Origin of the sequence: Pseudomonas sp. GL-RE-29, assembly GCF_019947275.1 — a bacterium.
GTDB lineage: Bacteria > Pseudomonadota > Gammaproteobacteria > Pseudomonadales > Pseudomonadaceae > Aquipseudomonas > Aquipseudomonas fluorescens_A.
Window position 1 is genome coordinate 115,344 of sequence record NZ_JAGYGD010000009.1, and the last position, 56,691, is coordinate 172,034.

At 58.8% G+C, this 56,691-nt stretch carries 56 protein-coding genes (2 of these 56 running past the window's edge); 33 read left to right on the forward strand and 23 right to left on the reverse strand.

Annotated elements, in window-relative coordinates; translation table 11 throughout:
- Both KGB21_RS10235 and KGB21_RS10240 read right to left on the reverse strand, forming a co-directional pair.
- Positions 1-501: the beginning of an ATP-dependent DNA helicase gene (locus KGB21_RS10235; RefSeq protein WP_223505037.1), read on the reverse strand. The gene continues 1,776 nt to the left of window position 1, outside the view; the window shows 501 of its 2,277 coding nt (coding positions 1-501); it begins with the start codon at positions 499-501; its stop codon lies beyond the left edge, outside the window.
- Positions 498-2,165 carry a VRR-NUC domain-containing protein gene (locus KGB21_RS10240; protein WP_223505038.1) on the reverse strand — a complete coding sequence of 556 codons (1,668 nt, stop codon included), beginning with the start codon at positions 2,163-2,165 and terminating at the stop codon, positions 498-500. The genes KGB21_RS10235 and KGB21_RS10240 overlap by 4 nt, the downstream gene beginning before the upstream one ends.
- 195 nt (positions 2,166-2,360) lie before the next feature.
- On the opposite strand from KGB21_RS10240, the gene KGB21_RS10245 reads away from it, so the two are divergent.
- Both KGB21_RS10245 and KGB21_RS10250 read left to right on the forward strand, forming a co-directional pair.
- Positions 2,361-2,585 (forward strand): YgdI/YgdR family lipoprotein, encoded by a 225-nt coding sequence (locus KGB21_RS10245; RefSeq protein WP_034148814.1) that lies wholly within the window; start codon positions 2,361-2,363, stop codon positions 2,583-2,585.
- Between the two features lie 12 nt (positions 2,586-2,597).
- Positions 2,598-3,257, forward strand: a complete 660-nt coding sequence (locus tag KGB21_RS10250) for a hypothetical protein (protein WP_223505039.1) — start codon at positions 2,598-2,600, stop codon at positions 3,255-3,257.
- A gap of 31 nt (positions 3,258-3,288) precedes the next feature.
- On the opposite strand, the gene KGB21_RS10255 is transcribed toward KGB21_RS10250, so the two are convergent.
- From KGB21_RS10255 to KGB21_RS10270, 4 genes are all read right to left on the reverse strand, one after another.
- A complete protein-coding gene (locus tag KGB21_RS10255) occupies positions 3,289-4,374 on the reverse strand; it encodes a polyamine ABC transporter substrate-binding protein (RefSeq protein WP_223505040.1) in 1,086 nt (361 codons plus the stop codon).
- A gap of 68 nt (positions 4,375-4,442) precedes the next feature.
- On the reverse strand, positions 4,443-4,787 hold the full coding sequence (locus KGB21_RS10260; RefSeq protein ID WP_034148817.1) for a cupin domain-containing protein: 345 nt from the start codon (positions 4,785-4,787) through the stop codon (positions 4,443-4,445).
- Between the two features lie 43 nt (positions 4,788-4,830).
- On the reverse strand, positions 4,831-6,237 hold the full coding sequence (locus KGB21_RS10265; protein WP_223505041.1) for an NAD(P)/FAD-dependent oxidoreductase: 1,407 nt from the start codon (positions 6,235-6,237) through the stop codon (positions 4,831-4,833).
- Positions 6,238-6,287: 50 nt separating this feature from the next.
- The gene (locus KGB21_RS10270; RefSeq protein ID WP_223505042.1) at positions 6,288-7,103 is read right to left on the reverse strand and encodes a helix-turn-helix domain-containing protein; all 816 of its coding nucleotides are present in this window, start codon (positions 7,101-7,103) and stop codon (positions 6,288-6,290) included.
- A gap of 264 nt (positions 7,104-7,367) precedes the next feature.
- Here KGB21_RS10270 and KGB21_RS10275 point away from each other — a divergent pair, with 264 nt between their 5' ends.
- The gene (locus tag KGB21_RS10275) at positions 7,368-7,640 is read left to right on the forward strand and encodes a DUF1652 domain-containing protein (RefSeq protein ID WP_034148820.1); all 273 of its coding nucleotides are present in this window, start codon (positions 7,368-7,370) and stop codon (positions 7,638-7,640) included.
- A gap of 68 nt (positions 7,641-7,708) precedes the next feature.
- Here KGB21_RS10275 and KGB21_RS10280 read toward each other — a convergent pair whose 3' ends face one another.
- A complete protein-coding gene (locus tag KGB21_RS10280; RefSeq protein WP_223505043.1) occupies positions 7,709-8,575 on the reverse strand; it encodes a LysR family transcriptional regulator in 867 nt (288 codons plus the stop codon).
- Positions 8,576-8,688: 113 nt separating this feature from the next.
- On the opposite strand from KGB21_RS10280, the gene KGB21_RS10285 reads away from it, so the two are divergent.
- Positions 8,689-9,114: a VOC family protein gene (locus tag KGB21_RS10285; RefSeq protein ID WP_034148822.1), complete on the forward strand. Its 426-nt coding sequence runs from the start codon at positions 8,689-8,691 to the stop codon at positions 9,112-9,114.
- A gap of 130 nt (positions 9,115-9,244) precedes the next feature.
- On the opposite strand, the gene KGB21_RS10290 is transcribed toward KGB21_RS10285, so the two are convergent.
- The 6 genes from KGB21_RS10290 to KGB21_RS10315 form a co-directional block, all read right to left on the reverse strand.
- On the reverse strand, positions 9,245-9,826 hold the full coding sequence (locus tag KGB21_RS10290) for a GGDEF domain-containing protein (protein ID WP_223505044.1): 582 nt from the start codon (positions 9,824-9,826) through the stop codon (positions 9,245-9,247).
- A 78-nt stretch (positions 9,827-9,904) separates the two neighbouring features.
- Positions 9,905-10,483 carry a hypothetical protein gene (locus KGB21_RS10295; protein WP_223505045.1) on the reverse strand — a complete coding sequence of 193 codons (579 nt, stop codon included), beginning with the start codon at positions 10,481-10,483 and terminating at the stop codon, positions 9,905-9,907.
- A 1-nt stretch (position 10,484) separates the two neighbouring features.
- A complete protein-coding gene (locus KGB21_RS10300) occupies positions 10,485-12,653 on the reverse strand; it encodes a xanthine dehydrogenase family protein molybdopterin-binding subunit (RefSeq protein WP_223505046.1) in 2,169 nt (722 codons plus the stop codon).
- A gap of 5 nt (positions 12,654-12,658) precedes the next feature.
- Entirely contained in the window at positions 12,659-13,114 is a 456-nt protein-coding gene (locus KGB21_RS10305; RefSeq protein WP_034148825.1) for a (2Fe-2S)-binding protein, read from the reverse strand.
- A 242-nt stretch (positions 13,115-13,356) separates the two neighbouring features.
- A complete protein-coding gene (locus tag KGB21_RS10310; protein ID WP_223505047.1) occupies positions 13,357-14,511 on the reverse strand; it encodes an NnrS family protein in 1,155 nt (384 codons plus the stop codon).
- Complete coding sequence (locus tag KGB21_RS10315; RefSeq protein WP_223505048.1) at positions 14,511-14,759, reverse strand: transmembrane sensor/regulator PpyR; 249 nt, start codon at positions 14,757-14,759, stop codon at positions 14,511-14,513. Before KGB21_RS10315 ends, KGB21_RS10310 begins: the two co-directional genes overlap by 1 nt.
- A gap of 265 nt (positions 14,760-15,024) precedes the next feature.
- Between KGB21_RS10315 and KGB21_RS10320 the strand changes: the two genes are divergently transcribed.
- Positions 15,025-15,528: a VOC family protein gene (locus tag KGB21_RS10320; protein WP_223505049.1), complete on the forward strand. Its 504-nt coding sequence runs from the start codon at positions 15,025-15,027 to the stop codon at positions 15,526-15,528.
- 32 nt (positions 15,529-15,560) lie between these two features.
- Positions 15,561-16,394 carry an AraC family transcriptional regulator gene (locus KGB21_RS10325; RefSeq protein ID WP_223505050.1) on the forward strand — a complete coding sequence of 278 codons (834 nt, stop codon included), beginning with the start codon at positions 15,561-15,563 and terminating at the stop codon, positions 16,392-16,394.
- A gap of 793 nt (positions 16,395-17,187) precedes the next feature.
- Here the strand turns inward: KGB21_RS10325 and KGB21_RS10330 are convergent.
- A complete protein-coding gene (locus KGB21_RS10330; protein ID WP_223505051.1) occupies positions 17,188-17,781 on the reverse strand; it encodes a LysE family translocator in 594 nt (197 codons plus the stop codon).
- Between the two features lie 98 nt (positions 17,782-17,879).
- Positions 17,880-19,211 carry a PLP-dependent aminotransferase family protein gene (locus tag KGB21_RS10335; RefSeq protein ID WP_223505052.1) on the reverse strand — a complete coding sequence of 444 codons (1,332 nt, stop codon included), beginning with the start codon at positions 19,209-19,211 and terminating at the stop codon, positions 17,880-17,882.
- Positions 19,212-19,300: 89 nt separating this feature from the next.
- On the opposite strand from KGB21_RS10335, the gene KGB21_RS10340 reads away from it, so the two are divergent.
- From KGB21_RS10340 to KGB21_RS10370, 7 genes are all read left to right on the forward strand, one after another.
- Positions 19,301-20,197 (forward strand): DMT family transporter, encoded by an 897-nt coding sequence (locus tag KGB21_RS10340; RefSeq protein ID WP_223505053.1) that lies wholly within the window; start codon positions 19,301-19,303, stop codon positions 20,195-20,197.
- A gap of 91 nt (positions 20,198-20,288) precedes the next feature.
- Positions 20,289-20,909 (forward strand): LysE family translocator, encoded by a 621-nt coding sequence (locus KGB21_RS10345; protein WP_223505054.1) that lies wholly within the window; start codon positions 20,289-20,291, stop codon positions 20,907-20,909.
- Positions 20,910-21,079: 170 nt separating this feature from the next.
- A complete protein-coding gene (locus tag KGB21_RS10350) occupies positions 21,080-22,162 on the forward strand; it encodes a bifunctional transcriptional activator/DNA repair enzyme AdaA (RefSeq protein WP_223505055.1) in 1,083 nt (360 codons plus the stop codon).
- A gap of 28 nt (positions 22,163-22,190) precedes the next feature.
- Complete coding sequence (locus KGB21_RS10355; RefSeq protein WP_223505056.1) at positions 22,191-23,003, forward strand: isocitrate lyase/phosphoenolpyruvate mutase family protein; 813 nt, start codon at positions 22,191-22,193, stop codon at positions 23,001-23,003.
- A 4-nt stretch (positions 23,004-23,007) separates the two neighbouring features.
- Positions 23,008-23,625: a DNA-3-methyladenine glycosylase family protein gene (locus tag KGB21_RS10360; RefSeq protein ID WP_223505057.1), complete on the forward strand. Its 618-nt coding sequence runs from the start codon at positions 23,008-23,010 to the stop codon at positions 23,623-23,625.
- Between the two features lie 144 nt (positions 23,626-23,769).
- Positions 23,770-24,228 carry a PaaI family thioesterase gene (locus tag KGB21_RS10365; protein ID WP_223505058.1) on the forward strand — a complete coding sequence of 153 codons (459 nt, stop codon included), beginning with the start codon at positions 23,770-23,772 and terminating at the stop codon, positions 24,226-24,228.
- 45 nt (positions 24,229-24,273) lie between these two features.
- A complete protein-coding gene (locus KGB21_RS10370) occupies positions 24,274-24,762 on the forward strand; it encodes a GFA family protein (protein ID WP_223505059.1) in 489 nt (162 codons plus the stop codon).
- A 54-nt stretch (positions 24,763-24,816) separates the two neighbouring features.
- Here KGB21_RS10370 and KGB21_RS10375 read toward each other — a convergent pair whose 3' ends face one another.
- Entirely contained in the window at positions 24,817-25,425 is a 609-nt protein-coding gene (locus KGB21_RS10375; protein WP_034148839.1) for a tRNA-(ms[2]io[6]A)-hydroxylase, read from the reverse strand.
- Positions 25,426-25,585: 160 nt separating this feature from the next.
- Between KGB21_RS10375 and KGB21_RS10380 the strand changes: the two genes are divergently transcribed.
- Positions 25,586-26,449, forward strand: a complete 864-nt coding sequence (locus tag KGB21_RS10380; RefSeq protein ID WP_223505060.1) for a universal stress protein — start codon at positions 25,586-25,588, stop codon at positions 26,447-26,449.
- Between the two features lie 86 nt (positions 26,450-26,535).
- Here the strand turns inward: KGB21_RS10380 and KGB21_RS10385 are convergent, their stop codons facing one another.
- Complete coding sequence (locus KGB21_RS10385) at positions 26,536-27,006, reverse strand: DUF1289 domain-containing protein (RefSeq protein WP_034148841.1); 471 nt, start codon at positions 27,004-27,006, stop codon at positions 26,536-26,538.
- Positions 27,007-27,465: 459 nt separating this feature from the next.
- Here KGB21_RS10385 and acnB point away from each other — a divergent pair, with 459 nt between their 5' ends.
- Positions 27,466-30,066: a bifunctional aconitate hydratase 2/2-methylisocitrate dehydratase gene (gene acnB, locus KGB21_RS10390; RefSeq protein ID WP_034148842.1), complete on the forward strand. Its 2,601-nt coding sequence runs from the start codon at positions 27,466-27,468 to the stop codon at positions 30,064-30,066.
- A gap of 235 nt (positions 30,067-30,301) precedes the next feature.
- Here acnB and KGB21_RS10395 read toward each other — a convergent pair whose 3' ends face one another.
- The gene (locus KGB21_RS10395) at positions 30,302-31,582 is read right to left on the reverse strand and encodes a serine/threonine transporter (RefSeq protein ID WP_223505061.1); all 1,281 of its coding nucleotides are present in this window, start codon (positions 31,580-31,582) and stop codon (positions 30,302-30,304) included.
- Positions 31,583-31,991: 409 nt separating this feature from the next.
- Between KGB21_RS10395 and KGB21_RS10400 the strand changes: the two genes are divergently transcribed.
- From KGB21_RS10400 to KGB21_RS10430, 7 genes are all read left to right on the forward strand, one after another.
- Positions 31,992-33,308: a type II toxin-antitoxin system HipA family toxin gene (locus KGB21_RS10400; RefSeq protein ID WP_223505062.1), complete on the forward strand. Its 1,317-nt coding sequence runs from the start codon at positions 31,992-31,994 to the stop codon at positions 33,306-33,308.
- Positions 33,305-33,730, forward strand: coding sequence for a helix-turn-helix domain-containing protein (locus KGB21_RS10405; RefSeq protein WP_223505063.1), 426 nt, complete (start codon positions 33,305-33,307; stop codon positions 33,728-33,730). The genes KGB21_RS10400 and KGB21_RS10405 overlap by 4 nt, the downstream gene beginning before the upstream one ends.
- A gap of 94 nt (positions 33,731-33,824) precedes the next feature.
- The gene (locus KGB21_RS10410; RefSeq protein ID WP_034148846.1) at positions 33,825-34,208 is read left to right on the forward strand and encodes a tautomerase family protein; all 384 of its coding nucleotides are present in this window, start codon (positions 33,825-33,827) and stop codon (positions 34,206-34,208) included.
- Between the two features lie 29 nt (positions 34,209-34,237).
- Positions 34,238-34,846 (forward strand): TetR/AcrR family transcriptional regulator, encoded by a 609-nt coding sequence (locus KGB21_RS10415; RefSeq protein ID WP_223505064.1) that lies wholly within the window; start codon positions 34,238-34,240, stop codon positions 34,844-34,846.
- A 148-nt stretch (positions 34,847-34,994) separates the two neighbouring features.
- Positions 34,995-35,960 carry a 2-hydroxyacid dehydrogenase gene (locus KGB21_RS10420; RefSeq protein WP_223505065.1) on the forward strand — a complete coding sequence of 322 codons (966 nt, stop codon included), beginning with the start codon at positions 34,995-34,997 and terminating at the stop codon, positions 35,958-35,960.
- Between the two features lie 143 nt (positions 35,961-36,103).
- A complete protein-coding gene (locus KGB21_RS10425) occupies positions 36,104-37,171 on the forward strand; it encodes a phosphotransferase family protein (protein ID WP_223505066.1) in 1,068 nt (355 codons plus the stop codon).
- Between the two features lie 44 nt (positions 37,172-37,215).
- A complete protein-coding gene (locus KGB21_RS10430; RefSeq protein WP_034148850.1) occupies positions 37,216-37,983 on the forward strand; it encodes an SDR family oxidoreductase in 768 nt (255 codons plus the stop codon).
- 497 nt (positions 37,984-38,480) lie between these two features.
- Here KGB21_RS10430 and KGB21_RS10435 read toward each other — a convergent pair whose 3' ends face one another.
- The 4 genes from KGB21_RS10435 to KGB21_RS10450 all read right to left on the reverse strand — a co-directional run bounded on the left by KGB21_RS10435 (position 38,481) and on the right by KGB21_RS10450 (position 43,529).
- Positions 38,481-38,732: a DUF1652 domain-containing protein gene (locus KGB21_RS10435; RefSeq protein WP_223505067.1), complete on the reverse strand. Its 252-nt coding sequence runs from the start codon at positions 38,730-38,732 to the stop codon at positions 38,481-38,483.
- 183 nt (positions 38,733-38,915) lie between these two features.
- The gene (locus KGB21_RS10440) at positions 38,916-40,412 is read right to left on the reverse strand and encodes a PAS domain S-box protein (protein WP_223505068.1); all 1,497 of its coding nucleotides are present in this window, start codon (positions 40,410-40,412) and stop codon (positions 38,916-38,918) included.
- A 184-nt stretch (positions 40,413-40,596) separates the two neighbouring features.
- Complete coding sequence (locus KGB21_RS10445) at positions 40,597-41,880, reverse strand: Zn-dependent hydrolase (protein WP_034148853.1); 1,284 nt, start codon at positions 41,878-41,880, stop codon at positions 40,597-40,599.
- 164 nt (positions 41,881-42,044) lie between these two features.
- Positions 42,045-43,529: an NCS1 family nucleobase:cation symporter-1 gene (locus KGB21_RS10450; protein ID WP_223505069.1), complete on the reverse strand. Its 1,485-nt coding sequence runs from the start codon at positions 43,527-43,529 to the stop codon at positions 42,045-42,047.
- A 552-nt stretch (positions 43,530-44,081) separates the two neighbouring features.
- Between KGB21_RS10450 and hydA the strand changes: the two genes are divergently transcribed.
- The 3 genes from hydA (at position 44,082) to preA (ending at position 48,316) form a co-directional block, all read left to right on the forward strand.
- Positions 44,082-45,521 (forward strand): dihydropyrimidinase, encoded by a 1,440-nt coding sequence (gene hydA, locus KGB21_RS10455; RefSeq protein WP_223505070.1) that lies wholly within the window; start codon positions 44,082-44,084, stop codon positions 45,519-45,521.
- 152 nt (positions 45,522-45,673) lie between these two features.
- Entirely contained in the window at positions 45,674-47,041 is a 1,368-nt protein-coding gene (locus KGB21_RS10460; RefSeq protein ID WP_223505071.1) for an NAD(P)-dependent oxidoreductase, read from the forward strand.
- Positions 47,042-48,316: an NAD-dependent dihydropyrimidine dehydrogenase subunit PreA gene (gene preA / locus KGB21_RS10465; RefSeq protein ID WP_034148857.1), complete on the forward strand. Its 1,275-nt coding sequence runs from the start codon at positions 47,042-47,044 to the stop codon at positions 48,314-48,316.
- Between the two features lie 141 nt (positions 48,317-48,457).
- On the opposite strand, the gene KGB21_RS10470 is transcribed toward preA, so the two are convergent.
- Positions 48,458-49,078 (reverse strand): TetR/AcrR family transcriptional regulator, encoded by a 621-nt coding sequence (locus KGB21_RS10470; RefSeq protein ID WP_034148858.1) that lies wholly within the window; start codon positions 49,076-49,078, stop codon positions 48,458-48,460.
- 140 nt (positions 49,079-49,218) lie between these two features.
- On the opposite strand from KGB21_RS10470, the gene copC reads away from it, so the two are divergent.
- The 8 genes from copC to KGB21_RS10510 all read left to right on the forward strand — a co-directional run.
- Positions 49,219-49,584, forward strand: a complete 366-nt coding sequence (gene copC, locus KGB21_RS10475; protein WP_223505072.1) for a copper homeostasis periplasmic binding protein CopC — start codon at positions 49,219-49,221, stop codon at positions 49,582-49,584.
- Between the two features lie 3 nt (positions 49,585-49,587).
- Positions 49,588-50,439, forward strand: a complete 852-nt coding sequence (copD, locus tag KGB21_RS10480) for a copper homeostasis membrane protein CopD (RefSeq protein WP_223505073.1) — start codon at positions 49,588-49,590, stop codon at positions 50,437-50,439.
- A 241-nt stretch (positions 50,440-50,680) separates the two neighbouring features.
- Entirely contained in the window at positions 50,681-51,979 is a 1,299-nt protein-coding gene (locus KGB21_RS10485) for an OprD family porin (protein ID WP_034148861.1), read from the forward strand.
- 290 nt (positions 51,980-52,269) lie between these two features.
- Positions 52,270-53,094, forward strand: coding sequence for an NAD-dependent epimerase/dehydratase family protein (locus KGB21_RS10490; protein WP_223505074.1), 825 nt, complete (start codon positions 52,270-52,272; stop codon positions 53,092-53,094).
- Positions 53,095-53,145: 51 nt separating this feature from the next.
- The gene (locus tag KGB21_RS10495) at positions 53,146-54,039 is read left to right on the forward strand and encodes an SMP-30/gluconolactonase/LRE family protein (protein WP_223505075.1); all 894 of its coding nucleotides are present in this window, start codon (positions 53,146-53,148) and stop codon (positions 54,037-54,039) included.
- Positions 54,040-54,115: 76 nt separating this feature from the next.
- On the forward strand, positions 54,116-55,099 hold the full coding sequence (locus KGB21_RS10500; RefSeq protein ID WP_034148864.1) for a TRAP transporter substrate-binding protein: 984 nt from the start codon (positions 54,116-54,118) through the stop codon (positions 55,097-55,099).
- A gap of 78 nt (positions 55,100-55,177) precedes the next feature.
- Complete coding sequence (locus KGB21_RS10505; protein WP_034148865.1) at positions 55,178-55,705, forward strand: TRAP transporter small permease; 528 nt, start codon at positions 55,178-55,180, stop codon at positions 55,703-55,705.
- A protein-coding gene (locus tag KGB21_RS10510; protein ID WP_223505076.1) for a TRAP transporter large permease crosses the window boundary here: on the forward strand, positions 55,706-56,691 show its 5' portion. 295 nt of this gene lie beyond the right edge of the window; 986 of the gene's 1,281 nt are visible here — the first part of the coding sequence; it begins with the start codon at positions 55,706-55,708; the stop codon falls past the right edge of the window.

The window sequence follows — 56,691 nt, forward strand, 5'->3', positions numbered from 1 at the left end:
GTCGCGGTGAACCATTTCCTGCTCGGCCCAGTGCAGGAACCGTGCGCAATGCTCATCGAAAAACAACCGCAGATCCGTGGCCGTGAAACTTTCGACCAGGCAGGTTTCCTTTTCGCTGACGATGTCGAAGTACACCAGCGCCAGATTGATCTGCTCAAGTTCGAGTTTCTGGCACATTAACCAGCCGTAGACCTTCGCTTGAGCCCAGTGCAGTTGACGGTGGTTGGCCGGTTGCTTGTTCAAGTCGCCGCGATAGGTTTTGACTTCTTCCAGGCAGTTTTGCCCGGGGTCATAGCCGTCCGCCCTGCCCTTCACGGTCAGGTTTTGGTGCTGACCTACCAGCGCAACTTCACTTTGATAGCCCTCGCTGCGCCGGGACGCCACTGTGCGATGGCCGACGATGCCCTCCAGTGCGGTTGGCGACGGCGTAAAACGCAGGTCTAGGTCACCGACCTTGGCGGTGAATTCACACAGCGCCCGCACGGCAATGCTGTAGCTCAAGCGCTCTGCTCCGCCCATTGCACGTAACAAACAGCAATCGGCATCCGGTGTTCATGGCAGAACTCCAGCCAGCGCAGTTGGTTGTCCTGCAAGCGATCCCCCGGGCCTTTGACTTCGATCATGCGGTAGGTCTTTTGCTGCGGCCAGAACTGGATCAGGTCCGGCATGCCGGCGCGATTGGCCTTGATGTCCAGCAGCAGGCGGTTAAACCAGTGCTTGAGGTGCGCGGCCGGCAGGCAATCGAGGGCTTGTTCGAGCAGCTCTTCGCTGAGCATGCCCCAGAACACGAATGGCGATTGAATGCCCCACTTTTGCGTGTAGCGTTCGCGGATCGTCTGCTGATAGCGCCCGTCATCGAGTTCCGCGAGGCAAGCCTGGAACAAATCAGCCCTGCGGCTATGGAAATCCTCATTAAGCAGATCCACCGGACCGCGCTGGAACGGGTGAAAAAACGCCCCTGGCAGCGGCGCGAAAATCGCCGGCCAGCACAGCAGACCGAACAGCGAGTTGATCAAGCCGTTTTCGACGTAGTGCACTGGCGCGGATTCTTCCGACAGGTGCGACTGCACGTAATACTCCACCGACATCACCGGGTCGGTCCTGGGCAGTTGCAGGTCCAGACGCAGCATTGCTTGCGGAGAACGACGCTTGATCGGCGGCCCGCCCAGTTTGCGGCGCAGTCTTGGCAACATCCTAAATAACAGCTGTTGTTCGGCGGCGCTTTCAGGAGATTGTTCAGCTCGGGCCGCCAGCTCCAGCGCCAACTCATATTCGCCACACCGCTCCAGCACGCGGATCAGCCGCAGACGTGCGCCGGGATACGCGCACATTCGGTACAGAGCCAATGCAGTAGAGAAATCCGCCATGCGTTCGCAATGCTGGGCCATCTGGAATAGCAGTTTGTCGCGACGCCGTTGTAGCCAGGGATTGCTCAATGTCAGTCCGTTGACCTGCTCAACAATGCCCGCCAGCGCCTCACCGGCTTCGAACAATTGTTGGCACTGGTGCAGAAACAGGCAGGCGTCGACGTCCTCACGGCTGCGCAAGCCTCGGGAGTCGGCACAGAACTCGACTTTTTCGTAGGTAAAAATGCCCAGGTCAGCCAGCACAAACTCGGACCAGTCCTGGTAAAGATTGCCGAAAAACATCAAGCGCAGTCGATCGCACACGCTCATGATGGTCAGGCTGAACAAGCGGTCACCCAGTGTCGGGCACCAGTCCCTGAAGCTCTTTGTTTCAGGGAATTGTTCACTCAGTGCCGGCAGCCAATCGGTTTTTTTTCCCTTGGGATGATCAATGACACTGCCCAGACATTGAAGAATCTCAGCCTTGAGCAACACTTCGAACAGCGCCTTGATCGACAGTGGCAACTGCTCATCGATCCACCCCAGCGCCAGCAACGGCTCGGCAGCACGGGCGATATCACCGATCTCGGCGTAGTGCAATTTGCTGAGTCTGAAGTGAATTCCCTTGCGCATGACTATCCTGACCAGTAGCGCCCTGGATTCACGTGGCAACCGATTGCAGTCAGCAATGAATTGCTGCTCCTCGACGCTTAATACATCGGCATAGCGATGTTCAAGCCAATCAAGCACTTGCATGAAGTTGTTAAGGTAATAGAACGGATCGTCGAGCGGATTTGCAGTCACTGGAAAAAGGGCCATGGCGAGCGAGTACTGGTTATGCGTACAGATACCAGCATCACCCTGCCCGGTGCAAACGGAAAAGGATAAGCGGCGACGCTGTCAGGTAAATTTTCTGGCGCGTCGAACTTTATGCCGATCCGTTGCACCAATCGCGATAGAGATGCGGGAGCTCACAAAATCCGCACAAATCATTTACAGACAAGAGAGGTGATCATGAACATCAAGACTCTGGGTCTACCCTTGGCGGTAGCGGCGTTTCTGGCACTGACCGGTTGCTCGACGCCAACGGTTGTCACCCTGCAGAACGGCACCCAATATCTGACCAAGGACATGCCGAAAACCAAGACCAAGGATGGCTTCTACGAGTTCGAGGATATTTCCGGTGCGACGGTCAAGGTCAGGGCCGACGAAGTGGCCACGATTCGCCAGGAAGACTGAGGACCCGACCAAATGAAAATGGTCGCGCCCCTTTTGGCCTCCCTCCTCGCCGCCAGTGCGTGTGCGATAACGAGTACCTGTGCCAGCGCTGGCACGTTTCCGACCATCCTCAATACCAGCTTCGACTGCGCCCGGGCTTCGGCATCCATCGAAAAACTCATCTGTCGCGATCCGCAGCTGAAGCGAATGGAGATCGAACTGACGCGCCTTTATCGCCTGGTACTCACGGATGATCATTCGGTACCGCGTCCGGACAAAGTCGAGGCGGAACAACGATTCTGGGTCCTTGAACGTAATGCCTGTGCCTCCGAAGCGGAGCCCAAAGCCTGCACAATCCGCAGCTATGCCGAGCGGGCGTTCCAGTTGCGCCAGGGTTCGGCCATTGCGCGGACCAAAGACCCCAGCAGAATGACAGAAGGCCCCGTAGCCTTTCGTTGTGAAAGGCTGAACGCATTAGTGGCTGCCACTTACTTCACGATTGAACCTGGTGTCGTGTATCTGAAATGGGCCAACGCTTCGGTGACCCTCAGCCAAGTGCCGAGCGATTACGCAACGCTCTACACGGGCAAGGACTCCAAGGGCAGCTACAGCTTCTCGCAAAACGGCGCCGATGTGCTTTTGCAGATACCCGGTTCAGGGACGCTGCGATGTATGGCCGAGCCGGTCGGCTGAAATTCTGCAACCGGCCCGGCGCTCATCACCCTCAGCTGCCGGTGCGAATCTTGTTCCACACCCGGGTACGAATCCGGTCGATGTTCAGCGGCATCGCCTCCAGGGCGAACAATTTCCCCATCATTTCCGGGCTCGGGTAGACCTTGGTGTCGTTCTTGATGGCCGGGTCGATCAAGCTGTCAGCCTGCTCGTTGCCATTGGCGTAATGCACGTAGTTCGTGATGCTGGCCATGACCTCCGGGCGCAGCAGGTAGTTCATGAAGGCGTAGCCGGCCTTTTCGTCCGGGGCATCGACCGGCATGGCAACCATGTCGAACCAGATGGCCGCGCCTTCCTTGGGAATCTCATAGCCGATGTCGATGCCGTTCTTGGCTTCCTTGGCGCGGTTTTCCGCTTGCAGGATGTCACCGGAGAAACCGACCGCCACGCAGATATCGCCATTGGCCAGGTCGCTGGTGTACTTGGACGAGTGGAAATAGCTGATGTAAGGCCGCACTTTCATCAGCAACGCTTCGGCCTTCTTGTAGTCTTCCGGGTTTTTACTGTGATGCGGCAAGCCTAGATAGTTCAGGGCGGCTGGCAGCAGTTCCGGGCCATTGTCGAGAATGGCCACGCCGCACTTCTGCAACTTTTCCATGTTCTCGGGCTTGAAGATCAGGTCCCAGGAGTCCACCGGCGCGTTGTCGCCCAACACCGCTTTGACCTTGGCGATGTTGTAGCCGATACCCGTACTGCCCCACAGGTACGGGAAGCCGTGTTCGTTACCCGGATCGTTGGTTTGCAAGGCCTTGAGCAGCACCGGGTTGAGGTTCTTCCAGTTCGGCAATTGGCTCTTGTCGAGTGTCTTCAGCGCCTTGCCTTCGATCTGCCGCGCCATGAAGTGGTTGGACGGGAACACCACGTCGTAACCGGATTTGCCGGTCATCAACTTGCCATCAAGGGTTTCGTTGCTGTCGTATACGTCGTAAGTGAAGGCGATGCCGGTTTCTTTCTGGAAGTTCTTGGTGGTGTCGGGTGCGATGTAATCCGACCAGTTGTAGATCTTGACGTTTTCAGCCGCCTGACTGATTGAAGCGACCAGCATGAGCGGCGCAAGGGCCAGTGTCTTTCGGAGCATGAGTCGATTCCTGTGGTTTTTTATTGGAAAGCTGTTTGGCAGGCAATCAAAGGATCAGATTTCAAGTTTCAAAAAATCAAAACGTAGGTCTTGCGCACGGTTTCCTGGATGTCCCAGATACCGAGGGTGTTCGCGGGCAACATCAGTGCGTCACCGGCTTCTATGTGCAGGGTTTCGCCGCCGCCATCCGGGGTGAACGTGCAGCGCCCCTGTATGAAGTGACAGAATTCCTGAGCAACGATCTGCCGCCGCCAACGACCGGGCGTACATTCCCAGACACCGGTTTCGACGCCGTCATCGCGCTCGACGCTGGTGGTCGAGGCCACAGCGACCGGTGTGCCCAGAGGCACGGCGACCGGGTTGGATTCTTCGAGTTTCAGGGTGGCGGTGTTTTTGAATTGAGTGATGCTCATGGGAGTACCTGTCGATCCAGCCTATAGATGAAGAACGTGTCGTTTACTGCATGAAACCTTCCATGAACCCCGCGACCCCGCTGGCGAGTTTGCGCCGCCAGGGCGCGGTGGCCGGGTTGGCCAGGGTCTGGTCTTCGTGGACGAAGCTGCGGATGATCGCGTTGTAGCCGAGCCAGCGGCACGGCTCGGGCTCCCAGGCCCGGAGTGTGTCGAGCCCGCCCTGCGGGATGACCCAGGGTTGGTGAACCAACTCGGTATCGCGTTCCAGGATCAGGTCGGCGAGGGTTCGCCCGCCGAGGTTGCTGGCGCCGACGCCCTCCCCGCCGTACCCGCCGGACAAGGCAATGCCGCTGACCCGGTCACACAGCATGTGCGGTTTGAATCGCCGCGACATGCCGAGGTTGCCGCCCCAGCCGTGAGTGATCTGTACATTCTTGAGTTGCGGGAAGAGTTCGCCGAACAGATAGCGCCGTAGTTCGACTTCACTGCTGGTCAGGTCGAAGTCATGGCGCAGCTTGCCGGCAAACTGGTAGCCGCCCCGCGCGCCAAAGATCAAGCGGTTGTCCGCCGTGCGTTGGCCGTAAGTGACCTGGCGGCTGCTTTCGCTGAACGCCTGGCCGCGACTCAGGCCGATCTCGTCCCAAGTGGCGGCGGACAGCGGCTCCGTGGCGACAATCAGGCTTTGCACCGGTAGCTGATAACGCCCCAACGGCGGCAACGTGACCGAATAGCCTTCCACCGCGGGCACCACCCAGCGGCTGCGCACCGAGGCTTTTGCCGTGCGCAGGCTGCCCGACTGCCATTGAGTCACCGGGCTGTTTTCGTAGATCTTGACGCCCATGCGTTCGACCGTACGGGCCAGGCTGCGAACCAGTTTGGCCGGGTGCAGGGTCGCGACATGCGGCGCGTAAATGCCGCCATAGGGTTTGGCGATGCGAATTTGTTGCGCCAACTGCTCACGAGTGAGCCAGCGGTAATCGTTTTCGTTGAGGCCCTGGCTGTAGAGCTTATCCAGATACTGTCGCAGGCCGGTTTCCTGCTCGGGATAACGCGCGGCGCAATAAAGCACCCCGCCTTTACGGAAATCGCAGTCGATGCCTTCACGTTCGAGGACGATTTCCACTTCATCGGGAATACTGTGCAACAAATCGTAGGAAGCCCGGCGTTGCTCCGGGGACAGCTGCGCCAGGAGCCGGTCCTCGCCCAGCAAGTTGCCCATCAGCCAGCCGCCATTGCGCCCCGAGGCGCCAAAACCGGCGGTTTGCGCCTCGATGATGGCAATGTTTAGCCCAGGCGCCTGTCGTTTGAGGTAATACGCGGTCCACAGCCCGGTATAACCGGCGCCGATGATCGCCACGTCGACATCCAGATCCTGCTCCAGCGCCGCACGCGCCTGTAGCGGCTCGTCGAGTTGGTCCATCCATAAACTGATAGTGCGCCACGCCGGCATGTCTGACTCCGCCACTCAAACTTCGATGACGGTGATCCTAGTGCGTGGCCTCAGAGGCTGTCTTGCGCGCGTGCACGCAAAGAAATTTGTTTGGCGTAGGCCTTGGGCGACTGGCCGGTGTGCTGACGGAAACAACTGTAGAACGCCGACAGTGAATTGAACCCGGCCGCAAACGCCAACTCGTCAACGCGAACCGGTGGCGTGGCATTGTCCAGTGCGGCGAGCAGGTGTTGCAGGCGTGCCTGGTTGACGTAGCGGTAAAAGCTCTGGCCCAGCACCTGGTTGAGCAGATAGGAAATCTGATTGCGGCTATACCCGCACTCCTTCGCCACCCGTTGCAGGTCGAGCTCAGGATCGAGGTACGGTTGCTGGCGTTGGAAGTATTGCTGGAGGTCTTCGGCCATGAAGCTCAACTGACGAGGCGACAAGCCGAGCCGGCTCTCGGCCGGACGCCGCTTGCTGGCGCTCTGGCTGGCCGGTTGTTCGCGGACCAGCGAGGCATATTCGTTGACGCGCCAGATCAAGCCGTCGCGCACGGTAATCGCTTCACTGGAGCGAAACGACACCAGCTTATCGGTGCCGCGCAAGGTCATCTGGTATTGAATGAACGCCGTGTTGCCATCCAGACGGATGCGGTCCGAGTGCTCCAGCGCCTCATCGGGATTGCGCGGCATGCTGACGCGCACGTACTCACGCAGCTCATCCAGGCCCATCACTCGGTTCTGAAAAAAATCGTTGTACTGGACGTCCGGGTGGTACAGGGCCATGACGCCATCCAGGTCCCGATGCTTCCAGCACAGGTGATAGCGCATCACCGTCTCGCCCGTGGCCTGGGTTTGCAGCGGACCATCATCATCAGCGCGCATAAAGGTCTCGGTGGAAAAACGCCGAGCTTGCCGAATTTCAGCAGCAGCTTCAATGGCTAACCGGCCGCAGGTTGCGGACCGAAAAATCCCGGCTTTCGTGACCTGTATCAAAAAAACACCAGCAATCGCCAAACGGCCTGAAGAATCCACATTATTTTCACATCAGGGTGCTACTTTTAAAGACTGTCACAGGTTGAACCATTGAAGGTTCTTCCCTCCTACCCTGAGCTAACGGAAGCGCTCGATAAAGAAGGCGGGCAACACATGAATAAAGGATTCAGTAAGGTCACCTTTCCAAACGCCTGCCAGCTGATGCGCTGGCATTTTCATCCCATGGGTTTTGAGGCGAGCATGGACGCCCCAGGCAGCATGATTGCCCGTTTGTTTGATCGGGCCACTGGCGAGACCATGATCGCCATTGCCGGTATTCCTTGTGCCACGGTCATGAATGCTGCGGATGTAGAACGAATAATCGAAGCCGTGGAGGATGAGCTTGAAGCCTTCATTCCCCCGGTGGCCCTCAGAAGTTATGCCTGAAGGCCGAAAGTCATAAAGATGTCCGTTTTGCTAATGCCGATCAGTTTTGACTGATCGGCATTTTTCATTCAGCCATCGTTCGGTGTCAGGCAACTTGCAAACAACTGCTGAATCGGTTGCGTCCGCTGGCTATAGCGCTGCAGCAACACAATCTCCCGATAAAACGTCAAGTCGCCCAAGCGAATTACCCTGACCTTCGCCCCATGTTCAAGCCATAGCCCCGCTTCGGGCAGCAGGGAAATGCCCAAACCGCATTCGACCATTTTGACGATGGCCTCCAACTCATCCAGCTCCAGTGCAACGTGCACGTCGATCTGCTGTTCGCGCAGAAAACGCGTCACCAGCCGACCGCCGAAAGAATTGCGGTCGTAGCGCACATGGGGATGCTCGGCGAGCAGATGTAACGGCTCATCACCTTCGAGATCCGCCGGCACGATCAGCACAAAGGGTTCGCGGCGTATCACCTGCGCCGAGAGTTCCTTGGGCAGCTCGAACGGCGGCTTGATCAGGATCGCCAGGTCGACTTCGCCGGTGTCCACCTGGCTCAATAAATTGAGCGACACACCGGGTACGAGTTTCGGCTCCAGCAGCGGCGCCTGCTGACGCAAACGCAACAATGCCTGGGGTAACAATCCGGTCTGAGCGGTGGCCACGGCGCCAATTTTCAACTCGCCGCGGTATTCGCTGACATCGTCGCTGACGGCCATTCGATTGAAGGTTTCGAGGATTTCCCTGGCCATGGGCAGCGCACGCTGGCCCGCCGCATTGAGCAGCGCCTGGCGTCCGGTGCGATCGAACAAGCGAATGCCGAGGCTATGTTCCAGATTGCGAATCTGCGCACTGACCGCCGACTGCGTCAGGCCGATGTGCATGCCGGCCGCCGCGAACGTGCCGTAACGCGTCACCGCGATGAAGGTTTTCAGTTCTCGCAGCATGGCGACCTCGACTGATCGAAATAATTTGAGCTCGGCGCAAAAACTATCGTCTTTTCATCGAAAAGCACAGGGTTAAACTCAGCTTCAAATTCCCTGAAACCGAGGTACGCCCGATGCAACTCTCACCTTTTCACCTGGCCATCCCGGTTTATGACCTGGCCGCCGCGCGGCACTTTTATGGCAGCGTTTTTGGCCTGGAAGAAGGTCGCTCCAGCGAGCATTGGGTCGACTTCAACTTTTTTGGCCATCAACTGGTGATTCACCTCGCGCCGAAGAATGCCTCGCAGGAAGCCGCCCACACCAATGCCGTAGACGGCCATGACGTACCGGTGCCGCATTTTGGTGTGGTGTTGGGGATGAAGGAATGGGAGGCGTTGGCCGAGCGATTGAAGTCGCTGGAAACTCGCTTCGTTATTGAGCCTGGGATTCGCTTTCAGGGATTGGTGGGTGAGCAGGCGACGATGTTCCTGTTCGATCCCTGCGGGAATGCGTTGGAGTTCAAGGCGTTCAAGGATATCGGGCAGTTGTTTGCCAAATAAGTGTTGTCTGCTAGGCCTCATCGCTGGCAAGCCAGCTCCCACAGGGTCGTGGTGTATTCGTCTCATATGCACGACTGATCACTGTGGGAGCGGGCTTGCCCGCGATGGGGCAATTCCAGCCAATACACTTCTAACCGCCCAACACCTTTTCCGCCTCAGCCAAGAACTCTTCAACCGAACCATGCGCTGTAGGGTCATGTTCGATCTGACCGATGCTGAACCTTATGTCATACCCGCGATGCGCCGTGGCATTTCGCTCATCTAGCATTTCCTCAAGCCGGGCCTTGATTGCGTTGGTGTCCACGGCACTGGAGCCGGTCAACAAGGCGACAAACGTGGCACCTTCCAGGCGCCCGATCACGTCGCTTTCCCGGAACCCGATCCGCAACACATCGGCGAAAATCTTGAGGGCGTTGTCGCCCTCAGCACGGCCAAACAGGTAGTTGATGCGCTTGAAGTCATGCAGGTTGAAAAACAGCAAGGTTGCCGGCCTCTCCAACTGCATGCAGGCCTCCAGCCCCGCTTGAGCCAACGCCAGAAAGCTGTGGCGGTTAGGCAACAGCGTGAGCTCATCCATGCTCGCCATTTGCACGCCTATCAGTTCTTGCTCTGCCTTGCGGGCGAGGTCGCGCAGGAGTTCCCGCTCCTGCTGTGGCGTCCGCATGGGGTCGGCGCGGACGCCGGGTTTGTGCGGTTTGCCTGAAATCAACATCACATACTCCTTTGGAGGGTATGTTTCTTAGAGTCCTCGATACCGGGTTTAACTCCGTGTTTACTGGCCGTTGGTCAGCTACCCGCCTGTCGGACACGGCCCTCCGGCGTCTGCCCAGAGTTTGAATTGGCTGACAAATATGTCGTGCGGCACTGGCACCGGAGCGCGATTGCCCCCCGGATTCCAGCCCCAGAGCACCAGTTTGTCCTCGCTGACATGCTTGATCAGCGCCGGAAAATCACGATCGCCGTTGCTGGCGCGGTCCTTGATCATGGCGCACAACCGGTCGGGGGGCAGACCGATCCAGGCCATTTTGTGCGCGGCCGGTGGAAGGCTCCAGTGCGGCGCCCCCGGCGGTGCCTTGGGATCGTAACTGACGGGCGGATTGGTCTCGGCGTGACAGGTGGCGCACGGCAAACCGGCCGCGCCCTTGCCGTCCATGCCACGCACGACGTTCATCGCGTGGGGTTTTCCGGCATCGAACTGCAACGGCGAATCGCCGGGGATATGGCAGTTCTGGCAACGCGGGCTCTGGAAGACTTGCTGTACCGTATCAAAAGCCTTCAAGGCTTCGCGGTCATCGGCGAACAACTCGGTTGTGTAGATAAACAGGCAAACCAGCAGCACCCCGCCGAGCAACCAGTGATGTCGTCTCATTTCATACCCCCGACAACTGCAGCGGCAATTCCCGCAGGCGTTGCCCGGTCAGGGCGAACACGGCGTTGGCAACTGCCGGCGCCGTGGGCGGAACACCCGCCTCGCCAATGCCGCCCGGTTTTTCTGTGCTGGGCACAATGTGCACCTCCACCACCGGCATTTCGTTCAGCCGCAGCACTTGATAGTCGTGGTAATTGGACTGCACCACCTGCCCGTCCTTGAAGGTCAGTTTGCTGTGCAAGGTGAAGCCGAGACCAAACGTGATGCACGATTCCATTTGCGCGGCGATGCTCTGCGGGTTGACCGCAATCCCGCAATCCACCGCACACACCACCCGATGCACACGAATCGCCAGGTTGTCCTGGGACACCTCGGCAACCTGCGCCACGTAACTGCCAAAGGATTCATGCACTGCCACGCCCAAGGCATGACCATCCGGCAGCGGCGCCTTCCAGTTGGCTTTTTCCACGGCCAGGTTCAGCACGCCGAGGTGGCGTGGGTGGTCCTTGAGCAACGTTCGTCGGTACTCCACCGGGTCCTTGCCCGCCGCCGTAGCCAGTTCATCGATCAACGATTCCATGACAAACCCGGTGTGGGTGTGCCCCACCGACCGCAACCACAGCACCGTGATGCCGGTTTGCGGTGAATGCAAGTCAACCTGGTGGTTGGCCAGCCCTTCGAGGTAGGGACTGTCGGCCACGCCTTCGACGGACGTTTTATCGATGCCGTCCTTGACCATCGCCGCTTCCAGCATGGTCCCGGCCATGATCGATTGGCCGACCATCACATGTTTCCAGGCCGTGGGCAGGCCATCGGCACCCAGGCCAACCGTCGCATGGTGGAGGAACGCCGAGCGGTAATAGCCGCCACGAATATCATCCTCCCGCGCCCAGACAGTTTTGACCGGCCCGCCCGCTGCCTTGGCAACGTGCACCGCTTCAGCGACGAAATCCGAGGTCGGGTTGGCTCGCCTGCCAAAGCCGCCGCCGAGGAATTCGGTGTGAATCTCGACCTGCTCGGGTTTGAGCCCGGTGATTTTCCCGGCGACCATTTGATCCAGCGTCTGAAACTGCGTCCCGGTCCAGATCTCGCACTTATCCTGGGTGATGCTCACAGTGCAATTGAGCGGCTCCATCGGTGCGTGGGCCAGGTAAGGTACGCTGTACTCGACGTCGATAGTTTTCGCCGCTTTGGCCAGTGCAGCCTTGGTATCGCCAGCCTGGCCAGCGGACGTACCGGGCGTGGTCGCGAGTTTGCGGAAGCGCTCCAGCAGCTCCTGACTGTCGAGGCCGATATTCGGTCCCAGATCCCATTCGACCGTCAACGCATCACGACCCAATTTAGCCGCCCAGTAGTGATCGGCGATGACCGCCACGCCGGTCGGCACCTGCACCACCTTATGCACGCCGGGTATCGCCAGCGCCCCGGCACCTTCGAAGGATTTGACGCTACCGCCAAACACCGGTGAGCGAGCGACCATCGCCGTCATCAAGCCGTCGAACTGCACGTCCATGCCAAACTTCGCCCGTCCGGTGATTTTTTCCGGGGTGTCCAGGCGCTTGGTGGGTTTGCCGATGAGTTTCCAGTCCTTGGCCTCTTTCAGCTTGATCGTCTTTGGATCCGGCACCGGCAGTTTGCCGGCGTCATCGGCCAGCTCACCGTAGGTAGCGCGCTGGTCGCCAGCAATCACCACGCCGGATTCGGTGCGAATCTCGGCAGGCGCGACGTTGAAGCGCTTGGCGGCTGCCTCGATCAACATCAACCGCGCCGCCGCACCGGCCTGGCGATAACGGTCGAACTCCATCCAGGTCGACGTCGAGCCACCGGTAATCTGCATTCCGCCAAACCCGGCCAGGCCGTAATCCTTGGCCGAGGCTGGGGAATGCTCGACGCGAATTTTCGACCAGTCGGCGTCCAGTTCTTCGGCGATCAACATGGTCAGGCCAGTCCAGATGCCCTGACCCATTTCCGAATGCCCGAGCAACACGGTGACGCTGTTGTCATTGCCGATGCGCAGGAACGCATTCGGCGCGAACACATTGCCCTGATTTTCGGCGCCCATGGCAAAACGGTGGGCACCGGGAATGACAAACGCCACCACCAGCCCGCCGCCCAGCACCGCGCTGCCCTTGAGGAAATTGCGACGTGTTAACGAATTGAGGCTGTCCATGGCCATCAGCCCAGCTCAGCGGCGCGTTTCACCGCAGCGCGAATTCTTGGGTAAGTGCCGCAGCGGCAAATGTTGCCGGATAGGGCCTGATCGATGTCGCTGTCGGTCGGCTGCGGGATCTTCGCCAACAACGCTGCTGCCGACATGATCTGCCCGGACTGGCAATAACCGCACTGGACCACATCAAGCTCGGCCCAGGCTTGCTGCACCGGGTGCGAACCGTCGGTGGACAAGCCTTCAATGGTGAGGATTTTTTGCCCATGGGCCACCGCCGTGGCCGGGGTGATGCAGGAGCGCAGCGGTGCGCCGTCGATGTGCACGGTACAGGCACCGCACTGGGCCATGCCGCAGCCGAACTTGGTTCCGGTGAGGTGCGCGACATCGCGCAGGACCCACAGCAGCGGCATGTCCGCGGGGACATCCAGCTCCTGGTCCTGACCATTGATATTGAGGGTCAGCATTGCGAAATTCCTCAGACTCACGGTGTTCTGAAGGGGGCGTCGCTGTGACCATCAAGAGCCTACGCGCGCCTCGGGTTATCCCTACAGCTAAGCGCAATTTGACCGGCAGGCCGAGGCGTATCGACCACCGGTCATGCAGAATCAAGACCTGTAGGAGCCGGCTTGCTGGCGATAGCGTTGTATCAGAGGGCATCGATGCTGATGGTCCATCGCTATCGCCAGCAAGCCGGCTCCTACAAAATCTAGGCCCTCGGTTTGAACAATATCCCGGTATACCGCAACAGGAACAGCCCGAACGCCGCACACCAAAGCAACGCCGACAGTCCCAGCCCCCATCCGGAAAACGGCACCAGCAACACCCGCGACAGACCGGCCAGCAGCACCAAGGCAAACCCCACGACAATCGCTTTCGAAGGAAGCAACGGCCGACCGGTATGCCCAAGGCTGACCCGGGCAATCATCGCCAAAATCAGCCCGCCGATACCGCCCACCGCCAGCGCATGAGTGGCCAGACTTTGTTGCGGCATCAGGCCGGCGTGCCATAGCGCCATGGCAAATACCGCCACCACCAGCCACACATACGACAGATACAGCGACCACAGCAGCGGCGCGCCCCAGATACCGCGGTCATACCAGCGCCACAGGCGCAGTAAATGCAAAGTGCCCATCAGTAAAAACAATGCCGCCAGCCAAATCCTCGGAATGTCATTCAAACCCAGGGCAAAGGTAAGCGCCGTCAACAACCCGCTCACCAGCAGGATTTTGGTCGGTAACGGATTGGCCGCAGGCTGTGCCGGACGATTCAGGCCGCGCTGGATGAAGAACGGAATCACTCGCCCACCAATCACACTCACCAGCGCGCCGACCAGCCACAAGGCCGCCAATACACCGCGCCGTTGCAGGCCGACATCATCAGTTGCGATCCCCCACACCGTCATGGCCTGACAGCCGGCCAGCAACATGACCATCAGCAGAATCGGATAGTTTTCGCGCTTGCCAGCGGCCACCAGATCGCGCCCCAGCACCCAGGCCAGTAACGGCAAAAACGGTAGCTGTACCAGTAGTAACCAGGCAGGAGGAATCGGCAGTAGCCAGACCAGTCGCGCCAACAGCCAGACCAACACCAGCCCGATCAGCGGCCAACCGTTGAGCCCGGCCCTGCCAGTCCAGTTCGGCACTGCGGTCAGCAGAAACCCGCCGATGATCGCCGTGGCAAATCCGAACGGCATCTCGTGCCGGTGCCAGGCGAGCATACCGCCCACCGGTTGCGCATCGGGCAACCGGCCGTACAACCAAAGGGCCCAGATCGCCACCGCCAGTGCGGCGAACGCAGCACCCGCCAGAAAGAAGGGACGAAAGCCGAGACTGAAGACGGGAACGGCGGCCAGTTTACGCATCAGGCCAACGCCACGCGTTGAGGTTTGCTCAACCGATGCTGGGCCAGCAAACGCATGACATAGCCGATTTTCAGCAGGGTTGGCCCGGCGATGGTCATGGCATGCAGCGCCACCTGTGCCAGGATCGACAGATGGCCGGCGTAGAGGTAGGCGCCGTAGATCCCGGCCAGCAGCATCGCCAGGCCAACGCCGAGCACGCGGCTAGACAAGTGCAGAACATTCTGAGGATTGCTGAAGAAATGGAACATTTTCCGTACTCCTGTAGCAGTTCAGTTGTACGTTGGATGTATCAAGTGTCGTGCCAATTATTTAAGCCCATTGAATCAGCCGTTTAGTGCCATACGCGTCAATACGACTCTTTTACAGAAGAGTCGTATTGACTCGCAATCTAGTCATATCGACTGCACTCACTACAAATTCCTTGCGCACTTGGCGATCTACGGCGCGGCCAGCCGTCCGCAGGCTAGCTACGCTGATAGTCCAGCATGCAAAAACCTGCCAAGGAGACCCGCCATGCTCCACGTACAAAAACTCACGCCCTGCCTGTGGTTCGACGGGCAGGCCGAAGAGGCTGCCAAGTTTTATTGCGCGATCTTCGACCATTCAAAAATCACCGCCATCACGCACTATGGCGAGGCTGGTAAAGAATTCCATGGTCGCGAAGTCGGTTCGGTCATGACGGTCAGTTTCGAACTCGACGGGCAGACGTTTACCGGCCTTAACGGTGGTCCGAACTTCATTTTCAACGAAGCGATCTCGTTCCAGGTCAACTGTCACACCCAGGAAGAAGTCGACCACTTCTGGGGACGCCTGTCCGCAGGCGGACCGGTCGAAGCTCAACAGTGCGGCTGGCTCAAGGACAAATTTGGCGTGTCCTGGCAGATCGTGCCGATCGCCATGATGGAGATGATCAAGGACCCGGACACGGTAAAGTCCCAGCGCGCCATGCTGGCGATGATGCACATGAAAAAACTCGATATCGCTGAGTTGCAACGAGCCTTTAACGGCGAGAGCTAATACACTCGACGCTGATCTGCCAAGGACTGACCATGAAGCTCTCCAAGCCCAAGGACACCGACAAGGCTCCGCGCTTCTGGCGTGATGACGCCCTGCCCTTCATTGAAGCCCGCTCCATCGCCGACGGGCGCGAGGTCTGTTACACCCGGCATTCCCACGAGCACTTTTCCATTGGGGCGATTACCGCCGGGCGCAGTACTTATGTGCATGAGCAATCGCACTTCGAGGTCAGTACCGGCACCGTCGTGCTGATGAACCCCAGTGATGTCCACGCCTGCAATCCGATCGACGATCAGCCCTGGTCGTACCTGATGCTGTATGTCGACACCGCGTGGCTCACCGATTTGCAGCATCAACTCGGGTTCAGCAATGACCTGGCGTTTCGCCGGTTCGCGGTCACCCATGTCGCGGATCGCGAACTGTTCGACGGTTTGAAGGATTTGTATGAGGTGCTGGTCGATCAGCAGCAGGACGTGTTGCGCAAGCACAGCGCAGCGGTGGAGTTTTTTACCGAGGTGCAGCTACGGTTGAATCCGATCGATCAACCCCTGCGCGAGCCGAACTTCAAACTGGAACGTGCGGCCGATTTCATCCGCGATCACTGCACGCAAATGCTCAAGCTCGAAGACATCTGCGAGGCGGCGCAACTGTCGCCGTCCTACCTGATCCGCGCGTTCAAACAGCATTACGGCATGACGCCTCACGCCTTTTTGGTTAACCGGCGCATCCAGTTCGCCCAGGATCAACTGCGCAACGGCAAGCTGATCGCCGACGTGGCGCTGGAAGCGGGATTTGCCGATCAGGCGCATTTTCAACGCGCCTTCAAACAGCACCTGGCGGCGACACCAGGACAATATCGCGGCTGACTCCGGAACGGTCCCCCCTGTGGCGAGGGAGCTTGCTACCGCTCGGCGGCGCAGCCGTCGCAAACTTGCCTGCAAGGTTGCCTGAAAGAATGCCAAGGGCTGCTTCGCAACCCAGCGGGAGCAAGCTCCCTCGCCACAGGTTTTCCACGATATCAAGAGCCGCTGAGTGCCCGTGACTCGGCACACCCACTACCCGCCACAATACTAAGTCAGGCACCGGCCCCCCCTGTGGCGAGGGAGCTTGCTCCCGCTCGGCGGCGCAGCCGTCGCAAAACCTGCCTGCAAGGTTGCCTGAAAGAATGCCAAGGGCTGCTTCGCAGCACAGCGGGAGCAAGCTCCCTCGCCACAGGTTTTCCACGATATCAAGAGCCGCAAAGTGCCCGTGACTCGGCAGACCCACTACCCGCCACAACGCTAAGTCAGACACCGCACCCAGTGGCGAGGGAGCTTGCTCCCGCTCGGCCGCGCAGCCGTCGCAAAACCTGCATGCAAGGTTGCCTGAAAGAATGCCAAGGGCTGCTTCGCAGCCCAGCGGGAGCAAGCTCCCTCGCCACAGGTTTTCCACGACATCAAGAGCCGCTGAGTGCCCGTGACTCGGCACACCCACTACCCGCCACAACGCTAAGTCAGATACCGCACCCAGTGGCGAGGGAGCTTGCTCCCGCTCGGCGGCGCAGCCGTCGCAAAACCTGCCTGCAAGGTTGCCTGAAAGAATGCCAAGGGCCGCTTCGCAGCCCAGCGGGAGCAAGCTCCCTCGCCACAGGTTTTCCACGATATAAAGAACCGTTGGGTGTCAGTGGCTCGGCAACACCAGATACACCGCACTCACCGCCAGCAACAACGCCATGACCCGGTTGAACCAGCGCATGCCTGCCGGGTTGTTCAGGTAGCCGCGCAAGAATGTCCCGGCATAGGCCCAGCAGCCCACCGACAAATAACAGATCACCAGGTACACCGCCGCAAATTGCCAGACCAGCCGCGCTTCGCCATCGGCGACAAACGCGCCCATCCCGGCCACGCAAGCCAGCCAGGCTTTCGGGTTGAGCCACTGCATCACCGCGCCATACAGCATCGAAGGGGCCCGGCCTGACTCCTTCGACTCAAGCTGCCCGTTATCCGCCGCCAATTTGAAGGCCATGTACAGCAAAAACGCCACGCCCGCCCACTGCACCACTTGGGTCATGGCCGGCCAAAGCTGCAACAGTTCGTGCAGTCCCAGCCCCATCAACACCAGTAACAACACAAACCCCAGGGTCGCACCGGCCACGTGCCGTTGGCTGGCGCGAAAACCGAAACGCGCCCCGGAACTCAACGCCACAATGTTCACCGGCCCCGGCGTTATCGAAGCGGCCAACGCAAACGCCGCCATGGACATCATCAGACTCATCGCACACCTACTTCCTGTCAGTTGAACCAGGCCCCAAGGTAAATGGCCCGCAGGAACGCGTATTGAAGAAAACTGCCCTTCTCTCTGATACCCCGGTGCTAAGAGTAATAGCCCACCACCCTCTTCACTTTCACCAGGGCTTCGCGCAGTGAGTCCATGTCCACCGACCCCAGCGCCAAGCGAATCGCGTGCGGCACATGGGTCGAGATCGCGAAAGGTTCGGCGGGCGAAACTGACACCTGCTCGCGCATCAACGCCATGGCGATCTGGTCGGCCCGCGCCTCTTCGCCCAATGGCAGCCAGATGAAATATGAATTTGGATGGCTGACGTACTTGAGCCCGGCCAACACCTCACGCGCCAAGGCTTGCCGCGCCTGTGCGTCCGCACGCTTCTGCGCCTCGAGTTTGATCACTGTGCCGTCCTCGAGCCAGGCAACCGCCAGGGCCGTCATCACGCCGGGGGTGTTCCAGGTGGTCGCCATGATCGTGCGCTCGAATGCCGCCACCCATTTTGCCGGCGCCGCAACAAATCCCACGCGTAACCCGGTGGCGACGCTCTTGGACAGACCTGAAACGTACACTGTTCTTTCAGGGGCCATCTCAGCCAAGGGCGACGGTGCATCTTCAGCGAGAAAGGCGTAGGCGCCGTCCTCAATGATCGTCAGGTCATGCTGGCGCGCTATTGCCACCAATTGTTCGCGTTGATCGGCCGCCATCACCCAGCCCAGCGGGTTATGCAGAGTCGGCATCGAATACACTGCGCGCACCGAACGACTCCGGCAGAGTTTTTCCAGGGCCGGCAAATCAGGTCCCTTGTCGGTGAGCGGAATGGGCAGGACCTCAAGGTGCAGCGTTTCGGCCAGGGTCTTGAAACCGGGGTACGTCAACGCATCGGCGGCGATCACATCCCCAGGTTTGAGCAGCGTCATCAAGGTCACCGCCAGCCCATGCTGGGCGCCGCTGACGATCAACACCTGCTCGGCCGGCACGCTCAACCCGCGCTCACTCAGGTGACGCGCGACCGCAGCCCGCTCATGCAGGCGTCCCGCGTGTGGCTGATAACGCAGGTGCGACTCCAGGTCTCCAGACAACGCGAGCTGGCGCAGGGCATTGCGCAACAGATCAGCCTGCCCTGGCAACGACGGATAGTTGAAATTGAGGTCAATCATCCCCGCCGCCACCACGGACTGCGCGATGCCTTGCCCGGGCGGCAGAGAGGTTTCCCTGACGAACGTCCCGCGCCCGGTTTCGCCGCTGACCAGCCCCATGCTTTCAAGCTCGGCGTAAACCCGGCTGGCCGTGACCAGCGCCAATCCATGTTCAGCGGCGAGTTGCCGATGAGTCGGCAGACGCGTACCGGGCGGCAAATCCCCGGAGCGAATATCAGCGGCAAACGCATCAACCAGCGATTTGTAGCGGGAACGGGGCATGTCGAGATGTATCCATGACAATTTTTTGATTGTACCGATAGTCAGCCATACGATGGCTTTAGTGCAATCAAACAATGAGCGTGAGCCAAATGGAACGGACTTCGAACGTACAAAACACGACGCTGGAAAGCAGCGCCAGCGGCTGGATCAACGGACTGATCGGTGTGGTGATCTTCAGCGGTTCGCTGCCTGCGACACGAGTGGCGGTGCTGGAATTTGACCCGGTATTCCTGACGGTCGCCCGCGCTACCATCGCGGCGATTCTGGCCCTGTGCCTGCTGTGGCTGTTCAAGGAAAAACGCCCTGCGCGCCATCAGCTCGTGCCTTTAACCATCGTCGCACTGGGCGTGGTAGTCGGTTTTCCGCTGCTGACCGCGTTGGCGCTGCAATACGTAACGTCTGCGCATTCAATCGTGTTTGTCGGCCTGCTGCCCCTCGCCACCGCGGTGTTCGGCGTGTTGCGCGGTGGTGAGCGCCCACGGCCGGTGTTCTGGATCTTCTCGGTGCTGGGCAGTTTGCTGGTGGTCGGATTTGCCGTTGCCCAGGGTCTTACCGCTTCACCGCAGGGCGATATCCTGATGCTGCTGGCGATCCTGGCCTGCGGCCTCGGTTATGCCGAAGGCGCGAAGTTGTCCCGCACGCTCGGCGGCTGGCAAGTGATTTCCTGGGCGCTGGTGCTGGCATTGCCGGTCATGGCTGCGCTGACGCTTTGGCGCATGCCTGCGAGCTTCGCCAACATCAGCACGCCGGCCTGGTTCAGTCTGGCTTACGTGTCGCTGTTCAGCATGTTGATCGGGTTTGTGTTCTGGTATCGCGGCCTGGCCCAGGGCGGGATTGCTGCGGTCGGACAATTGCAATTGCTGCAGCCGTTTTTTGGACTGGCGCTGGCGGCAACCTTGCTCCACGAGCACGTCAGCCTTGGCATGCTCGGGGTGACCGTCGCGGTGATTCTCTGTGTGGCCGGAGCGAAGAAGTTCTCCCGCTAGCCACTGATACGCAGCTTTAGGTCCATGACTGTACGGGGCAAACCACCCGCCAGCCGTGATAAAAATACGGTACTTGCTACTGGAGCCGATCATGGACCTCGCCACCCTCTCCCTTTTTCTCCCGGCCTGCTTCGCCCTGAACATGGCGCCCGGCCCGAATAACTTGCTGTCGGTGAGCAATTCGACCCGCTATGGCTATCGCACCGCGTGCCTGGCCGGGGCTGGCCGTTTGCTCGCCTTCGCCGGAATGATTGCCCTCGCTTCGGCAGGCCTGGCGGTGGTGTTGCAGACCTCGGAGTTGTTGTTCTACGGGATCAAGATCCTCGGTGCGGCGTATCTGTTTTACCTCGCCTGGCAATTGTGGCGCGCGGACCCCGGCGCAGAGAGCGTGGTGAACAGTGCGTCCGTGGGCATGCTGGCGCTGGCTCGGCAAGAATTTCTGGTAGCGGCCGGCAACCCCAAAGCCATTTTGATCTTCACCGCGTTCCTGCCGCAGTTCGTCGATCCGACCCGCGCGATCACGCCACAATTTGCGGTGTTGGGCGCGTTGTTCCTGATGCTCGAATGGATCGCCATCGCGGCTTACGCCTACATGGGTTTGCACATGCGTCGCTGGTTCGCCAAGCCATCAGGCAAACGGATATTCAATCGTTGCTGCGCAGGATTGCTGTCGGCGGCGGCTTCGGTGTTGCTGATGGCACGTCGAACCTGAGAAAACAATGTAGGAGCTGCCGAAGGCTGCGATCTTTTGATTTTGCTTTTTGTAAGATCAAGGTCAAAAGATCGCAGCCTTCGGCAGCTCCTACAGGGGATCGCGGAGAACTGGAATTCGCTGTCGATTTTTCGGTGGAGGCGGCCGATGTCGCGTTCTATGCTGGGCCCATGAATTTATTCAGCACGCTCCTGCCCACCCGCGCCGAGATGGTCCGCGCCATGCTCGAACGAGACACCGCCTACGAGGGGGTGTTTTTTACCGCGGTCAAGACCACCGGTATTTTCTGCCGCCCCGGTTGCACCGCACGCAGCCCGAAACCGGAAAATGTCGAGTTCTTCGCCCATGCCGATGAATGCCTGGCGGCGGGTTACCGCGCTTGCCTGCGTTGCAAACCCATGGACGCCGCCGCCATTGCGCCGGGCTGGGTACAGAAGCTGCTGAAGTCGGTAGATGCGGATCCCGAGCAACGCTGGACCGACGCCCAGTTACTGGCCGAAGGCATCGAACCGCTGAAACTGCGGCGCTGGTTCAAGCAGCATTTCGGCATGACCTTTCACGCCTGGCTGCGTACTCGGCGCCTTGGCATGGCGTTGGGCGGGATCAAACAGGGCAATTCCATCGACCACGTGGCTTTCGACTCCGGCTATGAATCCCTGAGCGGTTTTCGCGATGCCTTTCAGAAATCTTTCCACATCACACCCGGCCGCGCCGCCAACAGTGAGCCGTTGCTGTTTACGCGCCTGACCACACCGCTGGGACCGATGATCGCCATGGCCGAGCGTCGTGGGCTGGTGTTGCTGGAGTTTCTCGACCAACCCAGCCTGACCCGTGAAGTGGAAGCACTGCAGAACCGTTTCGGTTACGCGGTGGCGCCGGGGCACAACGGGCATTTGCAGCAAATCGAAGTACAACTGAGCGAGTACTTCGCAGGCGAACGAACCGAATTCAGCGTTGCCCTGCATATGCCGGGTAGCGAGTTCTCCCGCCAGGTGTGGGCCGAACTGGCAAAAATCCCCTATGGGCAGACCACCACTTACGGCGCGATTGCCGCCCTTCTGGGCAAACCCGGCGCCAGTCGCGCAGTGGGGTTGGCCAACGGTCACAACCGCCTCTCGATTGTGCTGCCCTGCCATCGCGTGATTGGCGCTGACGGCTCGCTGACCGGCTACGCTGGAGGCCAACCGCGCAAGGCGTTTCTGCTCAGGCTGGAGAACGCGGCGGTGCAGATCACTCAACAACTCGCATTCTGATCCCCCATTTCAAAAGGAAGAACGCTTGATGGCCAGGCTCGACGATCAACTGCACACACTGCACCAGGACGGTCTGCTGATCCTCACCAATGTCGCTGACGCCGCCGGGGCGCGACTGGTGGAACAACTGGGCAACAAGGCTGTGGCTACCAGCAGCGCAGCGGTGGCCTGGGTCCATGGTTATCCGGACGGCAACACCCTGCCCCTTGAGCGTCTGGTGTCGACGGTCGAATCCATTGCACGGGTTATCTCGGTGCCGTTGACCGTGGACATCGAGGCTGGCTATTCCGATGACCTGGCACGGGTTGCCGAAGTGGTGGACGCGGTCATTGTCGCCGGTGCGGTCGGGATCAATATCGAGGACGGCGCCGCGTCGCCTGAATTGCTGGTGTGCAAAATTGAAACCGCGCGCAAGGTTGCCGCTCGCCGCAACGTGAATTTGTTTATCAACGCACGCACCGATGTCTACCTCAGAAACCTGGTCCCCGCCGAAGATCGCGTGGCCGAAACCCTCAGGCGTGCTGCGCTGTATCAGGCGGCGGGCGCCAACGGCTTGTTTGCGGCGGGCGTGACATCGGAATACGAAATCGCAGCACTGTGCCGGGGCACCACGCTGCCAGTCAATGTCCTCGGTTTTCCCGGCCTGCCGTCGCCAGAAGAGCTGAAACCACTTGGTGTGCGCCGTTTGAGTGCCGGTTCGGGCCTCGCCGAGTTCATGTATGGCGCCATGGCCACTTTGGCGAAAAACTTTTTGCAGACCGGCAAGCTCGACAGCCAGGATCTCAAGGCTTTCACTTATGGCGAAGTCAACGCGCTGCTGAAGCCGCCCGGAAAAGCCTGAACCCATGCCGGACGATTACCTGCACGCCACTGAGTTTTTAGCGTCCCTTGATGAGGACTGGCGCCGACACATCGCTGCCATCGGCCCCTGCCTGCATCAACCCCACGCCGCCCGTGATCCCTATGAGTCACTGGTGCGGGCGATTGCCTACCAGCAACTGCACGCCAAGGCCGGGGATGCGATTGTCGGCCGGTTGCTGGCGTTGTACCCGTCGGTGTCGTTTCCACGGCCTGAGCAGATTGTGGTCACCGACTTTGATCGATTGCGCAGTTGCGGCTTTTCCGCCAGCAAGATCGCAACCATTCAGGGCATCGCCCAGGCAGCATTGGATGGCGTGGTTCCGGATTACGCCACGGCGCTGGCCATGGACGATGAGGCGCTGATCGAACGCCTGATCACCTTGCGCGGTGTAGGCCGCTGGACTGTGGAGATGCTATTGATCTACAGCCTGGAGCGACCGGACATTTTGCCGGCCGATGACTTTGGGGTGCGTGAAGGCTATCGCCGGCTTAAGGGGCTGGAGGTGCAACCAACGCGCAAGCAGATGATTGAAATTGGCTTGGCGTGGAGTCCGTTTCGGACGGTGGCTTCCTGGTATTTGTGGCGAGTGCCCAGCCGATAGACCGCGTTATCGTTCATCGCGAGCAGGCTCGCTCCCACAGGGGCTCTCTGAACACCAAAGACCCAATGTGGGAACGAGCCTGCTCGCGAAGCCTTCAGTCCATTCACCGCTCACCCAACTGTTCATCACCCTCGCTAATGGTCAATGACGCCACCTGGTTTGAGGCGCATGGTAAATCCTCAATCGGAGGGACTCGCGATGCTCAACACACTCAAACACATCAACTCAACTTCAGCATTCAACCGTTGGGCCGGCTTCGACGTCACCCGCGCCGAAAGGGGTGAAGCGGAACTCATCATGGCTTTTCGCGAAACCGACATGGCGCAGTATGCGGGTTTCCTGCATGCCGGGCTTATTGGTGCATTGCTCGATACGGCCTGTGGCTTTGCTGCGGGAACGGTGGCCGGTAACGTGTTGGCATCGCACTTTTCAGTCAACTGCCTGGCGCCGGCGGTCGGTGAAGTTTTCATTGCTCGGGGGCGCGTGGTGAAGGCAGGCAAAAAGCAGGTATTTGCCCATGCCGAGTTGTTCGCGCAAACCGGAGATCAACTGAAACTGGTGGCGACCGGCGAAGCGATTTTGGTGCCTGTCGAGGAGCGCTGACGGTCTAGTCTATCCTGGGCTCGTTCAAGTTAGCCGGAGATCCCCATGCACCTCGAAGGTTCCTGCCATTGCGGCGCGGTGTCGTTCAGCCTGACCAGCGCCCATCCTTACCCTTATCAACGCTGTTATTGCTCGATTTGCCGCAAGACCCAGGGTGGTGGCGGTTATGCGATCAACATTGCCGGTGATGCCAACAGCCTGAAAGTACGCGGGCGCAAGAATATTGCGATTTACCATGCGCTGCTCAAAGGCGAAGGCGAGAAACGCGCGCACCGCAGCAGTGCCGAGCGACATTTCTGTTCGGTTTGCGGTTCTGGTTTGTGGTTGTTCAGCCCCGAATGGCCGGAGCTGATCCACCCGTTTGCTTCCGCCATCGACACCCCGCTGCCGGTGCCACCGGAACATACGCATTTGCTGCTGGATTCCAAGGCCCCCTGGGTGGAAGCCGAAGTGAGGCCTGGCGATAAACAGTTCGACGCTTATCCCGAAGAGTCCATTGCCGAATGGCATGAACGTCTGGGATTGAGCCGTTAAAGCAAAGATCGCATTTCAATGTAGGAGCTGCCGCAAGCTGCGATCTTTTGATCTTTACGCCGCTACGGGCACACCGCTGTGGAATCGAAACTCCACATCCGGCGACTCGATCAACTCTTGCTCGGCGGCACGAACCTTGTCGATTACCTGAGCAATGTCCTTGGCGTCACCATATTGGTAGGCCAATTTCAGGTAACCCTGGAAATGCCGTGCTTCGCTCTTCAGCAAGCCGAAGTAGAACTTGCCCAGTTCTTCGTCCAAATGCGGCACCAACGCTTCGAATCGCTCGCAACTGCGGGCCTCGATGAACGCGCCAACCACCAGCGTATCCACCAGTTTGACCGGCTCGTGGCTGCGGACCACTTTGCGCAGCCCCGAGGCGTAGCGCCCGGCGGACAGCTGACGCAACTCAATCTTGCGTCTTTTCATCAGGCGCATGACTTGTTCGTGGTGCACCAACTCTTCCCGGGCCAGGCGCGACATCATGTTGATCAGATCAACGTGGGAGTGATATTTGGCAATCAGGCTAAGCGCCGTGCTGGCCGCCTTGAACTCGCAATTCTTGTGGTCGATCAGCAAGGTGTCCTGATCGGCCAGAGCGGCTTGAACCCAGCCATCGGGGGTGCGGCAGCCGAGGAACTCGTGAATTTCGGGAAGGATCATGGGGCTCACGGATAAATGGGTATAAAACGAAGGGCGCCGATTATACCGGCCTGCCCAAAGACCACCAGTCACGACCGTTGATATGCATCAAGTTACCGAACGCCCGGCAGCAACTATAGTTGTGCAACGCCATGCTTTTAAATTTCAGGAGATCCCGATCATGCAAGCCATACGCAGCATTCTGGTGGTCATCGACCCCGAACACTCGGAAAGCCTGGCGCTCAAACGCGCGAAATTGATTGCCGGTGTCACCCAGGCGCATTTGCACCTGCTGGTATGCGATCGCAAGCATGATCACAGCGCCATGCTTACCGTGCTCAAGGCTGCATTGCTGGAAGACGGTTATAGCGTTACCACCGAGCAGGCGTGGAACGAAAGCCTGCACGAAACCATCGTCGACGTGCAGCAGGCGGAAGGCTGCGGACTGGTGGTCAAACAGCATTTCCCCGACAGCGCGTTGAAAAAAGCCTTGCTGACCCCGGCGGACTGGAAACTGCTGCGCCACTGCCCTACCCCGGTGCTGCTGGTGAAAACCGCCGGTTCGTGGAAGGACAAAGTGATTCTGGCGGCCATCGACGTCGGCAATATGGAAAGCGAACACCGCCACTTGCACAACACCATCATCGATTACGGCTATGACATCGCCAGGCTGGCCAAGGCGCATTTGCATGTGATCAGTGCGCATCCATCGCCCATGCTGTCGGCGTCCGACCCCACGTTGCAGCTCAGCGAAACCATCGAGGCGCGCTATCGCGGGCAGTGCAAGGCGTTCCAGGCGGAATTCGACATTGACGACGAGCATCTGCACATCGCAGAAGGCCCAGCGGATGTGTTGATTCCGTTTATGGTGCACAAACTGCAGGCGGCGGTGACGGTGATTGGCACTGTGGCGCGCAGCGGGTTGTCAGGGACGTTGATTGGCAATACCGCGGAAGTGCTGCTCGATACGGTGGAGAGCGATGTGCTGGTGCTCAAGCCGCAGGAGATTGAGGATCATCTGGAGGAGTTGGCGGTCAAGCATTGATCGAAGATCAAAGGATCGCAGCCTGCGGCAACTCCTACATGGGATTTGCATTCACCCTGTAGGAGCTGCCGCAGGCTGCGATCTTTTCAGGCGCCGAAGGCGTCTTTGAGGAATCCGGGCGCAATGTAGCGCTGGTAATGCGCCTCGGAGAGCAGGAAAAATTCCCGATCAATGGCATCGCGCAATTCCGGCAGGTTCCAGTCGCGAAACTCCGGCAGCAGCACCATCCCGTAGGCTTCCAGATTATTGATGACCCGCGCCCCCCGCGCGATCAACTGGTACGCCCAGCAATACTCCGACTGATGCGGCACGAAGCGGATCTTGCGTTGTTCCAGCTGCATTCTCAGCAGCGCCGGATCGAAAATTTCCACCTTGGCAGCCATCACCTGGGACAGCAATTGTTCAAGACGCAGCCACACGGCGCGCTTTTCTTCCTCGTTGTAGCCGTTCCAGTGAATCACTTCATGGTGGAAACGCTTGCAGCCACGGCACACCAGATCACCGTAAACAGTGGAGCAAAGGCCGACGCAGGGGGTCTTGATGGTCTGATTGGGCATAGGTAGGCAAAACGCGAAAAAGCAAAACAGGCCCGCATGTTAGCCCTTTGGCCCACATTGATCACCCCTCAAAGTTCAGGGTTTGCGGCCCTAAGGGGCTGCAGTGACGATTCACCACCAAAGTCCAATAGTTCCCGACTTACCTTTAATTTTTTTTTGCCGTAGAATCAGCCTGCCTTTTTAGGCGCCAATGTCCGTTAGAAGCTGTTTTCAAAGCGTCACGAGCACAGTCGTTCCTTCAGAGCGGTGTTGGCGAGGGGTTTTTCCAGCGGGGAAAAACCCAACGCCAACCCTCATCAGCTCCCGTTCTGCAGGCGTAAAACTTTGAAAGCAGCTTCTGTAAGGAATTGTCGGTAATTCTGGCTAAGTGGCTCACAACGCCATGCAGCGCATGAGTACGGCAATTTCGGGATGAGCGTCCCGGACACCCATTTGGGACCACTGATGAGGGTAATAACTGTGCTTGAAGCCTACCGCAAACATATCGAAGAGCGTGCAGCACTGGGTATCGTTCCCCAGCCGCTTAACGCCGAACAAACTGCAGGCCTGGTCGAGCTGCTGAAAAATCCCCCGGCTGGCGAAGAAGCTTTCCTCGTTGACCTGATCACCAATCGCGTTCCACCTGGAGTGGACGAAGCAGCCTATGTCAAGGCTGGTTTCCTCTCCGCTATCGCCAAAGGCGAAGCCAAATCCCCTCTGATCGACAAGAAGCGCGCTGTTGAACTGCTCGGCACCATGCAGGGCGGCTACAACATCGTGACTCTGGTTAACCTGCTGGACGACGCCGAACTGGCTCCAGTAGCAGCCGAAGAACTCAAGCACACGCTGCTGATGTTCGACGCTTTCCACGACGTGGCTGAAAAAGCCAAGAACGGCAACGTTCACGCCCAAGGCGTTCTGCAATCCTGGGCTGACGGCGAGTGGTTCAAGAACCGCCCTACCCTGGCCGACAAGATCAGCCTGCGCGTGTTCAAGGTCACCGGCGAAACCAACACCGACGACCTGTCCCCTGCTCCTGATGCGTGGTCCCGCCCGGACATCCCGCTGCACGCCCTGGCCATGCTGAAAATGGCTCGCGACGGCATCGTACCTGACGCACAAGGCGTCACCGGTCCGATGAAGCAGATCGAAGAAATGCGCAATTCGGGCTTCCCGATCGCCTACGTCGGTGACGTGGTGGGTACCGGTTCTTCGCGTAAATCGGCGACCAACTCCGTACTGTGGTTCTTCGGCGACGACGTTCCTTACGTGCCGAACAAGCGTGCCGGCGGTTTCTGCTTCGGCAGCAAAATCGCTCCGATCTTCTACAACACCATGGAAGATGCTGGCGCACTGCCAATCGAGTTCGACGTTTCCAACATGCACATGGGCGACGTGATCGACCTGTACCCGCATGCTGGCAAAGTCTGCAAACACGGCACCGACGAAGTCCTGACCACCTTCGAAATGAAGACCCCGGTCCTGTTGGACGAAGTGCGTGCTGGCGGCCGTATTCCGCTGATCATCGGCCGTGGCCTGACCGAGAAGGCTCGCACCGAGCTGGGTCTGCCACCTTCGGACCTGTTCAAGAAGCCTGAAGCACCGGCTGAAAGCACCAAGGGTTTCACCCTGGCGCAGAAAATGGTCGGCAAGGCTTGCGGCGTGACCGGCGTTCGTCCGGGCACCTACTGCGAACCGAAGATGACCACCGTGGGTTCCCAGGACACCACCGGTCCAATGACCCGTGACGAACTGAAAGACCTGGCATGCCTGGGCTTCTCGACCGACCTGGTGATGCAGTCCTTCTGCCACACCGCGGCTTACCCTAAGCCGATCGACGTGACCACCCACCACACCCTGCCTGACTTCATCATGACCCGCGGCGGCGTTTCCCTGCGTCCGGGCGACGGCATCATCCACTCGTGGCTGAACCGCATGCTGCTGCCAGACACCGTCGGTACTGGTGGTGACTCCCACACCCGTTTCCCGATCGGCATCTCGTTCCCGGCCGGTTCCGGCCTGGTGGCGTTCGCCGCAGCTACTGGCGTCATGCCGCTGGACATGCCTGAGTCGGTCCTGGTTCGCTTCAAGGGCGAACTGCAACCAGGCGTCACCCTGCGTGACCTGGTTCACGCCATTCCTTACTACGCGATCCAGGCTGGCCTGCTGACCGTAGAGAAGAAAGGCAAGAAAAACGCCTTCTCCGGTCGCATCCTGGAGATCGAAGGTCTGCCTAAGCTGACCGTCGAGCAAGCGTTCGAACTGTCCGATGCTTCGGCTGAACGTTCGGCTGCCGGTTGCACCATCCAGCTGTCGAAAGAGTCGATCGCTGAGTACCTGCAATCGAACATCACCCTGCTGCGCTGGATGATCGGCGAAGGCTACGGCGATGCCCGTACCCTGGAGCGTCGTGCCCAAGCGATGGAAGCCTGGCTGGCCAACCCTGAGCTGATGGAAGCGGACAAGGACGCCGAGTACGCCGAAATCATCGAGATCGACTTGGCCGACATCAAGGAGCCTGTACTCTGCGCTCCGAACGACCCGGACGACGCTCGTCTGCTCTCCAGCGTTGCTGGCGAGAAGATCGACGAAGTGTTCATCGGTTCGTGCATGACCAACATCGGCCACTTCCGCGCTGCCGGCAAGTTGCTGGAACAGGTCAAGGGTCAGCTGCCAACCCGTCTGTGGCTGTCGCCGCCGACCAAGATGGACGCTCACCAACTGACCGAAGAAGGCTACTACGGCATCTACGGCAAGGCTGGCGCGCGCATGGAAATGCCGGGTTGCTCGCTGTGCATGGGTAACCAGGCACGTGTAGAGCCGAATTCGACTGTTGTGTCGACTTCGACCCGTAACTTCCCGAACCGTCTGGGTGACGGCGCTAACGTCTACCTGGCTTCGGCCGAGCTGGCGTCGGTTGCTTCCATCCTGGGTCGCCTGCCGACCGTCGAGGAGTACATGGAATACGCTGGCAAGATCGACAGCATGGCGGCTGATGTTTACCGCTACCTGTCCTTCGACCAGATCGCCGAGTTCCGTGAAGCTGCTGCGAACGCCAACATCCCGGTCGTTCAAGCCTAACGTTACAACGCAATAAAAAACGCCGCCCATCGTGAGATGAGCGGCGTTTTTTTTTGCCTTGAGCTTTAGCACTGAAGGCTTTTTGTGGCGAGGGAGCTTGCTCCCGCTCCGCGGCGAAGCCGTCGTAAACCCGGTGTATGCGGTTAATCTGAAATCCTAGTGTTTGGATGAGGGCTGCTTCGCAGCCCAGCGGTAGCAAGCTCCCTCGCCACAGAGTTGACGCAGATATTGTGGGTTACGCACTCAGCGAATAGATCAACGCCGAAATCGCCACCAACCCTACTGCCACCACAAACACATTCGACGCCTGGCCGCGATAACGCGCCATCGCCGGCACTTTGCGGATCGCATACATCGGCATCAAGAACAGGATCGCCGCGATGACCGGGCCACCGAGGGTTTCGATCATGCCGAGGATGCTCGGGTTCAGCGTGGCGACAATCCAGCACACCACCAGCATGAACGCCGCGACAATACGATCCAGGGTCTTGGCCGCCGGACGCTTGCCGCTTTTCACGATCAGACCTTTCAGACCTTCACTGGCGCCGATGTAGTGCCCCAGGAACGACTTGGAAATGGCCACGAATGCAATCAACGGCGCCGCGAAGGCGATGGTCGGGTTGCTGAAGTGGTTCGCCAGGTAGGACAGGATCGACAGGTTCTGCGCCTTGGCTTCGGCCAATTGCGCCGGGGACAAGGTCAGCACGCAACTGAAGACAAAGAACAGCACCATCACCACCATCAAGGCGTGGGCGCGGGACAGGATCTGCGAGCTGCGCTGTTCAGCGTGATCGCCGTAACGACGTTTCTGATCAACTGCGAACGCCGAAATGATTGGCGAGTGGTTGAAGGAGAACACCATCACCGGAATCGCCAGCCACAGCGTATGCAGCAACGCCGATGGTTCAGGCAGTGTGGTTGCCGTGGTCAGGATGCCGCCGTTCCAGTGCGGGATCAGGAACACCGCCAGAAACAGCAACGCTACGATGAACGGGTACACCATCAGGCTCATGGCCTTGACGATCATTTGTTCGCCACAGCGCACCACGGCCAGCAGGCCAAGGATCAGCACCAACGACAGCACAGCGCGCGGTGGCGGCATGATGTGCAATTGATGCTCGAGGAAACTGCCCACGGTGTTGGTCAGCGCCACGCTGTAGATCAACAGGATCGGGAATATCGCGAAGAAGTACAACAAAGTGATCAACGCGCCAGCCTTGAGGCCGAAATGCTCTTCCACCACTTCGGTGATGTCCGCGCCATCACGGCCGGACAACACGAAGCGAGTCAGGCCGCGGTGTGCGTAGAACGTCATCGGAAACGCCAGCAACGCCAGGATCAGCAACGGCCAGAAACCGCCGAGGCCCGCGTTGATTGGCAAAAACAGCGTTCCCGCACCAATCGCCGTGCCAAAAAGGCCCAGCATCCAGGTGGTGTCTTGGCGATTCCAGCTCGATAGGGTCGCTGGTGTCGCTGCTACATAGCGTTCGTCGACGCTATTGGCCTGATCATTCATCCGGTGGGATCTCCACATTCCGGTCACTTGCCACCCGGCCAGAACGCGTCGGAGTACCCGACAGGCAGCGCCCTGGCCGAAACAGGGGCGCGATTCTGGAGGATTAGTGAACAGAAGCAAAGACTTAGGTGAGGAACGGTGGTACCAGGTTTAGTTAACGCGGGTATGTGCCGAGAGGATTTGGCACCGCTTATAACCGCTTTCGGTCTCTGGCGCGCCAAGAGGAAAAAATGCTTACCTTCTGTTTGAACTGATTTTGGCAGCTCAATCCAGCGCGTTTTGCGCCAAATCAATCGGCACTATAATGCCGACTAAGTATTAAAATCTTTGGTTAATCGGAACCATATTGCCGAAAGCGGGTGAGTAAGCCACTATAGTCGGCATCATAGTTCCGATTTGATTCCACGCCATGACAGAACATCTCACGATACAGACTTACGTTGAAGGCCATTGGCGCGACGCCGTGATGCTTTCTGTGGCAAGCGTTGAGCAAGTCAAGGCAGCGCGATGCAGCGTCTCTTACGACCAGCGTTACCTGATCGAATTCATCGACAAATTAGAGACCCCGTTCGAACCCGCCATCAGCGTGAACCTTGCGTTGAACTGGGACCAAGTCGATAGCAAAGGGTTTCCGCCCTTCGTCTACGACATCATCCCGGCTGGAGCCGCCCGTAAGTCATTGCAGAAACGATTCGGTGGAGAAAAGCCCGACGGGATGGACATGGACTTTTTCCTGCTGGGCCGCTGCACGCCCTCGCCTATCGGGCACTTGCGCGTGAAGGAGTCCGTGGAGCATATCGATCAGACTCGCAGAGAGGCCTTTGCACGCCAAGAGATTGTAGATAGAACAAACGATTTCCTCGAATACGCCTATGAATCCGGCGCAGCTTTAGGCGGCGCTACGGGCGCTCAGGGAGAAGCGCCGAAGCTCATTATGGTTGAGGGGGTGGATGGCGCGCTGTATGCCGATGCCATGCTTTCTGACGCGCTTGCACGCCGTCATTGGCTGGTGAAGTTTGCTCGCAACCAGGCCACTGAACGCGACAAGAATATCCTTCGGGCGGAGTATCACTACTACAAGGCGATCTCTGAACTCGGTTTGAACACAATATCCACGGATGAGCTTGTACTTGAGGAAGCCGATAAGCCAAGCCTGTGGATGCCACGCTTTGATCGAAGAATCACCAACGGTGTGGTGGAAAGAATTGCGGTTGAGTCAATCTATTCGGTATGTGGGAACACTGAACCTGGTTCGAGGATGAATCATGAGGATGTCCTCGCGCGCCTGATCCACCTGTGGCGCACGAATGGGCAGGAAGCAGAGCTTGAGGAACTGGTCTCGGAGTACCTTCGGCGCGACCTGCTTAACCGTATCCTCGGAAATTCGGACAATCATGGGCGCAACACGGCCATTTTCAGACTTCAGGACCGATTCGAGCTGGCGCCGATCTATGATCTTGCGCCGATGGTGCTCGACCCGGAAGGCATTACTCGAGTCACCAAGTGGAAGCCCGAGCACATGGGAAGTCCAGACTGGAGAGCGATCTGCGAGTTTTTCCAGGAATTTGTGAGCCCTGATCTACTCTTCGAGCGCCTGCGAGGTGACGCTGAATCGTTTAGAGCGTTGCCGGATCTGTTGGTCAATCTTCCCGAGGAAGTGAGACATGCTCAATCTATTCCGCTGAATAATCTGGATAAACGGCTGGCTGAATGGGGCCTTCGATGAACGACACCACGAACGAACGCAAGCAGCTCATTGACGACATCATGCTGCAGCACCAGATGGGAAGCGAAACCCTGGGAACTGCTGTTCGCCGTCTAAGGCTTGAGGTGACCGGTCTAGACCAGGACACCTTTGCAGCCATGTGCAATATGTCGACCAAGGCCCTGTACCAGATCGAAAAGGACAAGGGTAATCCAACCATCAGCACGATCGATGCCATCCTGCGAAAATTCGGGCTGCGCCTGGGGCTGACTATTGCGGCTAAAGCCACTTACACACCGCCTGTTGATCAGAACAAGCCGGCCTCTAAAATGCCCGTTCGCGGGGCGAACCCTCAACGCAAGTACGCCGGTCAGCTCAGTAGAGTGGCTTCTCTGCGGACCACTGCCAAGACCAAGGCCGATGTCGAGGACTCGTCTGACTGAGTGGTTGTCTTGTCTGCATTTCGTCATTCTCCGGTTGTTAAAGGTCTACCGTCATGTATTTTGAACAGACCTGTCATCCTACCGGAGTCATTCCATGCCACTGGTTCGCGTTGAAATCAAAAAGCAGCAGGATCCCACCTACGCCAAACGCATCGGCCAATTGATCTACGCCTCCATGCGCAGCGCTATTGGCGTGCCGGAGGATGACAACTTCCAGATTCTTGCCGAGCACGATGAGCAACATTTCATCTTCGATCCGGGATATCTCGGCATCCAGCGCAGTGAAAACCTGGTGGTGATTCAAATCACCCTGAGCGAAGGCCGCACCGTCGATCAGAAAAAACTCCTCTACAAAACCATCGCCGAGAGCCTCAACCAAGAACTGGCGGTACGCCTGGAGGACGTTTTCATTAATCTGGTGGAAGTGAAAAAAGAAAACTGGTCCTTCGGCAATGGCATTGCCCAGTACGCCCTCTGACTTTCAACCTGTGCAACTGTGAGCCGCCCATGCCCCGAGTTTCCCGCAAGCAAGCCGACCTCAACCGCGAAATCATCGTCGACGCTGCGACGCGACTTTTTCGCGAGCGCGGGTTGCATGGCATCAGTGTGGTCGATGTGATGGCCGCTGCTGGCCTGACCCACGGTGGTTTCTACGGGCACTTCGCATCCAAGGAAGCACTGGCGGTGGAAGCCAGCGGCCGGGCATTCGAAGAGGCCGCGGGACGCTGGAAGGAACGCATCGCCGCAGCCGACAGTAAAGCCGACGCGCGTCGGGCCGTGATCGAGCCGTATCTGTCCGCTGGCAGCCGCGATAACCCGGGCGATAGCTGCCCGGTGGTAGCCTTTGCCGGGGACATGTGCCGCGAGGCCTCCGAGAGTGGCTTGCATGAGCCGTTCATGGCGGGTTTGCATGGGCTGCTCGATACACTGGGCAAACTGACGGACGAAGATGACGCCACCAGCAACCGGCAGCAAGTGTTGGTGCAGTTCTCGTTGATGGTCGGAGCACTGACGCTGGCCCGGGCGACTCGGGACGATGCCCTATCGGATGAAGTTCTCGCAGCGGCGCGGAGTTTTCTTACGCAAGAAAAGCCTCCTTCCTCATCCCCGCTCTAATATTCTTTGCTGAGCATAAAAGATCGCAGGCTGCGCCAGCTCCTACACTGAGAGCGCAGTGTCGAAGACGGCATTGCCAAATCATCGCGCAGCCAGCAATCTCAACCAACGTTCGAGTCCGACATTCCGATGCTTACAGGAGCCAAGCATGCCTGCAACCGTTCTAGTCCTGGTTGAAACCATTAATGATTACCTGCCCATCCTCGAACATCAGGGCTTCCACCTGATTCTGGCGCCTACGCCTGCCGAGCGCGCCGAAGCCATTACACGTTATAGCGGCCAGATCGACGCCGTCCTGACCCGCGGCCCGCTCGGTCTTTACGCCGATGAAATCGCCGCCCTGCCCAAGCTCAAGATCATCTGCGTGATTGGCGCAGGCTATGAACACGTCGACCTGCAAGCCGCCGCCGACCGCGGCATCACCGTCACCAATGGCGCCGGCGTCAACGCCTCCTCGGTGGCTGACCACGCCATGGCAATGTTGCTTTCCATGGTCCGCGACATTCCCCGTTGTGACGCCGCCGTGCGCCGGGGCGAATGGCCAAAAATCATGCGCCCTTCCCTCGCCGGCAAACGCCTGGGCATCCTCGGCCTCGGTGCCGTTGGCATGGCCATCGCCAAGCGCGCTGCCAACGGTTTTGACATGACGGTGAGTTACCACAACCGCCAACATCGCAACGACGTGCCTTACAGTTTCTGCTCCACCCCCACCGAACTCGCGCGCGCCTCGGATTTCCTGGTCATCGCCACTCCAGGCGGCCTCACCACCAAACACCTGATCAATCGCCAGGTACTCGAAGCGCTGGGACCGAAAGGCTTCGTCGTCAACATCGCCCGGGCCAGCGTGATTGTCACCGCCGACCTTGTCAGCGCCCTCGAGCAACGGCGGATCGCCGGCGCTGCACTGGATGTGTTCGATGCTGAACCTCAGGTGCCGGATTCGTTAAAAGCCCTGACCAACGTCATTCTGACCCCACATGTAGCCGGCCTGTCTCCAGAAGCCACGCAAGGCACAGTGGAGTTGGTGGGCCGCAACCTGGTGGCGTTCTTTACCGGCCAACCGGTGCTCACTCCCGTCGAATTGCCGAGCAGCGCGAGCCAAGCGGTCCTGTAGGACAATTCAAACGCGTGTATCAAAAACAATGATTGTCCGGCAACACGCTCACCTATAAGGGCCGTTCGTGGTTGTGGGGGTTGGGTGAGCGCATTAGATTAGCCAATAGTTTCAGGCCTCCAGAATAAGCAGAAGGGATAAGCATGGCGCTTACTGACCAGTCCACCCGCATCCGCACCGGCGAAGAACTCGATGCCAGCCTGATCGATCCATACCTAAAGGCGCACATTCCAGGCCTCAGTGGCTTACCGCAGATCAGCCAGTTTCCGGGCGGCGCGTCGAACCTCACCTATTTGCTGGAATACCCCGAACAGGAGTTTGTCCTGCGTCGGCCGCCGTTCGGTCACAAGGCCAAATCCGCCCATGACATGGGTCGCGAGTTCCGCATCCTCAATCAGTTGCGCGACGGTTTTCCGTACTGCCCCAAGGCCTATGTGCACTGCACCGATGAATCGGTGATCGGCGCCGAGTTCTACGTGATGGAACGGGTCAACGGCATCATCCTGCGCTCCGAGTTACCGCCAGAGCTGGGGCTGGACTCCGCGAAGACCGAAGCTCTGTGCAAGAGCTTCATCGACAAATTCGTCGAGCTGCACCGGGTCGACTACAACGCCTACGGCCTGGGTGATCTCGGTAGGCCCGAAGGCTACGTGGCGCGGCAGATCAAAGGCTGGAGCGACCGCTACGAAAAAGCCCTGACCCCCGACGCACCGCAGTGGGAAGTGGTGAAAGCCTGGCTCAACGACAAGATGCCAGCCGATCACCCGACCTCCAGCATCGTCCACAACGACTACCGCTTTGACAACGTGATCCTCGACCCGAACAACCCGATGCAAATCATCGGTGTGCTCGATTGGGAGCTGACCACCCTCGGCGATCCACTAATGGACTTGGGCAACACCCTCGCCTACTGGATCGAAGCCGGCGACCCGGCACCGGTGCAACTGATGCGCCGCCAGCCCAGCCATGCACCGGGCATGCTGACCCGCCGCGAATTCGTTGATTACTACGCCGAGCGTTCTGGCATCCAGATCGACAATTTCGATTTCTACTACACCTATGGCCTGTTCCGCCTGGCCGGCATCGTGCAGCAGATCTACTACCGCTTCTACCATGGTCAGACCCAGGACAAGCGTTTCGCGCAGTTCATTCACATGAACAAACTGCTGGAGCAAATGAGCCTGCAGGTCATCCAGAAATCCAGCCTTTGATTACGCCCCTGGCCCAATAACAAGACTTTTCATAAGGGAACCCCATGTCCAAGACTCAGTTGTTCGACCTCGACGGCAAGATCGCTTTCGTTTCCGGCGCCAGCCGCGGCATCGGTGAAGCCATCGCCAAGCTGCTGGCTCAACAAGGCGCTCACGTGATTGTTTCGAGCCGCAAGCTCGATGGCTGCCAGCACGTTGCCGACGCGATCATCGCCGCTGGCGGCAAAGCCACTGCCATCGCTTGCCACATCGGCGAAATGGAACAGATCAGCCAGGTCTTCGCTGGCATCAAGGAACAGTTCGGACGCCTGGACATCCTGGTTAACAACGCCGCGACCAACCCGCAGTTCTGCAACGTACTGGACACTGACCTGGGCGCCTTCCAGAAGACCGTCGACGTGAACATCCGCGGTTACTTCTTCATGTCGGTCGAAGCCGGCAAGCTGATGCGTGAAAACGGTGGTGGCAGCATCATCAACGTTGCCTCGATCAACGGCGTATCGCCGGGCGTGTTCCAGGGCATCTACTCGGTGACCAAGGCCGCCGTGATCAACATGACCAAAGTGTTTGCCAAGGAATGTGCGCAGTTCGGGATTCGCTGCAATGCCCTGCTTCCGGGTTTGACAGACACCAAGTTTGCTTCGGCGCTGGTGAAGAACGAGGCAATCCTCAATACCGCACTGGCGCAGATTCCACTCAAGCGTGTAGCGGACCCGAGTGAAATGGCCGGCGCAGTGCTTTATCTGGCGAGCGATGCATCGAGCTACACCACCGGCGTTTCTCTGAACGTGGATGGCGGCTTCCTGTCCTGATCTGATCCCATCGGCTTACGCTCCACTGTAGGGGCTGCCGCAGGTTGCGATCTTTTGATTTTCGATGCCATTGGCAGCGCTGAAGATCGAAAGATCGCAACCTGCGGCAGCTCCTACAGGGACATAAGGTCGTCCGGGATTACTGGGTGACGCATCGGGTCGTGGTCGTGACCCGAGTCACCTCCCCTTCGGCCCTCACGTCGCCCATGACATCGGTTTTATCCATTGTCTGGCAGGTGCGTTCCTGTGGCGGTGGCGCTGGAGGCGGTGGGGGTGGACTGGCGCAGCCAGCGAGAATCACAGCGCAGAATACGAGCGAAGTGGGTGCAAAAACGCGTTTCCCAAGACTTTTCATAGGTTGACCCGCGATAAATGATGTACACCTTTTTGTGACAACAAAACACCGCCGGAAAGTTCACGGGGCGGTCGCAAAAAAATCACTTTTGTACAGATTTATCGCGTATTCAGTTGTTCAGACGTGCCAAACCTGGCAATTCCTACACTACCGGATCTGGGCGTTGCAGGCTGTTGCTCTCCAACTCGTAGCGCAACTCTTCAATCAGTGCGGCCACCGATTCAGGTGTCTGCAACATGGCCAGGTTCAAAGCGCTGACCACCAGGTCTACCTGCCCGGATACGGGGTGGTAGAGCTTGATCGTCAACGAGTGATCGCCGGTAATATTGCACTCACAGGCCAGTGGCGAAAATGTCCGCTCCAGCTGCGTGCGCAGTTGCGACACATGAATCATTGCGGCTGGCCCGCGCAGCAAACGGCTGTGGCGATGATATTTGGGTAGTGCATGAATGTTCCTTTAGCGACTTCAAAAGGCTGGCGAACGATCCGAAGATAGTTTTTCGCAACCCCTAGATTGGCGGCAGAGCTTCCTTGCCAGAACATTAATTTGCACCAAATGGCTTAGTGCATTTGTACCTTACCTATGCCCTTTAGTTGGCCATGCGCCGGAGAACAGCCCGCGCTCCCGCGCCCAGACAATCGCCCCGCTGCGACTGTGCACATCGAGCTTGGAATACACCGTTGCCACATGGTTACGAACGGTGTTCGGCGCCAGTTTCAGGCGTGCAGCGATTTCCTTGTCGGCGAGGCCTTCGCAAATCAATTCCAGCACATCGCGCTCACGAGCAGTCAATTCGGCAAAGGACACGCTGGGCAGTTGCGGCGAGTTGAAGCTCTTCACGTTGGCGAGTTTTTCGATCAGCGTGCGACTGAACCATGACGCGTCTTTCATCACTTCTTCAATCGCCGCCACGAGCTCCAGTTCTGTGCGTTTGCGTTCGGTAATATCCATCAACACCAGCAGGAAACACGGGTTGTCCTGGATGTTCACGGTGTCCGCCGACACTGCACATTCGATCAGTTCGGCGTCTTTCTTGCGGACTTGCACGTCGATGCGATCCAGTCTTCCGGTTTTCTCCAGTGCAGCAAACAGTTTTGCACGCGCGCCCTTGTCATGAATGAAGTCGATTTGCGCGATGCTCTTGCCCAGCACTTCCTCACCGCCATATCCGAGTGTTTCGAGGAATGCCTCGTTTACATCCATCACTACTTGATCAGCGGCACTGCACACCAGAATCGGCACCGGCGTCAGTCGAAAGGCCTTGGCGAAACGCTCTTCGCTCTGGCGCAGGGCAATTTCGGCCTTGTGCCGGGGCTCCATGTCCACGAAAGAAAACAGCATGCAGGCTTCTTTGTTCAGCTCCAGCGGTTGGCCGGCGACGATCACTTGTTTGTTACTGCCATCGGCCAATCGCAGTTCGGCCTGCATCTGCGGGATGGTCGCGCCCTCGCGCAGACGCTGTTTGGCCAAGTCTTTGTTTTCGGCCTGATCCAGTACGTCCAGTTCATAGGTGGAGGTGCCGATCACTTGATCACGTGCATAACCGGTCATTTCGAGGAAGCCGGGATTGACCTTGATGTAGCGCAAATCACTGAGGCGGCAGATCACCGCCGGGGCCGGGTTGGCGTTGAAAGTCTTTTCGAATCGCTGCTCTGCACTGGCCCACTCGGTGACATCGGCCATGATTAACACCAATGCTTCCGGCTCACCTTGGCTGTCGGTCACCACCAGGCTGCGCACGCGGTGAACCCAGGCGTGTTCATCGTCATGGGCCGGGGTCAATTCGACCAGCACATCGCTGAAGGTCTCCCCGCGAGCGACGCGGCTGACGGGATAATTGTCGGTCTGTACCGGGTGATTGTTGCGATAGCGCAAAGCGAAGCGTTTGGCGTACTCCTTGGCATTGGCCCCTAAATCACCGATCCGCTCGACGCCGTGCATGGCCAGAGCGGCGTCGTTGGCCCAGACAATCGTCTGATCAAGCTCCAACAGAATCACCCCGTCGGACAAACCGGTGATGATCTGCTGCAACTGACGGCGGCTGGTTTCAGTGGTCAGGGTGTCCTGGTTCATTGGATCTCCACACGTGCGATGGAGCTTGTAGGCCCCTTGTGAAGATTACGACCGCACGGGTTCATGAACGTGCAGCCGGACACCATTCACGTAGGAGCTGCCGCAGGCTGCGATCTTTTGATCTTATAAAATCAAGATCAAAAGATCGCAGCCTGCGGCAGCTCCTACAGGTTGGGTTTTGTTTTCAGGCCGCTTTTTTTCCACTCGCGATCGCCGCCGAAGCCGCCAGCATCGCCCGCAACAGCACCGCACACCCGGCCGCCAGGTCATCCGGCGCAGCGTTTTCGATTTCGTTGTGGCTGATGCCGCCTTCGCAGGGCACGAAGATCATCCCGGCCGGGCCGAGTTCGGCGAGGAAAATCGCGTCGTGCCCTGCTCCGCTGACAATGTCCATGTTTGACAGACCCAAACCTTGCGCCGCGCCACGGACGGCGTCGACGCAGCCCTTATCGAAGTACAGCGGCGGGAAGTCGGCAGTCGGCGTCAGTTCGAAGGTCAGGCCGTGTTCTTCGCAGGTGGCTTCGATGACTGCGCGGACTTCGGCGATCATCGAGTCCAGCCTCGCTGGTTCCAGATGACGGAAGTCGAGCGTCATGCGCACTTCGCCCGGGATGACGTTGCGTGAACCGGGATAGGCTTGCAGGCAGCCGACAGTGCCACACGCGTGAGGTTGGTGGCCGAGGGCGGCGCGGTTGACCGCACCAACAATCACCGAGGCACCGACCAGGGCGTCTTTGCGCAGATGCATCGGCGTCGGGCCGGCGTGGGCTTCAACGCCGCGCAGTTTCAGGTCGAACCATTTTTGCCCGAGGGCGCCCATGACGACGCCGATGGTTTTACGTTCGTCTTCGAGAATCGGGCCTTGCTCGATGTGCGCTTCGAAATAGGCGCCCACGGCGTGACCGCTGACTTTGCGTGGGCCCGCGTAACCGATGGCGTTCAGCGCTTCGCCGACGGTCACGCCTTCGGCATCGACTTTGGCCAGGGTTTCTTCGAGGGTGAATTTTTCCGCGAATACACCGGAGCCCATCATGCATGGGGCGAATCGCGAGCCTTCTTCGTTGGTCCACACCACCACTTCCAGCGGTGCTTCGGTTTCCACGCCGAGGTCATTGAGGGTGCGCAGCACTTCAACGCCGGCGAGCACGCCGAAGCAGCCGTCGAACTTGCCGCCAGTGGGTTGCGTGTCGATGTGGCTGCCGGTCATCACCGGCGGCAGGTTCGGGTTGCGGCCGGGACGTCGGGCGAAAATGTTGCCGACGGCGTCGATGCTGACGGTGCAGCCCGCTTCTTCACACCATTTGACAAAAATGTCCCGGGCCTGGCGGTCGAGATCAGTCAGGGCCAGGCGACAGACGCCACCTTTGACTGTAGCGCCAAGCTTGGCCAACTCCATGAGCGACTGCCACAGTCGGTCGCGGTTGATGTGCTGATGGGTGGACTGCAGAACGTCTACGGCTGCGTTCATGGTGATCTCCTCAAGCTGTTGTTATGGTTTATCTCAGGCAATTCTCGGGTGTCCTTGAGGCTGCCATCGCTGGCAAGCCAGCTCCCACAGGTTCTAGGTGTCCCACACAATGGCGGACGCCGCGATCCTTGTGGGAGCTGGCTTGCCAGCGATGAGGCCCGTGCTCACACCGCAGATTTCGCAACTGACGGACTGGGCCGCATCGCGCACAACCCGTAATAAATCAGGCCACCCAGGGCCGAGCCGGTAAACCAGCCATAGCTGTAGAACCAGCTGAATACATCGCTGCCAAGGGACAGCAGCGTCAACACCACCGGCACACCGAATGCGAGAAAGCCGTTCCAGTTCCACGCCGGGTACACGTCGTCGCGATAGAGCCCGGCGAGGTCCAATTGCTGTTTCTTGATCAGGAAGTAATCCACCACCATGATCCCGGCAATCGGCCCAAGCAGGCTGGAATAACCCAGCAACCAGTTGGAATAGACCGTTTCCAGGCTGACGTCGGAAACAATCAGGCCAAGTTTTTTCAGCAGTTCATGGCCCATCAGCACCAGGCCGACAAACCCGGTGAGCAGTACCGCTTTGGTCCGGTTGATCACCTTGGGTGCGATGTTCTGGAAGTCGTTGGTGGGCGAGACGATGTTGGCCGCCGTATTAGTCGACAGCGTGGCGATGATGATCAGCGCCATGGCCACTGCCACCCAGACCGGGCTCTGGATATGGCCGATCAACGTCACCGGGTCGGAGACGGTCACGCCCACCAGTTTCACGGACGCAGCGGTCATCACCACGCCGAGCGCGGCGAACAAGAACATGGTCAGCGGCAAGCCGATGATCTGCCCGACAATCTGGTCCTTCTGGCTTTTCGCGTAACGACTGAAGTCCGGGATGTTCAGCGACAACGTCGCCCAGAACCCGACCATTGCGGTCAGCCCGGCAGCGAAGTAACTGACCACGCTGACCCCTTCCGGGCGCTTGGCCGGAATCGCCATCAGCTCGGTCATCGACACATTCGGCATGGCCCACAACAACAGCCCTACCCCCACCAGCACCAACAGCGGCGCCGACAGGGTTTCCAGCCATTTGATCGACTCGGCACCGCGAATCACCACCCACAAGTTGAGCGCCCAGAACACCATGAAGCCAATGACTTCACCGGTCCCGCCGAGGGATTTCCAGCCCTCGAACACCGAGCCCAGGAACAGATGTATGGCGAGGCCGCCGAACATCGTCTGGATACCGAACCAGCCGCACGCCACCAGGGCGCGGATCAAACACGGGATGTTCGAGCCGAGGATGCCGAAGGACGAGCGCAGCAACACCGGAAACGGGATGCCGTACTTCGTGCCGGGGAAGGCGTTCAGGGTCAGGGGGATCAGTACGATGATATTGGCAAACAGAATCGCCAGCAGCGCTTCGCCGACGCTCAGACCGAAGTACGCCGTCAGCACGCCGCCGAGGGTATAGGTCGGCACGCAGATCGACATGCCGACCCACAGTGCGGTGATGTGCCATTTGTTCCAGGTTCGTTCGCGCACCTTGGTCGGTGCCATGTCGTGGTTGTATCGGGGACTGTCGAGGACGTCGCTGCCGGCTTCCAGCTCAAACAAGCCGTCGCGCTCGGTCTCTTGCGATCTGATCTGTTGCATGGCCGCTCCACTGTTCTTTGAATTATTTTTTGCTCATCGGGGGCTGGCGATATCAATAAACGTGCCGGGCGCCCCGATTTCGCATCGGGCAGTTCCATAACCAATCTGTAACCAACTGATGTTTATCAGTTTTATTACTTCAACTATTCAGTCCCCCGGTTACTTGTCTTGCCACTCAGGCCGAATGCCAGCCAAGTTGTCCGAACAGTCAGGACTCAATCTGGTGCACTGATCTTTTTTTCAAAGTTGCGCATCAACCATAGACCATCCTCAAACGGCTGATTTCACATAAGAAATCTTGACCATATTTAGATCCTGTCAAGTGCGTCAAAATGGTGAGAGGCCTCACCATTTTGGTGAATATGCTATTTAGTTGTTATTTATCAATCAGTTAAAACAGTCATAAGCTTATAAAAATTATTCTTGCTCATTCGCATAACTCAGACTAGCGTTTATTCCTGACAGCGATGACAGGAATACACCTCTTCGCGCTGGCTTCATATAAAACACCTAGAACCGGCATCAGCCGGTCATGCCTGCGAGGAACTCGGAATGTCTCTGTTGATCCGTGGCGCTACCGTTATTACCCATGATGAAAGTTATCGCGCCGATGTGTATTGCGCAGACGGCGTGATCAAAGCCATCGGCGAAAACCTCGACGTTCCCGTCAGTGCCGAGATACTCGACGGCAGCGGCCAATACCTGATGCCAGGTGGCATCGATCCTCACACCCACATGCAACTGCCCTTCATGGGCACTGTGGCCAGCGAAGACTTTTTCAGTGGTACGGCAGCGGGACTTGCCGGTGGCACCACATCGATCATCGATTTCGTAATTCCCAATCCGCAGCAATCCTTGATGGAGGCATTTCATCAGTGGCGCGGCTGGGCAGAGAAGTCGGCGTCCGATTACGGCTTCCACGTCGCCATTACCTGGTGGAGCGAACAGGTCCGCGAAGAAATGGCCGAGTTGGTCAGCCATCACGGGGTCAACAGTTTCAAACATTTCATGGCCTACAAGAACGCGATCATGGCGGCCGACGACACCTTGGTGGCGAGTTTCGAGCGCTGCCTGGAGCTGGGCGCGGTGCCGACTGTGCATGCGGAGAACGGCGAACTGGTATTTCACCTGCAACGCAAACTGATGGCCCAGGGCATGACCGGGCCGGAAGCACACCCTTTGTCGCGCCCTTCGCAAGTGGAAGGTGAAGCAGCGAGCCGGGCGATCCGCATTGCCGAAACCCTCGGTACGCCGTTGTACCTCGTTCACGTCTCGACCAAGGAAGCCCTCGACGAAATCACCTATGCGCGCGCCAAGGGCCAACCGGTCTATGGCGAAGTATTGGCCGGGCATCTGCTGCTGAACGACAGCGTCTACCGCCATCCGGATTGGCAGACCGCTGCCGGTTATGTAATGAGCCCGCCGTTTCGCCCCATTGGCCATCAGGAAGCGCTTTGGCATGGCCTGCAGGCGGGCAACCTGCACACCACGGCCACTGACCACTGCTGTTTCTGCGCGGAACAAAAAGCGGCGGGCAAGGATGATTTCAGCAAGATCCCGAATGGCACGGCGGGCATTGAAGACCGCATGGCCGTGCTCTGGGATGAAGGGGTGAACACTGGGCGCTTGTCGATGCAGCAGTTCGTCGCCCTCACCTCCACCAACACCGCGAAGATTTTCAACCTCTACCCGCGCAAAGGTGCGATCCGTGTGGGTGCCGATGCCGATCTGGTGCTGTGGGACCCGCAAGGTACGCGGACGATTTCGGCGAAGACTCATCACCAGCAAGTCGACTTCAACATCTTCGAAGGCAAGACCGTGCGCGGCGTGCCCAGTCACACCGTCAGCCAGGGCCGGGTAGTTTGGGCCGATGGCGATTTGCGGGCTGAGCGCGGCGCCGGGCGCTACATCGAACGGCCGGCGTATCCGGCGGTGTTTGATTTGCTGAGCAAGCGCGCCGAGTTGAATCAGCCAGTGGCTGTGAAACGCTGAAAGCGGCCTTCGGCCTATCGCTGGCAAGCCAGCTCCTACAGTTGAAATGCGATCCCCTGTAGGAGCTGGCTTGCCAGCGATGAGGACCGCACAGACACCGCAATAACAATGCCCACCAGAGGCAGTACCTCCATTACCGTGAGGCCCACACCGTGATCAAGACCCTGACCCACCTCCCGCATCCCTACGAGAACGCGGCCGTGCTCGCCAGCCATTTCACCGATCTGGCGCCGCCGCTCAACGATCGCCAGGCCCACCTGGAAGCCTCGCGCTGTCTGTATTGCTACGACGCGCCGTGCGTGAATGCGTGCCCGAGCGAAATCGATATCCCGTCGTTCATCCGCAACATCCACCAGGACAACGTGCAAGGCGCGGCGCAGAAAATCCTTTCGGCGAACATCCTCGGCGGCAGTTGCGCCCGGGTCTGCCCAACGGAAATCCTCTGCCAGCAGGCTTGTGTACGCAACAACGCTCACGAGTGCGCACCGGTGTTGATCGGTCTGTTGCAACGCTACGCGGTGGACAATGCGCATTTCAGCGAACACCCCTTCACCCGTGCAGCTGCCACCGGCAAGCGCATTGCCGTGGTCGGTGCCGGTCCGGCCGGCTTGTCCTGCGCACATCGCAGTGCCATGCATGGGCATGACGTGGTGATTTTCGAGGCAAAGGAAAAGGCCGGTGGCCTTAATGAATACGGAATCGCCAAGTACAAACTGGTGGACGATTACGCGCAGAAAGAATTGGATTTCCTGCTGGAGATCGGCGGGATCGAAATCCGTCATGGGCAAAAACTCGGCGAAAACTTGACCCTCAGCGAACTGCACCAGCAATTCGATGCCGTTTTCCTCGGCCTGGGCCTGGCGGCGAGCAAGCAATTGGGCCTGGCCCATGAAGAGGCGCCGGGCCTGGTGGCCGCCACCGACTACATCCGCGAACTGCGTCAGGCGGATGATTTGACGCAATTGCCGATGGCCGATCACTGCATCGTGCTCGGCGCCGGTAATACCGCCATCGACATGGCCGTGCAAATGGCGCGCCTGGGCGCCCACGACGTCAATTTGGTATATCGCCGTGGCGTGGAAGACATGGGCGCGACCCATCACGAGCAAGACATCGCCAAAGCCAATCAAGTGCGCCTGTTGACCTGGGCGCAACCGGAAGAAGTGTTACTCGATGATCGCGGTCAGGTGCGCGGCATGCGTTTCGCGCGCACGCATCTGGTGGAAGGTCGCCTGCAAACCACCGGCGAAACCTTCGAACTGGCCGCCGATGCAATCTTTAAAGCCATCGGCCAAAGCTTCGATTCCAGCGCACTCGCCGATCCATTGGCCCGAGAACTAAAGCGTCAGGGCGATCGCATTCAGGTCGACGAAAATTTGCGCACCAGCATCCCCGGTGTTTATGCGGGCGGCGACTGCACCAGCCTCGATCAGGACCTCACCGTGCAAGCCGTGCAACATGGCAAAAAAGCCGCCGAAGCGATCAACGCTCAACTGATGCTCAACGTGGAGGCCGCATAAATGGCCGATCTCTCGATTGTCTTCGCTGGCATCAAATCCCCCAACCCGTTCTGGCTGGCCTCCGCGCCGCCGACCGACAAAGCCTACAACGTGGTCCGCGCCTTCGAGGCCGGCTGGGGTGGCGTGGTCTGGAAAACCCTGGGCGAAGACCCGGCGGCGGTCAACGTGTCGTCACGCTACTCGGCGCACTTCGGGGCCAACCGTGAAGTGTTGGGTTTCAACAATATCGAACTGATCACTGACCGTTCGCTAGAGATCAATCTGCGGGAAATTACCCAGGTCAAAAAAGACTGGCCGGACCGTGCGTTGATCGTTTCCTTGATGGTGCCCTGCGTCGAAGAATCGTGGAAACACATCCTGCCCTTGGTGGAAGCCACCGGCGCCGATGGCATTGAGCTGAACTTCGGTTGCCCCCATGGCATGCCGGAACGCGGCATGGGCGCAGCGGTCGGCCAAGTGCCGGAATACGTCGAACAGGTTACCCGTTGGTGCAAGACTTATTGCTCGCTGCCAGTGATCGTCAAACTCACGCCGAACATCACTGACATCCGCGTCGCTGCCCGCGCGGCGCACCGTGGCGGCGCCGATGCGGTTTCGCTGATCAACACGATCAACTCGATCACCAGCGTCAACCTGGAGCGCATGGTCGCCAATCCCATGGTCGGCAGCCAGAGCACCCACGGTGGCTATTGCGGTTCGGCGGTGAAGCCTATTGCGTTGAATATGGTCGCCGAAATCGCACGTGATCCGCAGACCCAGGGCCTGCCGATCAGCGGAATCGGCGGCATTGGCAACTGGCGTGATGCGGCGGAATTCATCGCGCTGGGCAGCGGTTCGGTACAGGTGTGCACGGCGGCGATGCTGCATGGTTTCCGGATTGTCGAGGAGATGAAGGACGGGTTATCGCGATGGATGGACAGTCAGGGTTACGCCAGCATTTCCGAATTCTCCGGGCGCGCGGTGGGCAACACCACGGACTGGAAGTACCTGGACATCAACTATCAGGTGATTGCGAAGATTGACCAAGAGGCGTGCATCGGTTGCGGTCGTTGCCACATCGCTTGCGAAGACACCTCGCACCAGGCGGTGGCCAGCGTCAAGCAAGCGGACGGCACGCACAAGTATCAAGTGATCGATGATGAATGCGTGGGCTGCAACCTGTGTCAGATCACCTGCCCGGTGCAGGATTGCATCGAGATGGTGCCGATGGAGAACGGCAAGCCGTTTCTGGATTGGAATCATGATCCGAGGAATCCGTACCACGTCAGTCCTTGAGACTCGCGGAGCTTGAGCTGACGCCATCGCGGGCAAGCCCGCTCCCACAGTGGTTTCTGTCGTACGCAAATGTCGTGTACACCAAGATACCTGTGGGAGCGGGCTTGCCCGCGATGGGGCCGGTCGCCGCACCGCTGGACTCTAAGGCTCCAACCCAATCCCCCGCAAAATCACACTCGTCACCGTCTGCACCGCGCGTTCGAACTGCATGTCCGACAGCGGTTGGTGGTCATTGAGAATGTTCACCTGGTGATCGAAGTCGGCGTAGTGCTGGGTCGAGGCCCAGATCATGTACAGCAGGCTCGAAGGCTCCACCGGCAGGATGCGTTTGTCATCCACCCACTGGCGGATTTTCGCTTCCTTCATCTTGGCCCAGTCGTACAGGCTGGCGTCGAGTTTCTCGCCCAGGGTCGGTGCGCCGTGGATGATTTCGTTGGCCCAGACTTTCGAGCCATAAGGACGGCTGCGGGAGTGGTTCATCTTGGCGCGGATGTAGCTGCTGAGCACCACGCGCGGATCGTCGAACATCTCGAAGCACAGCGCGTCCTGCTTCCACACTTCCAGCAAATCGAACAGCACGGCGCTGTACAACTCGGTCTTGGTGCTGAAGTAGTAATGCAGGTTGGAGCGCGGCAGTTGCACTTCGGCAGCGATGTCGGCCATGGCGGTGCTGCCAAAACCTTTTTCGGCGAAGACCTTCTCAGCCCCCAACAGAATTTTCTCGACGTTACTGCGACGAATCTCGATCTTGTGATTGCCCATGAGGGCTCCCTGACGACAACCTTGATCAAGACTAGCATCCGCTCTACCTCGCGGCGACAGGGGAAAAGCAAACTTCGTACAACCGGTGCCTGACAGCTAAACTGACGCCCACTTCGAACCTGCCGCTGAGGGATTCATCGATGCTTATCAAGAACACCCTGACCACTGCCGCCCTGCTCGGCTCGCTCTTCTGTGCGTCATCGGTTTTTGCTCACGCCCATCTGAAAAGCCAGACACCCGCCGCCGACAGCACCGTTAGCGCACCGGCGGAACTGAGCCTGACGTTTTCCGAAGGGGTCGAAGCGGACTTCAGCAAAGTCACGATCAGCAAGGACGGCGCTGACATTCTGGTAAAAAGCCTGGTCACCCAAGGCGACGAAAAAACCACTCTTGTTGTCACGCCGGCGGTGCCGTTGACGGCTGGCAGTTACAAGGTCGAATGGCACGTCGTGTCGGTCGACACCCACAAAAGCGAAGGCGCCTACGGCTTCAAGGTTGGCCAGTAACCCATGACGAGCGCGATGGTGTTGTGTCGGTTCCTGCATTTCACCGTGGTGCTGATGTTGTTCGGAACGTGGGTGTTTCGGCCGCTGCTCCTGGGTCGTGCAACCGCGCTTGATCAGCCCTTGGCGCGCATTGGCCATTGGCTGGCGGCAGTGGCGCTGGCCAGCGGCATCGGTTGGTTACTGCTGGTCGCCGCCAGCATGGCCGGTTCGTGGGATGCGGCGTTCGAGCCATCGACCTTGCGCCTGGTGTTGTCGCGTACCTTTTTTGGTCAGGTCTGGAGTTGGCACCTGCTGTTCAATGCGTTACTGCTGGTATTGCTGCTGACATCGCTGTGTGCCAACGTACCCCGCCTCCTCCTCAGCAGCCTGTTACTGGCGACTTTGGCCCCCATTGGCCACGGCGCAATGCTCGATGGCATCGAAGGCCAATTGCTGATCCTCAATCAACTGATTCACCTGGCGTGCGTAGGCGCCTGGCTCGGTGGGTTGATGTTGTTGGTGATGATCCTGCGGCGACCTGCCGGGCATTCCATCAAGGCGCTGTTACGGCGATTCAGCGGCGTCGGCTATGTCTTGGTGGCGGGTTTGCTGATCAGCGGATTGATCAACATCCGGGTGCTTACCGGCGCCTTGTGGCCCACGCCGTTGTTGTCAGGTTTTGCCTTGATTCTGCTGATCAAGGTGTCACTGGTTGTCGCTATGTTGGGATTGGCGCTGTTCAACCGGTTGCGGATCAACCGCTGCGAGCAGCGCCTGACGGTGTTGCGTAGAAGCGTAATTGCGGAATGGTTACTGGGCATTGGCGCAGTGGCAGCGGTTTCGTTGCTGGGGACATTGCCGCCCATGATCGTTTAGCTGACCCTTCCTAAAAGATCGAAGCCTCGTTGCACTCGACAGCTCCTACAGAAGCAGCGCACACGCCGGTCTCCTGTAGGAGATGCCGAAGGCTGCGATCTTTTGATCCTGCCGTTCCCTACGCCCATCAGGTCATCGTATAACTTCTGATTGACAACCCTGAAACACCTCGCAAATAATCGCCCCAATGTTGTACGACGACGTATAACGAAAAATAACAAAAAAAGAATGGAGCGTCATAGTGAGCAAGCTCGTCCGCAATTCCTCTGCCCGAACCCCACGTCCATCCTTCGCCCGCCGCAACACGCTGAGCCTTATCGGTTGCAGCAGCCTGATGCTCGCCTTGCCAATGACCAGCCAGGCCGAAGGTTTCACCGATGACGCCAAGGCCACGCTGAACCTGCGTAACGCCTACATCAATCGAAACTACACCAACCCTGCCTACCCTCAGGGCAAGGCTGAAGAGTGGACGCAAAACTTCATCCTCGATTCCAAGTCAGGCTTCACCCAAGGCCCGGTCGGCTTCGGTGTGGATGTGCTGGGGCTCCTTTCGGTCAAGCTCGATGGTGGCAAAGGCACCGGGGGCACGCAGTTGTTGCCGATCCATGGTGATGGCCGTCCTGCCGACAGCTTCGGCCGCCTGGGCGTGGCGCTCAAAGGCAAGATTTCGAAGACCGAACTGAAGGTCGGTGAATGGATGCCAGTGCTTCCGATCCTGCGCTCCGATGACGGCCGTTCGCTGCCACAAACTTTCCAGGGCGGCCAGGTGACTTCCACCGAAATCAGCGGCCTGACCCTCTACGGCGGCCAGTTCCGCAAGAACAGTCCGCGCAACGATGCGAGCATGGAAGACATGTTCATGAACGGTAAATCGGCGGCGTTTGCCTCGGACCGTTTCAACTTCGGCGGCGGCGAATACGCCTTCAACGAAAAACGCACCCAGATCGGTGTGTGGTACGCCGAGCTCAGCGACATCTACCAGCAGCAGTATTTCAACCTGAGCCACAGCCAGCCCATCGGCGACTGGACTCTCGGTGCCAACCTCGGCTACTTCATCGGCAAGGAAGACGGCAGTGCCCTGGCCGGCGATCTCGACAACAAAACCGCCTTCGCCCTGCTCTCGGCCAAATACGGCGGCAACACCTTCTATGTCGGCCTGCAGAAACTCAGCGGCGACGATGTCTGGATGCGGGTCAACGGCACCAGTGGCGGCACCCTGGCCAACGACAGTTACAACTCCAGTTATGACAACGCCAAGGAGAAATCCTGGCAGGTGCGCCACGACTACAACTTTGTCGCGCTCGGCGTTCCCGGCCTGACCCTGATGAACCGCTACATCAGCGGCGACAACGTGCACACCGGCACCATCACCGACGGTACGGAATGGGGCCGCGAATCGGAACTGGCCTACACCGTACAGAGCGGTCCGCTGAAGAGCCTCAACGTCAAATGGCGTAACGCGAGCATCCGCAAGAGCTTCAGCACCAACGAGTTCGATGAAAACCGGATTTTCATCAGCTACCCGATTTCGTTGCTGTAAGGCGTTTTTTGCCGGCACATAAAATCTGTGGCGAGGGAGCTTGCTCCCGCTGGGTCGCGTAGCGGCCCCCTGCAAGCTTCAGGAATAATGAGGCGTCTGGATTTGCGACTGCTGCGCAGCCAAGCGGGAGCAAGCTCCCTCGCCACGGGGGGTACTGTTGTGACCAATGACCCTCCGTCAATTTCCACCAAAGTCGCGTTGACAAGACCCGGAAAGCCTTACGATACTTCGGCATAGTCGTACGACAACCTACAACGAATTCAAAACAATAACCGATGTCCAGGATTCCCATGACGAACACTGCTACCGCCCGCACTCCTTTTAATCGCCTGCTGCTGACCGGCGCCGCCGGTGGCCTCGGTAAAGTCTTGCGCGAAAGCCTGCGCCCTTACGCCAACGTCATTCGCCTTTCAGACATCGCCGACATGGCCCCGGCCATTGATGACCGCGAAGAAGTCGCGCCTTGCGACCTCGCGGACAAGCAAGCCGTGCATCAACTGGTTGAAGGCGTCGATGCGATCCTGCACTTCGGCGGCGTTTCGGTAGAACGTCCGTTCGAAGAAATCCTCGGCGCCAACATCTGCGGCGTATTCCACATCTATGAAGCGGCTCGCCGTCACGGCGTGAAGCGAGTGATCTTCGCCAGTTCCAACCATGTTATCGGCTTCTACAAGCAGGACGAAGTCATCGACGCCCACTCCCCTCGCCGCCCGGACAGCTACTACGGTTTGTCCAAGTCCTACGGCGAAGACATGGCCTCGTTCTACTTCGATCGCTACGGCATCGAGACTGTCAGCATCCGCATCGGCTCCTCGTTCCCGGAACCACAAAACCGCCGGATGATGAGCACCTGGCTGAGCTTCGGCGACCTGACCCAACTGATCGAATGCGCCTTGTACGCCCCGAATGTCGGTCACACCGTGGTCTACGGCGCCTCCGACAACAAGAACGTCTGGTGGGACAACCGTTACGCCACAGCCCTGGGCTATGCACCGCAGGACACCTCTGAAGTGTTCCGTGAAAAAGTTGAAGCCCAGCCGATGCCTGCTTCGGATGACCCGGCCATGGTTTACCAGGGTGGTGCGTTCGTTGCGTCCGGCCCGTTTGGCGACTGATCACCGCGCTTCACTTGATCCCAAACAACAAGACCAAGGGAATGAGTTGCCATGCAAGCCGAATTGATTGTCGATGCCCGCAATGCGGTCGGTGAAAGCCCGGTCTGGGTCCCCGAGGAAAACGCCCTGTACTGGGTGGATATTCCTGCCGGGGGCCTGCAACGCTGGAATGCTGAAACCGGTCATGTGAATGCCTGGAAAACCCCGGAAATGCTTGCGTGCATCGTTCGTCATCCGGATGGCGGCTGGGTCGCCGGCATGGAGAGCGGGTTCTTCCATCTACACCCGAACAACGATGGCAGCCTCGACAGCGAACCGCTGGCCTCCGTCGAGCACGCCCGCCCCGACATGCGCCTGAACGATGGTCGTTGCGACCGTCAGGGACGTTTCTGGGCCGGCAGCATGGTGCTCAACATGGGCGCCAATGCCGCAAACGGCACCCTCTATCGCTACAGCGCCGGCGAACGTGGGCCGGTGGCTGCTCAATTGGGCGGCTTCATCGTGCCCAACGGCCTGGGATTCAGCCCGGACGGGCGCACGATGTACCTGTCCGATTCTCATCCTTTGATTCAGCAAATCTGGGCGTTCGACTACGACATCGACAGTGGCACGCCGTCCAATCGCCGGGTATTCGTCGACATGAACAAATTCTGCGGCCGGCCCGATGGCGCCGCTGTCGATGCCGACGGCTGCTACTGGATCTGTGCCAATGACGCCGGGCTGATTCACCGCTTTACGCCTGACGGTCGCCTTGATCGCTCCCTCACCGTACCGGTTAAAAAACCCACCATGTGCGCCTTCGGTGGCAGTCGACTCGACACCCTGTTCGTGACCTCGATTCGCCCCGGTGATGACCATGACGAACAATCACTGGCCGGTGGCGTGTTCGCCCTCGACCCCGGCGTCAAAGGTTTACCGGAACCCGTTTTCAACGCTTCGCTGTAACCGCTTCTGTCGTAACCGCTTGTGCTGCACCGCTGCGCCTTTGAATACAAAAATAACAAGACTGGAGACACACCCCATGGACTTCAAACGCACCTTGCTCGCCGCTGCACTCCCGCTGACCTGCACGCTCGCCCTCACCCTCAGTAGCGCCGCCCACGCGCTGGAAATCAAATTCGCCGACATCCACCCCGCCGGCTATCCGACCGTAGTCGCCGAGGAACAACTCGGTAAAACCCTGGTGGCCGACAGCAACGGCAAACTGACTTTCAAGATGTTTGCCGGCGGTGTGCTCGGCTCGGAAAAAGAAGTGGTCGAACAGGCCCAGGTTGGCGCCATTCAGATGGCCAGGGTCAGCCTCGGCATCGTCGGCCCCGTGGTGCCGGACGTGAATGTGTTCAACATGCCGTTCGTGTTCCGCGACCAGGCGCACATGCGCAAAGTCATCGATGGCGACATCGGCGATGAGATCCTCGGCAAAATCACCAATTCCGAATTCGGCCTGGTGGCCCTGGCCTGGATGGATGGCGGCACGCGCAACATCTACACCAAGAAACCGGTGCGCAGCCTCGAAGACCTAAAGGGCATGAAGATTCGCGTGCAGGGCAACCCGATGTTCATCGAAACCATCAACGCCATGGGCGGTAACGGCATCGCGATGGACACCGGCGAAATTTTCAGTGCGTTGCAGACCGGCGTGATTGACGGCGCCGAAAACAACCCTCCAACCCTGCTCGAACACAACCACTACCAGAACGCCAAATTCTACAGTTTGACCGGGCACCTGATCCTGCCTGAACCGATCGTGATGTCGAAAATCACTTGGGACAAACTCACTCCCGAGCAACAGACATTGGTGAAGAAAACCGCCAAAGCCGCACAGGCTCAGGAACGCACCCTCTGGGACGCGAAGTCGGCCAGCAGTGAAGAAAAACTCAAGGCTGCCGGCGTCGAGTTCATCACCGTCGACAAAAAACCTTTCTATGAGGCGACTGCCTCGATCCGCGAAAAATACGGCGCACCTTACGTCGACCTGATCAAGCGTATCGAAGCCGTTCAGTAATCCTCCCTGCATTCAAGAAAGGCCCGGCGCCACGGACGTTTGAAGACGTCCGTGCGCGCCCGGTTACGGTGGAACCCGATGAAGAATCTGCTGCTACGTTTCAATGACAAGCTCTACATGACCTGTATCTGGGTCGCCGGGCTCTCCGTACTGGCCATTGCGCTGATCATTCCCTGGGGCGTATTCGCCCGTTATGTGCTCGGGACCGGCTCCAGTTGGCCCGAGCCCACTGCAATCCTGCTGATGATGGTTTTCACCTTCATCGGTGCAGCAGCCAGCTATCGCTCCGGCTCGCATATGGCGGTAGCGATGCTCACTGATCGCATGCAGCCCAACATGCGCAAAGTCATGAGTGTGTTTGCACAATTGCTGATGGCGACCATCAGCCTGTTCATGGCGATCTGGGGCACCAAGCTTTGCTTGTCGACCTGGAACCAGTTCATGAGCGCCCTGCCGACCCTGCGCGTCGGTATCACCTACATGCCGATTCCGGTTGGCGGCGTGTTGACGCTGATTTTTGTCCTGGAAAAACTCTTGCTCGGTGACCAGAGCAACCGTCGGGTCGTGCGTTTCGACCACGTTGAAGAAAACGAAGGGGCTGCCTGAATGGACGCTTTTATTCTGTTGGGCAGCTTTATCGCGTTGATCCTGATCGGCATGCCAGTCGCGTACGCGCTGGGGCTATCCGCGCTGATCGGCGCGTTCTGGATCGACATTCCGTTCCAGGCGCTGATGATTCAAGTCGCCGGGGGCGTGAACAAGTTTTCCCTGCTGGCGATTCCGTTCTTCGTGCTGGCTGGTGCGATCATGGCCGAAGGCGGCATGTCTCGCCGTCTGGTAGCGTTTGCAGGTGTGCTGGTGGGTTTCGTGCGTGGTGGCCTGTCGCTGGTCAACATCATGGCGTCGACCTTCTTCGGTGCGATCTCCGGTTCTTCGGTGGCCGACACCGCGTCGGTCGGCTCGGTGCTGATCCCTGAAATGGAGCGTCGCGGCTATCCGCGTGATTTCGCCACCGCGGTCACTGTCAGCGGTTCGGTTCAGGCCCTGCTGACGCCACCCAGCCACAACTCGGTCCTCTATTCGCTGGCCGCTGGCGGCACGGTGTCGATTGCTTCGCTGTTCATGGCCGGCGTGGTACCGGGCTTGCTGATGAGCGCGTGCCTGATGGTGCTGTGCCTGATCTTCGCCAAGAAGCGTGACTACCCGAAAGGTGAAGTCATTCCGATGCGCGAAGCGCTGAAGATATGCGGCGAAGCGCTGTGGGGCCTGATGGCGATGGTCATCATCCTGGGCGGTATTCTCTCCGGCATTTTCACCGCGACCGAGTCGGCGGCCATCGCCGTGTTGTGGTCGTTCTTCGTGACCATGTTCATCTACCGCGACTACAAGTGGAGCGAGTTACCGAAACTGATGCACCGCACGGTGCGGACGATTTCGATCGTGATGATCCTGATCGGCTTTGCCGCCAGCTTCGGCTACATCATGACGCTGATGCAGATCCCGGCAAAAATCACCACGATGTTCCTGACCCTGTCGGACAACCGTTACGTGATCCTGATGTGCATCAACGTCATGCTGCTGTTGCTCGGCAC

Bases quoted from the DNA above. Each gene is read 5' to 3' on its own strand.
- KGB21_RS10240 (WP_223505038.1), bottom strand. From the start codon at position 2,165: ATGGCCCTTTTTCCAGTGACTGCAAATCCGCTCGACGATCCGTTCTAT.
- KGB21_RS10245 (WP_034148814.1), top strand. From the start codon at position 2,361: ATGAACATCAAGACTCTGGGTCTACCCTTGGCGGTAGCGGCGTTTCTG.
- KGB21_RS10250 (WP_223505039.1), top strand. From the start codon at position 2,598: ATGAAAATGGTCGCGCCCCTTTTGGCCTCCCTCCTCGCCGCCAGTGCG.
- KGB21_RS10255 (WP_223505040.1), bottom strand. From the start codon at position 4,374: ATGCTCCGAAAGACACTGGCCCTTGCGCCGCTCATGCTGGTCGCTTCA.
- KGB21_RS10260 (WP_034148817.1), bottom strand. From the start codon at position 4,787: ATGAGCATCACTCAATTCAAAAACACCGCCACCCTGAAACTCGAAGAA.
- KGB21_RS10265 (WP_223505041.1), bottom strand. From the start codon at position 6,237: ATGCCGGCGTGGCGCACTATCAGTTTATGGATGGACCAACTCGACGAG.
- KGB21_RS10270 (WP_223505042.1), bottom strand. From the start codon at position 7,103: ATGCGCGCTGATGATGATGGTCCGCTGCAAACCCAGGCCACGGGCGAG.
- KGB21_RS10275 (WP_034148820.1), top strand. From the start codon at position 7,368: ATGAATAAAGGATTCAGTAAGGTCACCTTTCCAAACGCCTGCCAGCTG.
- KGB21_RS10280 (WP_223505043.1), bottom strand. From the start codon at position 8,575: ATGCTGCGAGAACTGAAAACCTTCATCGCGGTGACGCGTTACGGCACG.
- KGB21_RS10285 (WP_034148822.1), top strand. From the start codon at position 8,689: ATGCAACTCTCACCTTTTCACCTGGCCATCCCGGTTTATGACCTGGCC.
- KGB21_RS10290 (WP_223505044.1), bottom strand. From the start codon at position 9,826: ATGTTGATTTCAGGCAAACCGCACAAACCCGGCGTCCGCGCCGACCCC.
- KGB21_RS10295 (WP_223505045.1), bottom strand. From the start codon at position 10,483: ATGAGACGACATCACTGGTTGCTCGGCGGGGTGCTGCTGGTTTGCCTG.
- KGB21_RS10300 (WP_223505046.1), bottom strand. From the start codon at position 12,653: ATGGACAGCCTCAATTCGTTAACACGTCGCAATTTCCTCAAGGGCAGC.
- KGB21_RS10305 (WP_034148825.1), bottom strand. From the start codon at position 13,114: ATGCTGACCCTCAATATCAATGGTCAGGACCAGGAGCTGGATGTCCCC.
- KGB21_RS10310 (WP_223505047.1), bottom strand. From the start codon at position 14,511: ATGCGTAAACTGGCCGCCGTTCCCGTCTTCAGTCTCGGCTTTCGTCCC.
- KGB21_RS10315 (WP_223505048.1), bottom strand. From the start codon at position 14,759: ATGTTCCATTTCTTCAGCAATCCTCAGAATGTTCTGCACTTGTCTAGC.
- KGB21_RS10320 (WP_223505049.1), top strand. From the start codon at position 15,025: ATGCTCCACGTACAAAAACTCACGCCCTGCCTGTGGTTCGACGGGCAG.
- KGB21_RS10325 (WP_223505050.1), top strand. From the start codon at position 15,561: ATGAAGCTCTCCAAGCCCAAGGACACCGACAAGGCTCCGCGCTTCTGG.
- KGB21_RS10330 (WP_223505051.1), bottom strand. From the start codon at position 17,781: ATGAGTCTGATGATGTCCATGGCGGCGTTTGCGTTGGCCGCTTCGATA.
- KGB21_RS10335 (WP_223505052.1), bottom strand. From the start codon at position 19,211: ATGCCCCGTTCCCGCTACAAATCGCTGGTTGATGCGTTTGCCGCTGAT.
- KGB21_RS10340 (WP_223505053.1), top strand. From the start codon at position 19,301: ATGGAACGGACTTCGAACGTACAAAACACGACGCTGGAAAGCAGCGCC.
- KGB21_RS10345 (WP_223505054.1), top strand. From the start codon at position 20,289: ATGGACCTCGCCACCCTCTCCCTTTTTCTCCCGGCCTGCTTCGCCCTG.
- KGB21_RS10350 (WP_223505055.1), top strand. From the start codon at position 21,080: ATGAATTTATTCAGCACGCTCCTGCCCACCCGCGCCGAGATGGTCCGC.
- KGB21_RS10355 (WP_223505056.1), top strand. From the start codon at position 22,191: ATGGCCAGGCTCGACGATCAACTGCACACACTGCACCAGGACGGTCTG.
- KGB21_RS10360 (WP_223505057.1), top strand. From the start codon at position 23,008: ATGCCGGACGATTACCTGCACGCCACTGAGTTTTTAGCGTCCCTTGAT.
- KGB21_RS10365 (WP_223505058.1), top strand. From the start codon at position 23,770: ATGACGCCACCTGGTTTGAGGCGCATGGTAAATCCTCAATCGGAGGGA.
- KGB21_RS10370 (WP_223505059.1), top strand. From the start codon at position 24,274: ATGCACCTCGAAGGTTCCTGCCATTGCGGCGCGGTGTCGTTCAGCCTG.
- KGB21_RS10375 (WP_034148839.1), bottom strand. From the start codon at position 25,425: ATGATCCTTCCCGAAATTCACGAGTTCCTCGGCTGCCGCACCCCCGAT.
- KGB21_RS10380 (WP_223505060.1), top strand. From the start codon at position 25,586: ATGCAAGCCATACGCAGCATTCTGGTGGTCATCGACCCCGAACACTCG.
- KGB21_RS10385 (WP_034148841.1), bottom strand. From the start codon at position 27,006: ATGCCCAATCAGACCATCAAGACCCCCTGCGTCGGCCTTTGCTCCACT.
- KGB21_RS10395 (WP_223505061.1), bottom strand. From the start codon at position 31,582: ATGAATGATCAGGCCAATAGCGTCGACGAACGCTATGTAGCAGCGACA.
- KGB21_RS10400 (WP_223505062.1), top strand. From the start codon at position 31,992: ATGACAGAACATCTCACGATACAGACTTACGTTGAAGGCCATTGGCGC.
- KGB21_RS10405 (WP_223505063.1), top strand. From the start codon at position 33,305: ATGAACGACACCACGAACGAACGCAAGCAGCTCATTGACGACATCATG.
- KGB21_RS10410 (WP_034148846.1), top strand. From the start codon at position 33,825: ATGCCACTGGTTCGCGTTGAAATCAAAAAGCAGCAGGATCCCACCTAC.
- KGB21_RS10415 (WP_223505064.1), top strand. From the start codon at position 34,238: ATGCCCCGAGTTTCCCGCAAGCAAGCCGACCTCAACCGCGAAATCATC.
- KGB21_RS10420 (WP_223505065.1), top strand. From the start codon at position 34,995: ATGCCTGCAACCGTTCTAGTCCTGGTTGAAACCATTAATGATTACCTG.
- KGB21_RS10425 (WP_223505066.1), top strand. From the start codon at position 36,104: ATGGCGCTTACTGACCAGTCCACCCGCATCCGCACCGGCGAAGAACTC.
- KGB21_RS10430 (WP_034148850.1), top strand. From the start codon at position 37,216: ATGTCCAAGACTCAGTTGTTCGACCTCGACGGCAAGATCGCTTTCGTT.
- KGB21_RS10435 (WP_223505067.1), bottom strand. From the start codon at position 38,732: ATGATTCATGTGTCGCAACTGCGCACGCAGCTGGAGCGGACATTTTCG.
- KGB21_RS10440 (WP_223505068.1), bottom strand. From the start codon at position 40,412: ATGAACCAGGACACCCTGACCACTGAAACCAGCCGCCGTCAGTTGCAG.
- KGB21_RS10445 (WP_034148853.1), bottom strand. From the start codon at position 41,880: ATGAACGCAGCCGTAGACGTTCTGCAGTCCACCCATCAGCACATCAAC.
- KGB21_RS10450 (WP_223505069.1), bottom strand. From the start codon at position 43,529: ATGCAACAGATCAGATCGCAAGAGACCGAGCGCGACGGCTTGTTTGAG.
- hydA (WP_223505070.1), top strand. From the start codon at position 44,082: ATGTCTCTGTTGATCCGTGGCGCTACCGTTATTACCCATGATGAAAGT.
- preA (WP_034148857.1), top strand. From the start codon at position 47,042: ATGGCCGATCTCTCGATTGTCTTCGCTGGCATCAAATCCCCCAACCCG.
- KGB21_RS10470 (WP_034148858.1), bottom strand. From the start codon at position 49,078: ATGGGCAATCACAAGATCGAGATTCGTCGCAGTAACGTCGAGAAAATT.
- copC (WP_223505072.1), top strand. From the start codon at position 49,219: ATGCTTATCAAGAACACCCTGACCACTGCCGCCCTGCTCGGCTCGCTC.
- copD (WP_223505073.1), top strand. From the start codon at position 49,588: ATGACGAGCGCGATGGTGTTGTGTCGGTTCCTGCATTTCACCGTGGTG.
- KGB21_RS10490 (WP_223505074.1), top strand. From the start codon at position 52,270: ATGACGAACACTGCTACCGCCCGCACTCCTTTTAATCGCCTGCTGCTG.
- KGB21_RS10495 (WP_223505075.1), top strand. From the start codon at position 53,146: ATGCAAGCCGAATTGATTGTCGATGCCCGCAATGCGGTCGGTGAAAGC.
- KGB21_RS10500 (WP_034148864.1), top strand. From the start codon at position 54,116: ATGGACTTCAAACGCACCTTGCTCGCCGCTGCACTCCCGCTGACCTGC.
- KGB21_RS10505 (WP_034148865.1), top strand. From the start codon at position 55,178: ATGAAGAATCTGCTGCTACGTTTCAATGACAAGCTCTACATGACCTGT.